Below are 55,977 nucleotides of genomic sequence, written 5' to 3' on the forward strand. Positions count from 1 at the left end.
CACCCGCCCCTCGGGGCTCCGCCCCCGGACCCCCGCGCCGCCCACACCCCGGCACCCCACCCGGGGTTCAGTGGGGGCGGGGTGGGCGGAGAAAAAGCGGGGGCCTGGGACTCGAGCCCCCGGCTAGGGTGGGCGGGGTGTCCGACGCACCCCAACCCGCCCATATCGCCGCGCTGCTGACGGGCGTTCACGCCCGGACGGTCACCGTCGAGCGCTGGCAGCGCCTGGAGCCGTGGGCCATCGCCCGAGCGCGGCTCGGGCCTGGCGGCACGCCCGGCAGCGTGATCGTGAAGTGGCTGCCGCCCCATCGCCTGCGTACCGAGGTCGCCGCGCTCCGCTTCCTTGCCGAGGATCTCGGGCTCGCCTTGGCGCCGCGTGTCGTCGCCGTCGACGAGGACGCCGGGTACGCCGTCCTGGAGGACCTCGCGCCCCGCACCGCCCTCGACCGGCTGCTCCGCCGCGACGGCGCGGCCGCGCACGCCGAGCGGCTGGTCGCCTTCGCCCGCGCACGGGGCGCGCTGGGCGCCGCCACCGCCCGCCGCTCCGGTGCCTTCCGCGCGCCGGAGCCCGGCCCGGCGCGGTACTTCGCGCGGCTGCGGGAGGCGGCGTACGGCCACGCCGCGAGCCTCGGCGCGCCGCTGACCGGCCGGGCCGCGTCCGACCTCGCCGTCGCGCTGGGCGAGCTGGACGACCCGGGCCCCTTCCTCGCGCTCAGCAACAACGACGCCGAGGCCAACAACTGCCTCGTCGCCCCCGAGGGCCCCGCCGACGCCCGGCTCATCGACTTCGAGCACGCCTCGTACGCCCACGCCCTCACCGACGCCGTCTGCCTGCACGTCCCCGGCCCGGCGTGGATGTCCGTCGGCGAGCCGGCCGCCTCGGGGCTCGCCGGCCACTACCGCAGGGCCCTCGCCCGGGGCGTGCCCGAGGCCGAGGACGACCGGCGTTACGGGCTCGGGCTGGCCGCGGCGTGCCTGTCCTGGGCGCTGGTCCGCCTGGAGCGGTTCCCCCGGCTCGACACCCGGCCGCCCGGCCTCGACAGCCGGGGGCAGCTCGTCGCCACCCTGGAGGCCGCCGCCCGCGCCGCCGAGGCGCACCGGGCGCTGCCCGCCCTCGCCGGGTGGGCCCGGCGCACGGCGTCCCTGCTGCGGCGCCGCTGGCCCGACGCGGACCGCGACTTCACCGACCCGGCCGCCTTCCCGCCGTACGCCCCGCGCCGCCGCGACCGCTACGGCCGGTAGGGGAGACGTGCGGGAGCCGTGGGCACCCGCCCGCGGCTCGGCTTGGCCGCAAGCGTGTTGCCCGCCCGCGGGGCCCCGGGCCGCGAGCGCCCCCGACCGTGAGGAGCCGGTGGGAGCGGCGGGCGAGCACCGCTGGCCACGGCAGCGTCACAAGTCTCTGGCTCGTGGTGCTTCGTCAGGTCCGCCGATCAGCCACCCACCCGGATCCGGGCAGCACCAGCCTGACGAAGCACCACTAGGCCGTCGCCGGCGGGTACAGGTCCGGCGGCAGTTCGGACGCCGCCGCGTGGTCCAGCAGCCACAGCGTGCGGGCCGTGCCGTGCGCGCCCGCCGCCGGGGTCTGGATGGCGCCGGGGGCGGACAGCGCCAGGGCCGCCGCCTTCGCCTTGTCCTCGCCCGCCGCCAGCAGCCACACCTCGCGGGCGGAGCGGATGGCGGGCAGCGTGAGCGTGATGCGGGTGGGCGGCGGCTTCGGCGCGCCGTGGACCGCGACCGCCAGGCGTTCGGTCTCGTGAACCGCCGGGTGCTCGGGGAAGAGCGATGCCACGTGCGTGTCGGGCCCCACCCCCAGCAGCAGCACGTCGAACGGGTCGGGCGCGGCGGCCACCTCCGCGGCGTACGCCTCGGCCGCCGCCTCCGGGTCGGCGCCGTACGGGCCGTCGGAGGCGGCCATCACGTGCACCCGCGCCGGGTCGAGCGGGACCGCGTCGAGCAGCGCCCGGCGGGCCTGGGTGTGGTTGCGCTCGGGGTCGCCGTCCGGGAGGAAACGCTCGTCCCCCCACCACACCTCCAGGCGCCGCCAGTCGATCGCGTCCCGCGCGGGCGACGCGGCGAGCGCGGCCAGCAGGCCGTTGCCGTTGCGGCCGCCCGTCAGCACCACCGAGGCGGAGCCGCGGGCGGCCTGCGCGTCCACGACCTTCGTGATCAGCCGTGCGGCGGCCGCCCGCGCCATCAGCTCCTTGTCGCGGTGAACCACAAGCTGCGGGGTCTCGGTCACGACCCGCCGTCCTCCGCGACGGCCTCCGGGACCGGCGCGGCAGGGGCCTGAAGCCGCCCGACGCCGACCCGCACCGCGTGCGCGTACGCCTCGTCCGGGTCGAGCCGCCGCAGCTCCTCCGCGATCAGCTCGGCCGTGGCCCGCCGGTGCAGCGCCACATGCCGGTCCGGCTGGCCCGGCACCGCCAGCTTCGCCAGCGAGCCGTCCGGCCGGTCCAGGCAGATCACGCCGTCCGCCGTCGCCAGCCGCACCGCCGTGATGCCCGGCCCGTCGGAGATCCTGCGCTCCACCGGCACCGCCAGCCGCTCCGTCAGCCACATGCCCAGCAGCTCGGCGCTCGGGTTGTACTCCTCGCCCTCCACGCTCGCCCCGGTGATCGTCGCGTCCTTCTGGTCCAGCGCCGCCGCCAGCACGCTGCGCCACGGCGTGATCCTCGTCCACGCCAGGTCGGTGTCGCCGGGCGCGTACACCGCCGCGCGGGAGCCGAGGGCCCCCACCGGGTCCTCGGCCGTCGCCGCGTCCGTGATGCGGCGCTGCGCGAGCGTGCCCAGCAGGTCGTCCGCCGGGTGGGCGGGCGCCTCACCCGGCCACCAGACGACGGTCGGCGCGTCCGGCAGCAGCAGCGGCAGCACCACGCTGTAGGCGTGCGCCGCCAACTCGCCGTGCAGCCGCAGCAGCACCGTCTCGCCGGTCCCAGCGCCTTCGGCGCCACCGCCGACCCGCACCTCGGCGTCGAGACGCGCCGCCGCCTTCTCGCGCGGCGAGCGGCCCGGCCGCTTGATGACGACGAGGATCCGCGCCGGGTGCTCCTTGGACGCCTCGCTCGCCGCCTTCAGCGCGTCGTAGTGGTTGCCCTCGTCGGTGACGATGACCAGGGTCAGCACCATGCCGACGGCCGGGCTGCCGCTGGCCCGGCGCGCCCGCACCAGCCCGGAGTTGATCTGGCTGGATGTCGTGTCCGTCAGGTCGATGTTCATGGCCGCCGCCAGCTCCGTCCGTCGCGCGCGAGCATCTCGTCCGCCGCCTTCGGCCCCCAGGTGCCGGAGGTGTACGCCTCGGGCCTGCCGTGCGAGGCCCAGAACTCCTCCACCGGGTCCAGGATCTCCCAGGACCGCTCCACCTCCTGGTGGCGGGGGAAGAGGTTGGCGTCGCCCAGCAGCACGTCGAGCAGCAGCCGCTCGTACGCCTCCGGGCTGGACTCGGTGAACGACTCGCCGTAGGCGAAGTCCATGGTCACGTCCCGGATCTCCATCTGGGTGCCGGGCACCTTGGAGCCGAAGCGGACCGTCACGCCCTCGTCCGGCTGCACCCGGATCACCAGCGCGTTGCGGCCCAGCTCCTGGGTGTCGGTGGCGTCGAACGGCGAGTACGGGGCGCGCTGGAACACCACCGCGATCTCCGTCACCCGCCGCCCGAGGCGCTTGCCGGTGCGCAGGTAGAACGGCACGCCCGCCCAGCGGCGGTTGTCGATCTCCAGGCGCAGCGCGGCGTAGGTGTCGGTCACGGAGGCGGCGTCGATGCCGTCCTCCTCCAGGTACCCGACGGCCTTCTCGCCGCCCTGCCAGCCGGCCGTGTACTGGCCGCGCACAGTGTGGCGGGCCAGGTCGGCCGGGAGCTTCACGGCGTTGAGCACCTTCAGCTTCTCGGTGACCAGGGACTCCGCGTCGAAGGAGGCGGGCTCCTCCATGGCGGTGAGGGCCAGGAGCTGGAGGAGGTGGTTCTGGATCACGTCCCGCGCGGCGCCGATGCCGTCGTAGTACCCGGCGCGGCCGCCGATGCCGATGTCCTCGGCCATGGTGATCTGCACGTGGTCGACGTAGGACCGGTTCCAGATCGGCTCGAAGAGGGTGTTGGCGAAGCGCAGCGCCAGGATGTTCTGGACGGTCTCCTTGCCCAGGTAGTGGTCGATGCGGAAGACCTCGTCCGGCGAGAACACCTCGTGCACGATGGCGTTCAGCTCGCGCGCCGAGGCCAGGTCGTGCCCGAAGGGCTTCTCGATCACCGCCCGCCGCCAGCTGTCGCCCGGCGCCTGCGACAGGCCGTGCTTCTTCAGCTGCCGCACCACCGTCGGGAAGTACTTCGGCGGCACCGACAGGTAGAAGGCGAAGTTGCCGCCGGTGCCGCGCTCCTTGTCGAGCTGCTCGATGGTGGAGCGCAGCGTGGTGAACGCCGAGTCGTCGTCGAAGGCGCCGGGGACGAAGCGCATCCCCTCGGCGAGCTGGCTCCACACCTCCTCGCGGAAGGGGGTGCGGGCGTACGCCTTCACCGAGTCGTGCACCACCTGCGCGAAGTCCTCGTGCTCCCAGTCGCGGCGGGCGAAGCCGACCAGCGAGAAGCCCGGCGGCAGCAGCCCGCGGTTGGACAGGTCGTAGACGGCCGGCATGAGCTTCTTGCGCGACAGGTCGCCGGTGACGCCGAAGATGACCAGCCCCGAGGGGCCCGCGATCCGCGGCAGCCGCCGGTCGGCCGGCCCGCGCAGCGGGTTCTTCGCGACCCGAGCGGCCGTGGACGTGCTCACCGTCGCTCAACCCTCCTCGTCGTCCGCGAGGCGCCGGAGCTCCGCCTCGGTGGAGGCCAGCAGCGCGTTCCAGGCGGTCTCGAACTTCTCCACGCCCTCGTCCTCCAGCAGCTGCACGACCTCGTCGTAGGAGATGCCGAGCTTCTCCAGGGCGTCCAGGTCGGCGCGGGCCTGCTCATAGCGGCCGCGCACCGTGTCGCCGGTCACCTCGCCGTGCTCGTCGGTGGCCCGCAGTGTCGCCTCCGGCATGGTGTTCACCGTGCCCGGGGCGACCAGCTCCGTGACGTACAGCGTGTCGGGGTAGGCAGGGTCCTTCACGCCGGTGGAGGCCCACAGCGGGCGCTGCGGGTTGGCCCCGGCGCGGGAGAGCGCCTCCCAGCGGTCGCCGGCGACGACCTCCTCGTACGCCTGGTACGCCAGGCGGGCGTTGGCCAGCGCAGCCCTGCCGCGCAGCGCCTTGGCCTCGTCGGTGCCCAGCGCGTCGAGGCGCTTGTCGACCTCGGTGTCGACGCGGGAGACGAAGAACGACGCCACCGAGTAGATCCCCGACAGGTCCAGGCCCTTGGCCTTCGCCTGCTCCAGGCCGGACATGTAGGCGTCCATCACCTCGCGGTAGCGCTGGAGGGAGAAGATCAGCGTGACGTTGACGCTGATGCCGCGGGCGATGGTCTCGGTGATCGCGGGCAGCCCGGCCGGGGTCGCCGGGATCTTGATGAGGGTGTTCGGCCGGTCCACCAGCCACGCGAGCTGCTTGGCCTCGGCGACGGTGGCCCGGGTGTCGTGCGCCAGGCGGGGGTCGACCTCGATCGAGACCCGGCCGTCGAGGCCGCCGGTGGCCTCGTACACCGGGCGCAGCACGTCGGCGGCGTCGCGGACGTCCGCGGTGGTGATCATCCGCAGCGCCTCCTCGACGGTCAGCTCCCGCGCCGCCAGGTCGGCGAGCTGCTGCTCGTACCCGTCGCCGCCCGAGATGGCCTTCTGGAAGATCGCCGGGTTGGTGGTCACCCCCACGACGTTCTGCTGGTCGAGCAGTTCCGCGAGGTTGCCGGACGTGATGCGCGCGCGCGACAGGTCGTCCAGCCAGATCGCGACACCCTCTCCGGTCAGGCGCTTGAGTGCGTCGGTCATGGCAATCGCATCTCCTGAAAAGCTGGTTACGTACGGGTCAGCGCTCGGCGGCCGTCAGGGATTCCCGGGCGGCCTGGGCGACCGCCTCGGGGGTGAGGCCGAATTCGCGGTAGAGCGTCTTGGCGTCGGCGGAGGCGCCGAAGTGTTCCAGGGACACCACGCGGCCGGCGTCGCCGACGTAGCGGTGCCAGGTCATGCCGACGGCGGCCTCGACGGCGACGCGGGCGCGGACGGCGGGGGGCAGGACCCGGTCGCGGTAGGCGCGGTCCTGCTCTTCGAACCACTCCACGCACGGCACGGACACCACGCGCGTCGGGACGCCGTCGGCCTGCAGCGCGTCGCGGGCGGCCAGCGCGATCTGGACCTCCGAGCCGGTGGCGATCAGGATCACCCGGGGTGCGCCGCCCTCGGCCTCGGTGTGCACGTACCCGCCCAGCGCCGTGTCCTCGTTCGCCTCGTAGATGGGCAGGTTCTGCCGGGTCAGGGCCAGGCCGTGCGGGGCGTTGTCGCGCTTGAGGATCTCGCGCCAGGCGATCACCGTCTCGTTGGCGTCGGCGGGGCGGACGATGTTCAGGCCCGGGATGGCCCGCAGCGCCGAGAGGTGTTCGACGGGCTGGTGGGTGGGGCCGTCCTCGCCCACACCGATGGAGTCGTGGGTCCACACGTACGTCACCGGGAGGCCCATGAGCGCGGCCAGCCGCACGGCCGGGCGCATGTAGTCGGAGAAGACCAGGAAGGTGCCCCCATAGACGCGGGTGTTGCCGTGCAGCGCGATGCCGTTCATGGCCGCGCCCATGGCGTGCTCGCGGATCCCGAAGTGCACGGTGCGGCCGTAGGGGTCGGCCTCCGGCAGCGGGTTCCCGGCGGGCAGGAAGGAGGAGGCGGCGTCGATGGTGGTGTTGTTGCTGCCCGCCAGGTCGGCCGAGCCGCCCCACAGCTCGGGGATGACCGCGCCCAGGTCCTTCAGCACCTGGCCGGAGGCCTTGCGCGTGGCGACGGAGCCGCCCGCCTCGAAGGCCGGCAGCGCCTTCTCCCAGCCCTCCGGCAGCCGCCCGGCCCGGATCCGGTCGAACTCCGCCGCCCGCGCGGGGTTGTCCTGCCGCCAGGCCGCGAGCTTCTTGTCCCAGGCGTCCTGGGCGGCGATGCCGCGCTCGACGGCGGCCCGGGTGTGGGCGAGGACGGCGTCCTCGACGGCGAAGTCCTGCTCGGGGTCGAAGCCGAGGACCCGCTTGGTGGCGGCGACCTCCTCCGCGCCGAGCGCCGAGCCGTGGGCGCCCTCGGTGTTCTGGGCGTTGGGGGCGGGCCAGGCGATGATCGAGCGGGCGGCGATGATCGACGGCCTGCCGGTCTCGGCCTTCGCGGCCAGGAACGCCGCGTGCAGCGCCCGCGGGTCAAGGTCGCCGCTCTCCTTGGGCGCGACGCGCTGCACGTGCCAGCCGTACGCCTCGTACCGCTTCAGCACGTCCTCGGAGAACGCCGCCGCGGTGTCGCCCTCGATGGAGATGTGGTTGTCGTCGTAGAGCAGCACCAGGTTGCCGAGCTTCTGGTGCCCGGCGAGGGACGCCGCCTCGCTGGAGACGCCCTCCTGCAGGCAGCCGTCGCCGGCGACGACCCAGACGGAGTGGTCGAAGGGGGAGGTGCCGGGCTCGGCGTCGGGGTCGAACAGGCCGCGCTCGTAGCGGGCGGCCATCGCCATGCCCACGGCGTTGCCGATGCCCTGCCCCAGCGGCCCGGTGGTGGTCTCCACGCCGACCGTGTGCCCGTGCTCGGGGTGACCGGGGGTCCGGGAGCCCCAGGTGCGGAAGGACTTCAGGTCCTCCAGCTCCAGGCCGTACCCGGCGAGGAACAGCTGGACGTAGAGGGTGAGGCTGGTATGGCCCACCGACAGCACGAAGCGGTCGCGGCCGGTCCAGGCCGGGTCGGCGGGGTTGTGCCGCAGCAGCTTCTGGAAGAGCAGGTAGGCGGCGGGCGCCAGGCTCATGGCCGTGCCTGGATGGCCGTTGCCGACCTTCTGTACGGCGTCCATGGCCAGGACACGGGCGGTGTCGACGGCCCGGTCGTCCAGGTCGGTCCAGTCGAGGTCTGAGTCTGAAGTGGTCGGCGTGATGCTCACCCTGCGTCAGGGCTCCTCTCCGCAATGCGTCAGGCAGGCACGGGCGGCGAGGGCGACGGATGACCCCCGCCGCGCCCGTGCGTTCTGGCCGCCCGACGGTGCTGGCAGGCTTGACGGTCTCCCGGCTCCTTCGGATGTCAGAGACCGTCATCGAGACTACCGTCCGGCCACCGTCGCTTCGCGGGGCGGCGGGGCGCGGCGGGGCGGCGGGGGACCGTGGCGTTGCCGCGCGGTGAACGCCAGGGTTCCGGAGGAGACGCTCCGGCACCCGGAGCGTGAACGGCGCGGGGGAGGTCCCGGCGCCGGCGCCGGGCCCTCCCGACACGGGCCCCGGCGGCGGGGGGTCCGACCGGGGCGTCTAAAGTGACGGGGTACAGCGCGAGCCTCACCAGCCGGTTCTGCGGTGGGGCCCGCCACAAACCCGCAGCGCCAGCCGCTGACCACGCAGGAGCAGGGGTGTCCGTGACGGCCGTCGAATCCCGTCCCGAGACCGAGGCCGAGGCAGCATCCGAGGCCGGGTCGCAGGCCGGGCCCTCAGGATCCACGGGCCAGTGGACCCGCGCGGACCGCATCCGGGCGTTCGTCGCGCTGACCAAGCCCCGGATCATCGAGCTGCTGCTGATCACCACCGTCCCGGTGATGTTCCTCGCCGAGGAGGGGGTGCCGGACCTGTGGCTGGTGCTCGCCACCTGCCTGGGCGGCTACCTCTCGGCCGGCGGCGCCAACGCCCTCAACATGTTCCTCGACCGGGACATCGACGCGGTGATGCACCGCACCTCGAACCGCCCGCTGGTCACCGGCGTCGTGCGCCCGGCGGAGTGCCTGGCGTTCGGGTTCACGCTGGCCGTGGCCTCCACCCTCTGGTTCGGCCTGGCGGTGAACTGGCTCTCCGCCGCGCTGTCGCTCGGCGCCCTCCTCTTCTACGTCGTCGTCTACACGATGTGGCTCAAGCGCCGCACCTCGCAGAACATCGTCTGGGGCGGCATCGCCGGGTGCATGCCCGTGCTGATCGGCTGGACCTCGGTGACCGCCGAGCTCTCCTGGGCCGCCGTCGTGCTCTTCCTCGTCATCTTCTTCTGGACGCCGCCGCACTACTGGCCGCTGTCGATGAAGGTGAAGGACGACTACGCGCGGGTCGGCGTCCCGATGCTGCCGGTCATTGCCGCCAACACGGTCGTCGCCCGGCAGGTCGTGATCTACAGCTGGCTCATGGTCGGCGTCTCGCTGACCCTGTGGCCGATGGGGTACGTCGGCTGGTTCTACCCGCTGGTCGCCACGGCCGCCGGCGCGTGGTGGCTGTGGGAGGCACACGGCCTCCAGGCGCGTGCCCGCGCCGGGCTGACGGGCGCGCGGCTGAAGGAGATGCGGCTGTTCCACTGGTCGATCACCTACGTCTCCGTCCTCTTCCTCGCCGTCGCCATCGACCCCTTCCTGCGCTGAACCCTCTGTTACCTGCGGGTAGCATCCAGGCATGGCTGAGACGACAGAACGTGCAGGACGTCTGGAACGCCGCGTGGCCCGCCGCGTGAGCGCCTTCGCCGCCGCGCACGGCGGCGCGGAGGGGCAGATCTCCTACCTCGGCGTCCGGGGCTACCGCCTGGTGCTGGTCGGCGCAGACGGCGGCTGGGGCGACGTGGTGGCCCCCGCCCGGGAGCCGCTGGCCCGCGCCGCCGAGCGCGCGGGCGTCACGCTCCACGACGCCTTCGACGCCGAACTGGCGGCCCGGGTTCGCACGGGCCCCTACGAGTGGCGCCGGATGGCGGGCATGCAGCTGGGGCGCTGACATGCCGGCCAACCTCCTGCGCGCCTACATCGAGGCGTGGACGCGGCACGACATCCCGGGCGTGCTGGACACGCTGGCCGATGACTGCGTGGTGATCGAGTCCTACGGTCCCGTGTACCGGGGCCACGAGCGGGTCGGGCAGTGGATGCGCGCGTGGTTCGCGGCGGGCGGGTCCGTGGACGCCTGGGAGATCAGCTCGGAGGCGTCGGCGGGCGGGGTGCTGACCACGGAGTGGGTGTTCTCGTGCACGTGGAAGGGCGAGTCCCACACGTTCGACGGCGCGACGGTGGCGCGCGTGGCGGGGGAGCGCATCACGTACCTGCGCGAGTACGCCACGACGGCGCCGCTGTACGACTGGACGGGCCACTGGCGCGAGTGATCCCAGCGGTTGACGACGGCGCTCAACCCAGGGTGGGGTGCCGGGGCGTGGGCGGCCCGGGGGTCCGGGGGCGGAGCCCCGGGAGCCCTACCGGGCGACCGCGGCCGGGACGGGCTGGTGCGCCGCTGCGCCCGCCGCAGGCGGGACCGCGCCGGGCGCCGCACCCCGCTCCCGCGTCGCCAGCAGCAGCCGCAGTACCGCGATCCACACCAGTGTCGAGCCCAGCAGGTGGACCGCCACCAGCCACTCCGGCTCGTCGAGGGCGTACTGCGTGTACCCGACGGCACCCTGCGCCACCAGCACCGCCACCAGCTCCCGCGTCCGCGCCCGCGGCGCGCCCGGCGCGTCCACCACGCGCAGCGCGGCCCACAGCCCCACCGCGCCCAGCACCACCGCCCACGCCAGCAGGGAGTGCACCCGCGTCACCGCGTCCCACCCGAACGGCATCCGCTCGATCTCGCTGTCGTCACCAGCGTGCTGCCCGCTGCCCGTCACCGCCGTGCCGACGAACACCAGCGCGCCCGCGAGCCCCGTGAGGCCCAGCACCGCGCGCCGCACCTGGACGCCGACGAGCGGGCGCGGCGCGTCGTCGCCCTCGCGGCTGCGCACCCACGCCACGGCCGTCACCGTCACCAGCGCCATCGCCGCCAGGAAGTGGGCCGCGACGATGTAGGGGTTCAGCTTGGTCAGCACGGTGACGCCGCCGATCACGGCGTTGCTCATGACGACCCAGAACTGCGCCCATCCCAGCCGGGTCAGCTCCCGGCGGCGCGGCTTGGCGGCGCGCGCGGCGATGATGAACCAGCCGACGGCGGCCGACACCACGTAGGACATCATCCGGTTGCCGAACTCGATCAGCCCGTGTATCCCCATCTCCGAGGTGGCGACCAGGCTGTCGTCGGTGCACTTGGGCCAGGTCTCGCAGCCCAGGCCCGAGCCGGTGAGCCGTACCGCGCCGCCGGTGATCACGATGAGGACGCTCATGGCGAGCGCGGTGAACGCCGCCCGCCGCACCGTGCGCGGCTGCGGCGTCCAGCGCGCGGCGATGAAGGCGAGCGGGTTCCGCAGGGCGGTCAGCGCGGTCTGCGCGGTCTGCGCGGTCTGGGCGCCAGGGGCAGTAGGGGCGGTAGGCACCCGCTCATCGTAGGCCGCCGCTTGTGCGCGCTTTCACGAGGGCCGGGCGCCCACTCACTCCCAGCGGAAGAACCGGGCCGCCGCCCCGAGACCCAGCACCGCCCACACGCCCAGCGCGGCGGCGTCCGCCCACGGCATCCCCGCGCCGTCCCGCAGCACCTCGCGCAGCCCGTGCGACAGCGCGCCCAGCGGCAGCAGCTCCAGCGCCTCGCGCACCGGCCCGGGGAAGTCGCCGAGCGGGATGATCACGCCGCCGCCGAAGAGCAGCAGCACGAAGACGAGGTTGGCCGCGGCCAGCGTGGCCTCCGCCCGCAGCGTGCCCGCCATCAGCAGGCCGAGCCCGGAGAAGGCGGCCGTGCCGAGCAGCAGCAGCGCCGCCACGGCCACCGGACTGCCGTGCGGCGACCAGCCCAGCGCCAGGGCCACGGCCGCGAGCAGCGCCGTCTGAAGCGCCAGCACCGCCAGCACCGCGCCGGTCTTGCCGGCGAGCAGCCCCCAGCGCGGCAGCGGCGAGGCGCCCAGGCGTTTGAGCACGCCGTAACGCCGCTCGTAGCCGGTGGCGATGGCCTGGCCGGTGAACGCCGTGGCGCACACGGCCAGCGCCAGCACCCCGGGCGCCAGGAAGTCCACGCGCTCGCCCTCGCCCTCACCCACCTCGACGATGTCCACGGCGCTGAACAGCGTCAGCAGCAGCGTCGGGATGACGACCGTCAGCAGCAGCTGCTCGCCGTGGCGCAGCAGCATCCGGGTCTCCAGCGCGGCCTGCGCGGCGACCATGCGCAGCGGCGGCGCGGCCCCGGGGCGCGGCGTGTGCCGGCCCGGAGCGTCGGGGTCCGTGGTCATGGTCACTCAGCGCAGCTCCCTGCCGGTCAGTTCGAGGAAGACGTCCTCCAGGGAGTGCCGCCGGGTGGTGATCCGGTCCGGCAGCACCCCGTGCTGGGCGCACCAGGCGGTGACGGTGGCCAGCAGCCGCGGCGTGACGTCGCCGGTGACGCGGTAGCCGCCCGGCACGGGCTCGGCCACCTCGCAGCCGGCCGGCAGCGCCGCCCGCAGCGAGGCGATGTCGAGCCCGGCCCGCCCGGCGAAGCGCAGCACGTCGGCCTTCTCGCCGCCGCCGCACAACTCGGCGGGGGTGCCGTGGGCGATGACCCGCCCGCCGTCGAGGATGGCGACCCGGTCGGCGAGCTCCTCGGCCTCCTCCATGTGGTGCGTGGTCAGCACGACGCTCACGCCGTCGGCGCGCAGCTCGCGGATCAGGTCCCAGGTGGCGTGGCGCGCCTGCGGGTCGAGCCCGGCGGTCGGCTCGTCGAGGAAGACCAGTTCGGGGCGGCCGACCACGGCCAGGGCCAGCGCGAGCCGCTGCCGCTGGCCGCCGGAGAGCCGCCGGTAGGGCGTACGCCCGCAGGAGCCGAGGCCGAGCCGCTCGGCGAGGGCCTCCACGTCCAGGGGGTGGGCGTACAGCCGGGACATGTGGCGCAGCATCTCCATCGCCCGCACCCCCGGGTAGATCCCGCCGCTCTGCAGCATGACGCCGATGCGCGGGCGCAGCGCGGCGGCCTCGGCGACCGGGTCGAGGCCGAGGACGCGCAGCCGCCCGGCGTCGGGCACCCGGTAGCCCTCGCAGGACTCGATGGTGGTGGTCTTGCCCGCCCCGTTGGGCCCGAGCACGGCGGTGACGGCGCCCCGCTCGACGGTGAGGTCCAGGCCGTCGACGGCCGTGGTGCCGCCGTACCGTTTGACCAGGCCGCGGGCCTCGACGGCCGGTGCGGAGTGCGCGTGGTGCATGTCTGGGAGTCTAGAAACCCCCGCGGGCGCCTCCGCTCCCCGGTCGCCGGCTTAGGGTCGCCTTACGTGACGCACTCCATTCCGGCTGGTCAGGACGCGGCTTGCTCGCCTCGCTTGAATTAAGCAACAATGGCGTTGTGAAAAACGCGGACGAGCAGCGTGACGCGCCGGTGGCCGTAGGTGCCACCGGTGGTTTCGGTCTGCCCGCCGCCGAGGAGCAGCACGGCACGCGCCAGCGCGTGGCCCGCTCCATCCTCGACCACGGCCCGTCGACCGCGGCCGAGCTGGCCGACCGCCTGGGGCTGACCCAGCCCGCCGTGCGGCGCCACCTCGACGCGCTGGTCGCCGAGTGCGTCGTCGAGCCCCGCGAGCGCCCGGTGTACGGTTCGCGCCGCCGGGGCCGCCCCGCCAAGGCGTACGCGCTGACCGAGGGCGGCCGGGACGCCTTCCACCAGGCGTACGACGAGCTCGCCGTCGAGGCGCTGCGCTGGATCGAGCGCGGCGCCGGGAGCGGGGAGCGGGGCGCCGCCGCCGTCATGGCGTTCGCCCAGGCCAGGGCCGCCGCCCAGGCGGAGGCGTACCGGCCGTTCGTGGAGCGGGCGAGTGGCGAGGAGAAGGCGCGGGCGCTGGCCGAGGCCCTGTCGCGGCACGGGTACGCCGCCACCGCGCGTGACGCACCGGCCCCCGCCGCGGGCGGGCAGCAGCTGTGCCAGCATCATTGCCCGGTGGCGCATGCCGCCGCGCGCTTCCCGCAGCTGTGCGAGGCGGAGACCGAGGTCTTCTCCCACCTGCTCGGCACGCACGTGCAGCGCCTGGCCACCATCGCCCACGGCGACGGGGTGTGCACCACCTTCGTCCCGACCCCCAAGATCTCCAAGACCAGCACGACGAGCACGACCACCAGCACGACGAGCACCGTCACGACCACCGCACCACCACGTAACGCCGGGAGGAACCCCGCATGACGAGCCCCACGGAGACTGCCCACCCCGAGCTGGAAGGGCTGGGCACCTACGAATACGGCTGGGCCGACCCCGACGCCGCGGGTTCGTCGGCGCGGCGCGGCCTGTCCGAGGAGGTCGTCCGCGACATCTCGGCCAAGAAGAACGAGCCCGACTGGGTGCTGAAGCTGCGGCTGAAGGGCCTGAGGCTCTTCGGCAAGAAGCCCCTGCCCACCTGGGGCGCCGAGCTCGGCGACATCGACTTCGACAACATCAAGTACTTCGTGCGGTCCACCGAGAAGCAGGCCCAGACCTGGGACGACCTGCCGGAGGACATCAAGAACACCTACGACAAGCTCGGCATCCCCGAGGCCGAGAAGCAGCGGCTGGTCGCCGGCGTCGCCGCGCAGTACGAGTCGGAGGTCGTCTACCACAAGATCCGTGAGGACCTGGAGGCCCAGGGCGTCATCTTCCTGGACACCGACACGGGCCTGAAGGAGCACCCCGAGCTCTTCCAGGAGTACTTCGGCACCGTGATCCCCGCCGGGGACAACAAGTTCGCCGCGCTGAACACGGCGGTGTGGTCCGGCGGCTCCTTCATCTACGTGCCGAAGGGCGTGCACGTGGAGATCCCGCTCCAGGCGTACTTCCGGATCAACACCGAGAACATGGGCCAGTTCGAGCGGACGCTGATCATCGTCGACGAGGGCGCGTACGTGCACTACGTCGAGGGCTGCACCGCGCCGATCTACCAGTCGGACTCGCTGCACTCGGCGGTCGTGGAGATCATCGTCAAGAAGAACGCCCGCTGCCGCTACACGACCATCCAGAACTGGTCGAACAACGTCTACAACCTGGTGACCAAGCGGGCCGTGGCCTACGAGGGCGCCACCATGGAGTGGATCGACGGCAACATCGGCTCCAAGGTCACGATGAAGTACCCCGCGGTCTACCTGATGGGCGAGCACGCCCGTGGCGAGACGCTGTCCATCGCCTTCGCCGGCCAGGGCCAGCACCAGGACGCGGGCGCGAAGATGGTGCACATGGCGCCGCGCACCTCCTCCAACATCGTCTCCAAGTCGGTGGCCAGGAGCGGCGGCCGCACCTCCTACCGGGGCCTGATCGAGATCGGCGAGGGCGCCGAGGGCTCGAAGTCCAACGTGCTGTGCGACGCCCTGCTGGTGGACACGGTCTCCCGCTCCGACACCTACCCGTACGTCGACGTCCGCGAGGACGACGTCACCATGGGCCACGAGGCCACCGTCTCCAAGGTCAGCGACGACCAGCTCTTCTACCTGATGAGCCGCGGCCTGTCCGAGGACGAGGCGATGGCGATGATCGTGCGCGGCTTCGTCGAGCCGATCGCCAAGGAGCTGCCCATGGAGTACGCCCTGGAGCTGAACCGGCTCATCGAGCTGCAGATGGAGGGCGCCGTCGGCTGACGACGCCCGGCGCTGGTTTCCCCCTACAAGTCCTCAAGACCGAGAAGACCCAGAGAGTGAGCACGACGAGACCCATGGCCAAGGCCCAGAGCATCCCGGCCGGCTCCAGCGCGGGCGGCCCGGTCGCGGTTGCCGCAGAATCCGGCGTCGCCACGCGGCTTTCCGCCGCGCCCTCCTTCGACGTGGCGGACTTCCCCGTGCCGCACGGGCGCGAGGAGGAGTGGCGCTTCACCCCGCTGGAGCGGCTGAACGGGCTGCACGACGGCACCGCCGCAGCGTCCGGTTCCATGAAGGTCGAGGTCTCCGCGCCCGAGGGCGTCACGATGGAGACCGTCGGCCGCGACGATCCGCGCGTCGGCCGGGCCGGCAAGCCCGTGGACCGGGTCGCGGCCCAGGCGTTCTCCGCCTTCGAGAAGGCCACGGTCGTCTCGGTGCCCAAGGAGGCGGTGCTGCCCGAGCCCCTGCGGTTCAGCCTGCACGGCGAGGGCGGCGTCACCTACGGGCACACGATCTTCGAGATCGGCGACTTCGCCGAGGCCATCCTCGTCCTGGACCACACCGGCACCACCACCCGCGCCGCCAACGTCGAGTTCCACGTCGGCGACGGCGCCAAGCTGACGGTGGTCTCGGTGCAGGACTGGGACGACGACGCCGTGCACTGCTCCCAGCACAACGTGCTGGTCGGCCGCGACGCCTCGTACAAGTCGGTCGTCGTCACCTTCGGCGGCGACGTGGTACGCCTGCACCCGCGCGTCAGCTACGCCGGCCCCGGCGGCGAGGCCGAGCTGTACGGGCTGTACTTCACGGACAACGGTCAGCACCAGGAGCACCGCCTCTTCGTCGACCACGGCGCGCCCAACTGCCGCAGCAACGTGGCGTACAAGGGCGCGCTCCAGGGCGAGCGGGCACACGCGGTGTGGATCGGCGACGTGGTGATCCGCGCCGCCGCCACAGGCACCGACACCTACGAGCTCAACCGCAACCTCGTCCTCACCGACGGCGCCCGCGTCGACTCGGTCCCCAACCTGGAGATCGAGACCGGTGAGATCCTCGGCGCCGGCCACGCCTCGGCCACCGGCCGCTTCGAGGACGAGCAGCTGTTCTACCTGATGTCGCGCGGCATCCCCGCCACCGAGGCCCGGCGCCTGGTGGTGCGCGGCTTCTTCGCCGAGCTGGTCCAGCAGATCGGCGTGCCCGACCTGGAGGAGCGGCTCATCGCCAAGCTGGAGGCGGAACTGGAGGCGTCGATCGCATGACTGATGCTCCCGGCGCCACCGGCTTCCGACAGGTCTGCTCGCTCGGCGAGCTGGAGGAGGACGTGCCCAAGCGCGTCGAGCTCGAGGGCACGCCCGTCTGCGTCATCAAGACCGAGGGCGAGGTCTTCGCGGTCAACGACATCTGCTCGCACGCGAACGTCTCGCTCTCCGAGGGCGAGGTGGAGGACTGCCAGGTCGAGTGCTGGCTGCACGGCTCCACCTTCGACCTGCGCACCGGCAAGCCCTCCGGCCTGCCCGCCACCCGACCCATCCCCGTATACCCCGTAAAGATCGAAGGAGACGGCCCCGGCGCCGCCGTGCTCGTCTCCGTCACCCAGGAGTCCTGAAGGCACCATGGCAACGCTTGACATTCGCGACCTGCACGTCTCCGTCGAGGGCGAGAACGGCCCCACCGAGATCCTGCGCGGGGTCGACCTGACCGTGAAGCAGGGCGAGACGCACGCCATCATGGGCCCGAACGGCTCCGGCAAGTCCACCCTGGCCTACTCGCTGGCCGGTCACCCGAAGTACACCGTCACCTCCGGCAACGTCACCCTCGACGGCGAGGACGTGCTGGCGATGAGCGTGGACGAGCGCGCCCGCGCCGGTGTCTTCCTCGCCATGCAGTACCCGGTCGAGGTCCCCGGCGTCTCCGTCTCCAACTTCCTGCGCACCTCCGCCACCGCCATCCGCGGCGAGGCGCCGCGCCTGCGCACCTGGGTGAAGGAGGTCAAGGAGGCCATGGAGCGCCTCGGCATCGACCCCGCCTTCGCCGAGCGCAACGTCAACGAGGGCTTCTCCGGCGGCGAGAAGAAGCGCCACGAGATCCTCCAGCTCGAACTGCTCAGGCCCAGAATCGCGATCCTCGACGAGACCGACTCGGGCCTGGACATCGACGCGCTGCGCATCGTCTCCGAGGGGGTCAACCGCGTCCGCGCCACCGGCGAGGCCGGCACCCTCCTCATCACGCACTACACCCGTATCCTGCGGTACATCACCCCCGACCACGTGCATGTCTTCGCCTCCGGCCGGATCGTCGAGTCCGGCGGCCCGGAGCTTGCCGACAAGCTGGAGGCCGAGGGCTACGAGCAGTACACCAAGGGGGTGGCCACCTCATGACGCTGACCCAATCCTCCGACCCCGGCGCGTTGCTGACCGGGCTGCTGGACACCGACGCCATCCGCAAGGACTTCCCGATCCTGGAGCGCACCGTCCAGGACGGGAAGCGGCTGGTCTACCTCGACAGCGCCGCCAGCTCGCAGAAGCCGCGCCAGGTGCTGGACGCGCTCAACGACTACTACGAGCGGCACCACGCCAACGTCCACCGCGGCGTGCACGTGCTGGCCGAGGAGGCCACGGCGCTGTACGAGGGCGCCCGCGACAAGGTGGCGGCGTTCATCAACGCCCCCAGCCGCGACGAGGTCGTCTTCACCAAGAACGCCTCCGAGTCGCTGAACCTGGTGGCGAACATGCTCGGCTGGGCCGAGGAGCCCTACCGGGTGGACTCGGGCACCGAGATCGTCATCACGGAGATGGAGCACCACTCCAACATCGTGCCCTGGCAGCTGCTGGCGCAGCGGACCGGCGCGAAGCTGAGGTGGTTCGGCCTCACCGACGACGGGCGGCTGGACCTGAGCGCCATCGACCAGGTCATCACCGAGCGCACCAAGGTCGTCTCCTTCGTCCTGGTCTCCAACGTGCTGGGCACGCTCAACCCGGTGGAGGATATCGTCCGCCGGGCCCAGGAGGTCGGCGCCCTGGTGGTGATCGACGCCTCGCAGGCCGCGCCCCACATGCCGCTGGACGTGCAGGCGCTCCAGGCCGACTTCGTCGCCTTCACTGGCCACAAGATGTGCGGCCCGACGGGCGTGGGCGTGCTGTGGGGGCGGCAGGAGCTGCTGGAGGACCTGCCTCCCTTCCTCGGCGGCGGCGAGATGATCGAGACCGTCACCATGCACTCCTCCACCTACGCCCCGGCCCCGCACAAGTTCGAGGCCGGCACGCCGCCGATCGCGCAGGCGGTGGGGCTGGGCGCGGCCGTGGACTACCTTGCCGGCATCGGCATGGAGAAGATCGCCGCGCACGAGCACGCGCTGACCCAGTACGCGCTCGGCCGCCTGGCCGAGGTGCCGGACCTGAGGCTGATCGGCCCGGTCTCGGCGGAGGACCGGGGCGCCACGATCTCCTTCACCCTCGGCGACATCCACCCCCACGACGTGGGCCAGGTCCTGGACGAGCAGGGCATCGCCGTCCGGGTCGGGCACCACTGCGCCCGCCCGGTCTGCCTGCGGTTCGGAATTCCCGCGACGACGAGGGCGTCTTTCTATCTGTACTCCACCCCGGCGGAGGTCGATGCCCTCGTCGAAGGCCTGGAGTACGTACGGAGCTTCTTCGGATAGCCGGACAGGGACGTCGGACACGAGGGTGGTATAAGGACGTGCAGCTGCAGTCGATGTACCAGGAAGTGATCCTGGACCACTACAAGCACCCGCACGGGCGGGGCCTGCGCGAGGGCGACGCCGAGGTGCACCACGTGAACCCCACCTGCGGGGACGAGATCACGCTGCGCGTGCGGTACGACGGCGAGACCATCGCCGACGTCAGCTACGAGAGCCAGGGCTGTTCGATCAGCCAGGCCAGCGCCTCCGTGCTGAACGAACTGCTGGTCGGCAAGGAGGTGACCGAGGCGCGGAAGATCCAGGAGACCTTCCTGGAGCTGATGCAGTCCAAGGGCCGGGTCACCCCGGACGACGCCATGGAGGACGTGCTGCAGGACGCGGTCGCCTTCGCCGGCGTCTCGAAGTATCCGGCGCGCGTGAAGTGCGCGCTGCTGAGCTGGATGGCATGGAAGGACGCCACCGCCCAGGTGCTGGGCGAGAGCGCACTGGAGGAGACGGCATGAGCGAGACCGGAACCGCCGCGACCACGCCGGTGAGCGAGGAGGACATCCGCGAGGCGATGATGGACGTCGTCGATCCCGAGCTCGGCATCGACGTCGTCAACCTCGGCCTGATCTACGGCGTCCACGTCGACGACGACAACGTCGCCACGCTCGACATGACGCTGACCTCCGCGGCCTGCCCGCTCACGGACGTCATCGAGGACCAGGCCAGGAGCGCCACGGAGGGCCTGGTGAACGACCTGAAGATCAACTGGGTCTGGATGCCGCCGTGGGGCCCCGACAAGATCACCGACGACGGCCGCGAACAGCTGCGCGCCCTCGGCTTCAACGTCTGACCGCTGGTCCGGGCCTCCCAGGGGGTCCGGGGCCGTCGCCCCGGACTCCCTTTTTCCCGCCCCGTTCGTCCAGCCGGGCCCTCACGCGTGGTCCACCAGCTCCCGGTGCCCCTGCATCCGTGCGCAGTGCCCGCAGCAGTAGAAGTGCCCGTCCTCCGTCTCCATGCCGTGGCCGAGGATGCGGCACCCGCAGTTCTCACAGATCGGCGCCATCTTCTGCGCGGCGCACTCCAGGCTGTCGAAGATGTGCACCTGACCGGCGGCGCGCACCTCGAAGGCCATCCGGTACTCGTTGCCGCAGGTCTCGCACTGGGCCATGGTCCTCACTCCTTCGTCGTGTCCTCGGACGTCCGCCGCAAGGATGGCGGGAACGCCGGGCGGTTCCCCGCTGACGCGCGGGCAGTCACCCCGGCCGGGCGGATAGGTGCGATCGTACGCATGCTTGCGTACGCGCGTACGCATCGATGGGTACGCTGGTACGCATGGTCTACGTGACGCTCTCCGCCGCGATCCTGGCCGAGATCCTCGGCACCACCGTCATGACGCGCACCGACGGCTTCACCCGGCTCGCGCCCACCCTCGCCTGCCTCGGCCTCTACGGCGTCTCCTTCACCCTCCTCGCCCAGGCCCTGAAGTCGATGGACGTCGGCATCGCCTACGCCGTCTGGTCCGGCGCCGGCACCGCGCTCATCGCCGCCATCGGCATGGCCTTCCTCGGCGAGGCCCTCACCGCCGCCAAGATCCTCGGGGTCGCGCTCGTCATAGCCGGCGTCGTCGTCCTCAACCTCGGCGGGGCGGCCCACTGATGAGCCCTCGCCGCCACGACCCCGACCGCCGCCGGCGCATCGTGGACGCCGCCGTCCGGCTCATCGCCGAGCGCGGCGTCGCCGCCCTCAGCCACCGCGCCGTCGCCGCCGAGGCCGACGTGCCGCTCGGCTCGACCACCTACCACTTCGCCGACCGCGACGAGCTGCTCCTCGCCGCGCTGCGGCAGGTCAACGACGCCTGGCTCGCCCGCTGGGAGGTGTGGGCCGCCGCGGCCGACCCGGCCAAGCCGCTCGCCCCGCAGGCGGCGGCGTTCGTCCGGTCCTGCCTGGAGGACGACCGCGCCCGCACCGAGGTCGAGTACGAGCTGTACGTCGCCGGGCTGCGCCACCCCGCCGTGCGCCCGCTGGCCGCCGCCTGCCTCGACGCCATGGCCGAGGCCCTGCCGCGCCGCCGCCTCGTCCCCGACATGGCCACCGCCCGCGCCCTCGTCGCCCTCGGCGACGGCCTCACCCTCCAGTGCCTGCTGACCAACCGCCCCTACGACGCCGCCCAGACGACCGAGGCGTTCGCGCGCCTGCTGAATGAGACGGGTTCGCCGCCGCCCGCCGCCACCGGCTAGCGTCGGGGGCATGACCGACGCATCCACCACCACCCCCGACCCCCGCACCACCGGCGCCGTCGCCGCCGGGCTCGCCACCCTCGCCCCCGACGGCACCGTGCTCGACACCTGGTACCCCGCCCCCGAGCTCACCACGGAGCCCGAGGGCCCCGCCGCCGCGGCCGGCACCGAGCGGCTGAGCGCCGAGCGCGCCGCCGAGCTGCTCGGCGAGGCCGCCCCCGAGGCCCTCGGCCCCGACCCGCGCCGCGGCGTCGAGGTGGTCGCCGTGCGTACGGTCGTCTCCTCGCTGGAGGACAAGCCGCTGGACGCCCACGACGTCTACCTGCGGCTGCACCTGCTCAGCCACCGCCTGGTCCGCCCGCACGGCCTCAGCCTGGAGGGCGTCTTCGGCCTGCTCGCCAACGTCGCCTGGACCAGCCTCGGCCCCGTCGCCGCCGACGACATCGAGCGCGTACGCCTCGCCGCCCGCGCCTCCGGCGCCCACCTCGCCGTCACCAGCATCGACAAGTTCCCCCGCATGACCGACTACGTGATCCCCACCGGCGTCCGCATCGGCGACGCCGACCGGGTCCGCCTCGGCGCCCACCTGGCGTTCGGCACCACCGTCATGCACGAGGGCTTCTGCAACTTCAACGCCGGCACCCTCGGCATCTCCATGGTCGAGGGCCGCATCAGCGCGGGCGTCGTCGTCGGCGACGGCTCCGACATCGGCGGCGGCGCCTCCATCATGGGCACCCTCTCCGGCGGCGGGAAGCGGACCATTTCCATCGGCCAGCGCTGCCTGCTGGGCGCGGAGGCGGGCCTGGGCATCTCCCTCGGCGACGACTGCGTCGTCGAGGCCGGGCTCTACGTCACCGCCGGCACCCGCGTCACCCTCCCCGACGGCAAGATCGTCAAGGCGCTGGAGCTCTCCGGAGCCCACAACCTCCTCTACCGCCGCAACTCCACCACCGGCACCGTCGAGGCGCTGCCGCGCACCGGCACGTGGGGTGGCCTCAACGCCGCGCTGCACACCCACAATTGACAGAATCGGGCCCGTGAACGGATTCTCGGCGGGCATCACCTTCCTCCTCCAGGGCCAGCGCTGGGTGCTGCGCCGGCGACGCTGGTTCGGCTTCGGGCTGCTGCCCGGGCTGATCACGCTGCTGATCTACGGCGCGGCGCTCGTGGCGCTGGCCCTGACGGCGGGCGACATCGCCGAGTGGGCCACGCCCTTCGCCGACGACTGGGGCGACACCTGGCGCTCGCTGCTGCGCACGCTCGTGGCCGTCGCGCTGTTCTGCGGCGGCGTGCTGCTGGCCGTCCTCACCTTCACCGCCGTCACGCTGCTGATCGGCGAACCCTTCTACGAGAAGCTCTCCGAGCAGGTCGAGGACACCGAGGGCGGCCGCCCCAAGGGCCCGGACCGCCCCTGGTGGCGGGAGCTGTGGATCTCGCTGCGCGACAACCTCTACCTGCTCGGCCGCGTCCTGCTCTTCGGCGTACCGCTCTTCCTGCTCGGCTTCGTGCCCCTCATCGGCCAGACCGTCATCCCCATGCTCGGCGTCTGCGTCTCCGGCTTCTTCCTCACCGCCGAGCTCACGTCCTTCGCCATGGAACGCCGGGACATCCGGGTACGCGAACGCCTGCGGCTGCTGCGCGCCCACCTCGCGACGACCCTCGGCTTCGGCGTTCCTCTCATCCTGCTCTTCCTGGTGCCGCTCGCCGCGGTCTTCCTCATGCCGGGGGCGGTGGCCGGCGCCACGCTGCTGGCGCGCCGGCTCGCGGATGAGCACCGGCGTCCCGGCGGCGCTCGCTCCGTCGTTTCATGAGCCTTCCGCGCGGGCGGTCGGCGCGTGCCGCGCCAGCGCGCGCAGCAGCAGGTACGAAGCCTGGACGAACCGGTTCCGCAGCGTGGGGCCGCTGTTGGTCAGCGCCACGACCCGGACGGCGGGGTCGAGGCTGAAGCCGGTGAACGTGGTGAAGCCGCGGGTCGCGCCGGAGTGGAAGAACACGACGTGGGTGGGCAGTGCGCGCCTGGTCCACGCCAGGCACAGCTCCGGCCCGCCGGGCGCGCGCTCGCGGGGCTGGACGACCTCGCGCAGCGCCGCGCGCAGGGTGCTTCCCGACGGCGCGCAGCCGTCAGGGTCGGTCAGGGCCCGCAGGTAGTGCAGCAGATCCCGGGCGCTGGAGCGCAGCGCGCCCGCCCCGGGCAGGGCGGGGATGAGCCACGGCGGGCGGGGGCGGCCGTGCGCGTGGCCGGTGGCCTGCGGCAGGCCCGGGTCCGGGCTGGTGTCGGCCAGGCCCAGCGGGTCCAGGACCCGGGCGCGCAGCAGCGTGCCGTAGTCGGTGGCCGCCTCCTCGGTCAGCAGGCGGCCGAGGAGGCCGGCCCCGAAGTTGGAGTACCGCACCCGGGCGCCCGGCGGGCGGCGTATCCGGGTGCCCGCGAGGGCCGGCCACACCCGGTCCGGGGCGAAACGCGCGTACGGGTTGGCGAACCAGGACGGCAGGGCCGACCGGATCAGGGCCGACGGCAGGCTGGGCAGACCGGAGGTGTGCGTCGCCAGCTGCTCCAGCGTGCATCGCCCGCCGTAGGCGCCGCGGGGCGCGGCCCCGGGCGGGACGCGGGAGCTGACGAGGTCGTCGAGGCGCAGCTCGCCGCGGGCCGCCATCTCGGCGAGCAGCAGCGCGGTGAACGTCTTGGTCACCGAGCCGATCTCGAAGCGGGTCCGGTCGGTGACGGCCGCCGTCATCGTCCGGTCCGTGAAACCCCGGCACAGCGTCGCCGTCTCGTCCGCCGTCTCCGCCACGACGACGACGGCCGCCCGGGCGTCGGTGGCGGCGGCCGCGGCCGCGACGGGCTCCAGGTGCCCCGCGAGCGTCATCACGCGGCGCCGGCTGTACCGCGGAAGCGGGACAGCGCCAGCGTGCCGGCGATGGTCGCCACGACCGTCGGGTGGTGGTGCTCGGCGAACGCCTGCCGCGGATCCTCGGCGACCGGCCGGCCGTCCCGCGGCAGCAAGCCGTCCTCGTGCTGGGCCGAGGCGAACATCTCCCAGGCGCCGGGAGGGCAACGCGGTTCGGTCAGACAGGCGTCGACGATGAGCAGCTCACCCACCAGGTCCCACTCCTGGATCTCCAGCCACACGTCGATCCAGACCGGCAGCCACAGCGTCAGGTAGTCCTGGATCCTGGGCGGCAGCCCCTCCGGCCGGGCGCCCCAGTCGGTGACGTGGAAAACCGTGTGGGTCACGCAGTAGGCCGTCAGCCAGTCGATCGCCCACGGCTCCGGCGTCTGCCCCAGCCAGGTGGCGTCGGTCAGCGCCCGCCAGTCCACCTCCCGCTCCAGGCCGGCCACGCGGGCCGCGTTGGCAACGGCGAGGCGGCGGTTGGGCATCAGCTCGGAGCTCCGTGGCGAGGCCAGGCCGCCGAGGTGGGCCAGCAGGCCGTCCAGGCGCTCGTGCCGGTAGCCGGCCCGCGTGAAGTGCGTGTACACCTCCAGCGGATCCGTCATCACCGGGTACCGCAGCTGCCGCTCGTAGAGCAGGTCGCTGGCGCCGAGCTGCTCCCACGAGAAGTCGAGAACCTCCCGTGCCCTGTGCTGGTCGGCCGGCGAGGCGATGCCCTCGCGCAGCACCAGGGAGGCCGCCATCGCCGACTCGGCGAGCGGCTTGTAGACGCTGTCGGGGTCGGCCAGGTCGGCCGTGGTGCCGGGCGGCAGGGCGCCGTGGCCGCGGTTGCGATGCAGCCAGCCCAGGGCGCCGGTGGCCATCCGGTGTGCCATCAGGCGGACGGGTGCCGGGGCCGGCGTCGGCGTACTCATGCGGCTCGCCTCTCCTGCTCATCCTGCTCGGCGTCGGGTATCAGGGCGCGGGCGATCGTGGTGTCCAGAACGGTGCGCGCGCTGCCGCCGCCGAACAGCTCGATGTGCCGCAGCACGGCCGCCACGTCCAGCTCCGGGGAGGCGCCGCGCCGGATCGCCAGCGCGAGCCAGCGGGCCAGCCGTGCGGCCGTCGGGTGATCGCGTCGCAGCATCGAGCGCGCGGTGCCCCTGCTGAGCGCGCGCACGTGCTGACACGCCTGCTCGGGCACCGGCCCGTCAACGCCCGGCAGCGCGAGCGGAGACAGCCGCGCCATCAGCGCGCACCACGCGGGCCAGGGGAGATCCGCGGCGTCGGGCAGTGCGGCCGGCGGGCTGGGCACGGGCATGGGCGCGCCGCCACCGCCGTGCCGGGCGAGGAGCGTGGCCGTCACGTGGTCGCGCCACGCCACCTCCCCGGGATCGCCGGGGGCGGGGGGAAAGACCCGGAACGCCTCGGCGACCGTCTCGCGGTCGGCGGCGTCGAACGGGGCTCCGAGCAGCAGCACGGGCGCGAGGACATCGGGTCCCAGGACCCGGACCGCGGCCAGTCCCGCCTTGGCGTCCGCGGCTTGCTGCACGTGGGCCTGTACGTGGCCCGGGACGTGGCCCTGTACGTGGGCCGCAGAGGCCGGGGGACCCTGGGTGCCCCGGAGGACACCCAGGACGCGCCCGGCCAGACCCTCCACCGCCGCGGCGTAGTCCGCCTGCGGTGAGGCGTCTGGATACGACATCGCTGACTCACCTTCTGCCCGCAATGACGAGCGCTGTGTCACTCGTTGATCGTGCTGTGCCGCCTGGCCCTACTTCTTGCGGGGCTCCTTGGGGGGCTTGGGCGAGATGAAGGTCAGGGCCAGCAGCAGCGCGCCGGCCTGGGGCGAGTACACCGGCGCGCCGCTGACCGGAGCCTCGGGCTCGGACATCAGCGAGGTCATGGCGGCGTGCTCGGCCGACCCGGCGAACACCGGGGTGACGGGAGCGGACGTCTGAACGGACAACGTGTCCTCCTCAGGGGTAATGCGGTGATGGTCGTGCGCGTCATTTGACGTGCACGCGCCAGGCTTACCCGGGGGGACGCGTCCGAATCCGGGGCTTCAGCCCCGCCCAACTGCGGCTTTAGGATTCGTTGGCGTTACCAAGACCGGCACGTGCGTCGCGCCAGACCGTGGCGTCCACCGTCAGGGTGTCCTCGGCGCCGGGCAGGCCGGTCACCGTGATGAGGGCGACGTGGCCGGCGGCGGTGCGGACGCACACCTGGGAGCCCTCCTCGACCCGGTCCATGCTCACCGACGCCACGGCCTGGGCGTCGTCCGCCGCACAGGCGGCGAAGGAGCCCTCCTCGCCCGCCTCCAGCAGCACCAGCGTGTTCCCCTCGGCGGTGCGCAGCAGCGCCGGGTCCTCGCCCGTGAAGTAGCGGAAGTCGATCTGCGCCATGTTCCACGCGCCCGACGCGCGCGGCTCGACCGGGTCCTCGCCGAGGTAGAGGTGGTAGCCCGCCGGGATGGCGAGGCCGGGATACTCCGCCGCATCCGGGGCGTCCGGCAGCGTCGGGGCCTCGGGCTCCGTCCCGCCGGGCGGGGACTCGGACCGGCGCGGGCTCTCCGCCGAGGCGTCGCCGGAACCGGGGGACGACGCGGCCTCCCCGGCCCCGTCCTCGCCGCCGTCACCCGACAGCAGCACGACGCCCGCCCCCACGGCCAGCGCCGCCACCGCCGCCGCACCCGCCATGACCACGCCCCGCCGGCGCGTCGCGGACGGGCGCCGCCGCCGGGTGTGGCCGGTGGGCTGCGTGGCGGCCGTCGCGGTCCTCGGGGGCCTGGGAGGCGCCCCCACCGCCAGCTCCGCCGCCACCGCCGCCGGCAGCCACTGCCCCGGCGCGGGCATCGCCCCCGCCGGCAGCGCGGCCCGGCAGCGCGCGATGACCTCCGGCGGACCCGGCCGCGCCGCCGGGTCCTTGGCCAGGCAGTGGGCGGCCAGCTCCTTCAGCGGCCCGCCGGGCAGCGCCGACAGGTCCGGCCACTCGTGCACGATGCGGTACAGCACCGCGTGCGAGGTGCCCTCGCCGAACGCCGGCGTGCCGCTGGCGGCGTACACCGCGAGCTGCCCCAGCGCGAACACGTCCGTGGCCGGGCCGACCGCCGCGCCCGCCGCCTGCTCCGGCGACATGAACGACGGCGTCCCCACCACCATCCCGCTGCCCGTCAGCGCCGTGCCCGACTCCGCCGCCCGCGCGATGCCGAAGTCGATGACGCGCGGACCGTCGGCGGCCAGCAGCACGTTCGACGGCTTCAGATCCCGGTGCACCAGCCCCGCCCCGTGGATCGCCTGGAGCGCCTCCGCGGTCCCCGCCAGCAGCAGCATCACCGTCGGCAGCGGCAGAGGCCCGTGCCGGGACACCGCGTCCGCCAGCGACGGCCCGGGAATGTACGCCGTCGCCAGCCACGGCACCGGCCCTTCGGTGTCGGAGTCGACCACCGGCGCCGTGTACAGCCCCTGCACCCGCTCCGCCGCCCGGACCTCCCGCTGGAAACGCGCCCGGAACTGCGGGTCCTCGCCGAGCTCCGGCCGCACGACCTTGATCGCCACCGGCCGCCCGCCCGGCGTGTACGCCAGATACACCCGGCCCATGCCACCGGCCCCCAGCCGCGCGGCGAGCGGATACCGCCCCACCACCGGCGGGTCGTCCGCCTCCAGCGGCTGGAACTGACGAAGCTGCGCGGCCGACGCGCCCGAACCGTGCATGGTGCCGTCCCCCGAAACCGTTCTCACTGTTCGTGTGTCGGGGCGACACTATCGGAACGTCCCACGCCGCAGGCCGAGATGGCCGTCTTCAACGCCGTCGCCAGCCGCGCCGTCAGCTCCTCCCCGCCCGGCAGCAGCGGCCCGCGCACCCCGCCTCCCGGCAGCCCCGCCGCCCGGAACAGCGCCTTCACCGCGACCGTGCCCGGCACCTCGCCCATCATCGCCTCGACCAGCGGCAGCAGCGCCCGGTGCCGCCGCGCCGCCTCGCCGTGGTCACCGCCCTCGAAGGCGTCGAGCACCGAACGCACCTGCGGTCCCGCCACGTTGGCGACCGTGCTGATGTAGCCGCGCGCGCCGATGGCGAAGAGCGGCAGGTTCGTCTCGTCCGACCCCGAGTAGTAGACGAGGTCGGTGTCGCCCATCACCAGGCCGGACTTCAGCAGGTCGTAGGAACAGTCCTTGACCCCGACCACGCGCGGGTGCTCCGCCAGCCGCCGCAGCGAGTCGGCCGTCAGCGCCGTGCCGCTGCCCGTCCGGGCCGGGATGTCGTACAGCAGCACAGGCAGCTCGGCGGCGTCGGCCACCGTCCGCAGGTGATGGACGATCGCCTCCTGCGTCGGCCGCGAGTAGTACGGCGTCACCACCAGCAGCCCGTCCGCCCCCGCCGTCTGGGCGGCGCGGGCGAGCGCGATCGTGTGCCGGGTGTCGCTGGTGCCGGCCCCCGCAATCACGCTCGCCCGCGCGCCGACCGCCTCGGCCACGGTCCGCACCAGCGTGGCCTTCTCCGCGTCGGTGGTGGTCGGGGCCTCGCCGGTGGTGGCGTTGAGGACGAGCGCGTCGCAGCCACCGCGCTCGACGAGGTGCGCGGCGAGCCGCTGGGCGCCCTCGACGTCGAGGGCGCCCTGGCTGGTGAACGGGGTGATCATCGCCGCCGCGCGGCGGCCGAGGGGTGCGGGTGCGGGTTCCGTCGTCATGCCCGCAGTCTCGTCACCTCACCGGCCGGGGTCCACGTAGATTCCCTCGACCGCACCGTTCAGAATCGCTTACGGGCCTCAGGGCCGGAAGCGCAGCACCTGCGGGTCGTGGTCGCTGGCCTGGTCCGCGAACTCGGCGTTGATGTGCACGATGTCGTAGTCGAAGCGCCGGATCGACGGCGTCACCAGCGTCTGGTCGAGCACCTGCGAGTTGCCCTGGAAGACGTAGGTGTACCGCTCGGCCGGCGGCAGGGCGTACACCGCGCTCCGCAGCACGCCGCCCGCCGTCAGGGCCTGGGTCGTCGCCGAGAACTCGAAGTCGTTGATGTCGCCGAGCACCACCACCCGGGCGCCCCGCTCCACCGAACGCACCTGCCGCACGAAGGCGTTGACCGCCTCCGCCTGCGCCAGCCGCTGCGCCTCGCTGGAGCGCTCCGGCGGCTGTTGGCGGGCGTGCAGCGGCTGGTCGCCGCCCTTGGAGGCGAAGTGGTTGGCGACGACGATCACCGTCTCGCCCCGGAAGCGGAACTCCCCGGCCAGCGGCTTGCGGCTGTCCGCCCACGCCGCCTCGTTGCCCGGGTCGATCCGGCCGGGGGAGAGGGACAGCGTGGCCCGCCCGCTCCGGCGCACCGCCTCGGTCGCGGTCGCCGCGTCGCCGCCCGGCCGGTCCACGAACGACACCCGCTCGGGGTTGAAGAGGAAGACGTTGCGGATGTTGCCGCCCGGCTGCCCGCCGTCCTGGCCGTCGGCCGGGTCGATGGCGCGCCACTCGTACGCCGGGCCGCCCGCCGCGGCGATCGCGTCCGTGAAGCGGGCCAGCGTCTCGTCGGCCGCCACCGTGCCGTCGTCCGTCGGGCCCGAGTTGTCCTGGATCTCCTCCAGCGCCACGATGTCGGGCGAGGCCAGGGCGTCCACCACCCCGGCGGCCAGCCGGTCGAACTTCTCCTGGTCGTTGCCCGGGTGCAGGTTCTCCACGTTGTACGTGGCCACCGCCAGCTCGTTCCCGTCCTGCGGCCGGGTCGCCTCCGGCTCCAGGCCGCCGGAGGTCACCGACAGCGCCTGCCGCGCCGTCAGCACGTAGCCGCCGAACTCGTCGTAGTCCAGCGGTCCGCTGACCGGCCCGGCGAGAGTGTCACCGACGTTCGCGACCGGGAACGGCCGCTGCCCGACCGGCACCAGCGACTCGACCTTCAGCCGCCCGGGGTTCTGCGAGGCGTAGGAGTCGTAGAGCGTGCCGCCGCTCGGCGTCGGGGTCCGGTCCGGCTCGACCGTCACCCACAGCTCGTAGTACTCGGTGCTGGGGCCGACCACCGGTGCCGCCCCGATCTCGACGTTCATGCCCTCCAGCGACTCGTACCGGTCCAGGGCGTAGGCGTCCGGCCGGAGGTCGAGGCCTTCGAGGTCGCCCTCGGGGGCGTAGGCGCCGGGCAGGGCGTCCGCGTCCAGGGCGTACGGCGCGGGCAGGTCGTTGCCCGACGACACCACGCTCACCGTGGGCCCGGAGATCTGCGTCACCGACTGGCCGCCCGCGCTCTCGCCGCCGTAGTAGTACTCGCCGACCCGCCCCGACACCAGCACCTCGTCCCCGACGGAGACCGTGGGCGCGGAGGAGGTGAAGACGAAGACGCCCTCGCTGGTGGCCGGGTCGCCGTCGCCGGCCGGGTCCTGCATCCAGAAGCCGCGCGAGCCGTAGCCGCGCACCCCCGTGACGACGCCGGACACGACCGTCACCCGCTGCCCGGCGTAGGGGGATATGCGCGTCGCGCCCTGTATCTCGTGGATGCGGGGCCCGGCGGCCTCGGCGTCCGACGCCTGCGCGACGACCAGCGCGCCGGCGATCGAGGCGGCGGCGAGCGCGGCTCCCAGCATGGCGGCGGGTTTGCGACGTGTGGTTGCGGCCACGGCATCCTCCGGGGTCTGGCGTACGCGTGCGGTGCGTGCCTGTGCGTTCTCTACGCGCGTCAAGGTCGCGTACCGTCCCGTCCATGTCAACGCCCGCCGGCCGTCCGGCGCGTAACGTCCCTGTGAACCCCGGGAGTGCCGGGTCTCGGCGTGCGGCTGGCGGAGCGTCAACTAGGGTGATCTCATGACCTCCGCCGACCGTTCCGCGCTTCCGCCTGTGCGGCTTCCCTCCGAGGACGAACTCGCCCAGCTGGCCCTCGCCTCGCCGCTGCTGTCCCGGGCCGTCGAGCTCGCCCGCTGGACGGCCTCGGCGGCCGGCGAGGGCATCGCCGTCGGCCCCGGCGGCGAGCTGCTGCCGGAGGAGCTGAAGACGGCCGTCGCCCGCCTGGGACTGGAGGCGTCGCCCGACGGGCCCGCCCACGCCGGCGAGGCATGGGCCTTCGCCGTGGACGCCGGCCTCGTCGTGGTCGTCGGCGAGGCGGACGGGGATGAGGAGGAGGACGAGGAGGAGACGGCGGACGCCGACGCCGCCACCGGCTTCGCCACCCCGCGCCCGGGCCTGGACGACCTGGACCTGAAGAGCGGCGGCGACCCCGCCACCGTGCTCGACCTGTGGTCCGACGGCATCGACGGCGTCCTCGACGACGCGGCGTTCTCCGGCCTCGACGAGCTGCCGGACGACTCCGTGCCCGAGGAGGACGCCGACGACGAGGACTTCGACGAGCTGGAGTGGGACCCGGAGGGCGAGTCCGAGCTGCTCGACTCGGCCCTCGGCACGCTCTACCTCTTCACCGCCTCCGACGAGGAGGTCGCCGCCGGGGCGATGGTGCCGCTGCCGATGGTCGCCGCCGCCGTCGTCATGCCGGAGGGCGAGGAGGAGCCCTCCGACGAGATGCTGGACGACATGTCGGCCGTCGTGATGCGGCTCGACGAGCAGTTCCGCGCGCTGGAGGGCACCGGACTGCTGGAGTACGAGGCCGCCGAGCCCTCGGACCTGGCGGGGGAGGCCGAGGACACCGAGGAGATGGACCTCGAGAGCTTCGGGCGCGTCCGCCTGACGACGCTCGGCCTGTACGGCGTCCGCCGGCGCATGGTCGAGGCCGGTCTCGACGCCCCCGTCGTCGGCGACCTGCGGCACGCCGAGGCCGCCGAGCTGCTGGCCGCCATCCCCTTCCGCCCCGAGCCCGCCGCCCGCGAGGAGGCCGAGCTGTGGCTGGCCGAACACCAGCCCCTCGACGCCGTACGCCAGCTCCTGGCCGCCGCCCGGGGCGCCGACCCCGAGGCCCCCGGCCGCCGCCTCGGCTGCCAGCTCGTCCTCTCGCTCGTGGACGGGCGCGGCGAGGAGGCCCTGCGCGAGGTGCTCGACGACCGCGAGCTGGGCGGCCTGGCCCGCGTGTGGCTGGCCGAGCGCGGCGCGGACGACGTGACGCCGCCCACCGAGGAGATGGTCTTCTGGCTGACCGTCGACACCCTCGCCGCCCAGCTCGGCACTCCCGCCGAGGACGACGACGCCGACGAGCTGCGCGAGCTGGTGCGCGACCTGACCGCCCAGCACAGCGACTTCTTCGACCGGGCCTGGCGCTGCGAGCACCCCGCCACCGCCGACGTGCTGGAGGCGATGGGCCGTCTCCACCCCGATCGCCAGCTCGCCAAGCAGGCCCGCAAGGCGGCGTTCAAGGCCCGGTCGGCGGGGGCGGCGGGCTAGCTCGCCCCGCGCCACGTCCTCAGGACGTGATGGAGACCGCGGCCGTGTTGCCGGTGACGTCGGTGACGTCGATCGTGACGGGGGGAGAGTCGCAGGCGCTCAGGACGTTGCCTCTGCTCTCGCACACCTGCCGGCCGTAGCCGGGCCCGGTGAAGACGATCTTCATGCCATCGGAGCCGATCCGGGGGAACGTCACCCTCGTGATGCCGTGGGCGCCGTCGGCCGCTATCTCCTCGCCCTGCATCACGGTGGTCTCGCACTCCAGGTCGAAGCACGGCTCCGACTCCTCCTGGTCCGGGTCGCCGTCCCCCCCGGTGCACCCGGCGGCGCCGAGCGCGAGCACGGCCACCACCACCGCCACCGCCACCCTCATCCCCGTCCTCACCGCTGCCTCCCCATCGCCCCGCGGGCGTTCAACCGCCGGTCGGGGTATGTGACGCGCCTGATCAGCGGCCGGGGTTCCCGCTCAGCGCGGCGTCCGGGGCCGGGAAACTCCATACGGCTGACATGCCGGGGGCGCCCCCGCGTGCCAAGGGGTTTCATTCCCTCAGGAGGGGCACCCTGTGCGGGATGACGACCAGGGGTGCGACGCGGCAGTCGGTGTACGAGCGCCTCGCCGGCTTCGCCCAGCGGCGTCGGTGGACGGCGCTGCTGCTGTGGGTGGCGCTCCTGGTGGGCGTGCAGATCGCGGCCGAGGCGGCGGGGCAGGCGTACCGGAACGACTTCTCGCTGCCGGGCACGGAGTCCCAGGACGCCACCGACCTGCTGGACGAGCACGGCTCGCCGCTGGCCGGGGACACCGTGGCGATCGTGCTGCACGACGAGGCCGGCGTGCGGCGGCCGGAGGTGCGGCGGCGGGTGGACACGATGCTGCCGAAGGTCGCGCGGCTGCCGAAGGTGGCGGAGGTCGACAGCCCCTATCGCAGCCAGGAGGCGATCTCCCGGGACGGCACGATCGGCTACGCCACGGTCGTCCTGACGGTGAAGGCCGAGGACATGACGGGGTCCGAGGTCCAGCGGATCTACGACGCGGCCACGACGGCCCAGGGCGGCGGGCTCCAGGTGGAACTCGGCGGCGACGCGGCCCGCCTCCTCGCCGAGGAGGAGAGCTTCCTGGCCGAGGGCGTCGGGGTGCTGGCGGCGCTGGTGATCCTCGTCGTCATGTTCGGCACGGTGATCGCCGCGAGCCTGCCCGTCATCACCGCGATCTTCGCCGTGGGCAGCGCGGTCGGGATCATGGTGCTGCTCTCACACATCCTCACCATCGCCGACTTCACGCCCTTCGTGATGGCGCTCGTCGGCCTCGGCGTGGGCATCGACTACGCCCTGCTGATCTTCTCCCGGTACCGGGCCGAACTGGCCGCCGGCCACGGGCCGGGGGAGGCGACACGGGTGGCGCTGGACGCCGCCGGACGGACGGTGTCGCTGTCGGGCTCGATCGTGATCGTCGCGCTGCTGGGCCTGTACGCCCTGGGCATCGGCGGCCTCCAGGGCATGGCGTTGTCCGTGGCGCTCACGGTGCTGGTGACGATGGTGGCGTCGCTGACGCTGCTGCCCGGGCTGCTGAGCGTCTTCGGCCACCGCTTCCAGCGGCAGGTCACCGCCCGCGCCGCCCGGCGCGACGACCGGGGCCGGCCTCCGCCGGGTGCGGCCTGGCGCCGCTGGGGCGCGGCGGTGCAACGCCGGCCGCTCGCCGCGCTGCTGGTGGCGGCGGCCGCGCTGGCGGCGATGTCCCTGCCGGTCCTCGGCCTGCGGCTCGGCTTCGCCGACGCGGGCAACGACCAGTCCGGCACCACGAGCAGGCAGGCGTACGACCTGCTCTCGCGCGGCTTCGGACCCGGCTTCAACGGGCCACTCTTCGTGGTCGCCGACGGCGGGCGCGACGGCGCCGAGCGGGCCGGGGAGGCGGCGACACTGGTGCTGAACCGCACGCCGGACGTCGCCTCCGCCACCGGCCCGATCCCGACGCGGGACGGGCAGGCCGCCACGGTGCTGGCGTTCCCCGCCTCCTCGCCGCAGGCCGAGGACACGTCCGACCTGGTGCACCGGCTGCGCGACGAGGTGCTGCCGGGACTGGAGCGCGACACGGGCGCCCGCTATCTGGTGGGCGGCGCGACGGCCGGGGCGGAGGACTTCGCCTCGGTCGTCTCGGAGCGCATCCTGCTCTTCGTGGCGATCGTCGTCGGGTTGTCGATGCTGCTGATCATGACGGTGTTCCGCTCGCTGCTGATCCCGCTGAAGGCCGCGCTGCTCAACCTGCTGAGCATCGGCGCCGCGCTCGGCGCCATGATCCTGGTCTTCCAGGAGGGCCTGTTCGGCGTCGAGGCGGGCCCGGTGGAGCCGTGGATCCCGGTGATGATCTTCGCGATCATCTTCGGCCTCTCGATGGACTACGAGATCTTCCTCGTCTCCCGCATCCACGAGGAGTGGACGCGGACCGGGGACCACGCCCTGGCGGTCCGCGAAGGGCTGGGCCACACCGGCTCCCTCATCACCGCCGCGGGGGCGATCATGATCGCCGTCTTCGGGTCGTTCATGCTGTCCCCCGAACGCGTCCTCCAGGAGATCGGCTTCGGCATGGCGGTCGCGATCTTCGTGGACGCGGTCGTCATCCGCTGCCTGATCGTCCCGGCGGCCATGGCCCTGATGGGCCGCGCCGCCTGGTGGTTCCCGCACTGGCTGGGACGCCTGCTGCCGAGGGTGCGCCTGGAACGGCGTTGACGGCCTCCCGCGGCGGCGGGGACACCGGAGCGGCGAATCTCCATGACCGCGCCGGGGGAGGGGAGGCACGGCCGGCGATGCGGACGCGCCTGCCCGGCCGGAGCTCGCCGCCGAGGTGCGGCACGACCACCTCGCGCCCGCGCCCGCGCTCGCGCGGTTCCCGCTGCCGGGCACGGGCGTCGGCCCGGCGCGGCACGCGCGGCGGGCGTCCGGAGCCCCCGCCAGGGCTGGTGCCGGGACTTCTTGACGCCTCCGTTGGGACGTTGGAATACTCACGGGCCAATCGGCAATCGCTTGCCGCGCATCGGCGTGCACACCTTCCCCAGACAGCCCGGCGAGGTCATCGTCCAGAGCCGAGGACGGTCCCGCGATGAATCGATTCACGGGCGAGGGATGGTGAGCCCGCCGCGTGCGGCGGGCTTGCCGTGACCCCCACAGAACCCCCACAACAGGAGTCAACGATGGGACGCAGAGCCGCATCACCCATCACCAGGCGCAGGCCCGCCCTGATCCTCTCCGCCATCGTGGCGGCCGTGGCCACCGCCGCCACCCTCACGGTGTCGGCGAACGCCGCCGAGGATCCCGGTTCGCCGGAGACGAAGCAGGACTGCGGCGGCGGAACCTACAACGCCGAGGTCGTGCAGGACGGCAGCACCTGGACCGCCCCGGGCTACACCGGCGACTCCATGCCGGAGGCCGTCAGGGCCGGCATCGCCAGCCTCACCGAGGGGCGCACCAGCATCGAGTCCGTCGTCGTGCGCGGCTCGGGCGACATAGGGTCCGAGGACTCGATCGACATCCCGAGCTACACGTCCATCGAGATCTGCGGAACGATCAACGTCGTCGGCGAGATCGGTGCGGAGGCGGCGCCGCTGCGCATGGTCGGCGTCAACGACGTGGCCGTTCCGTACCTGGAGGGCATGACCGGTGCCCCTTACTTCGGGATCTTCGTCCGCAACGCCTCGAACGTCGACTTCGGTCAGATCAACATGACCCTCAGCGGCGGGCTCGGCATGCGGATCGACAACCACGACGACACGAGCTGGCGTACGAACAACGTCACCATCGACAGCGCGAACATCTCCGGCGCCGGCAGCCACGCCATCGAGACCTACGGTGTGGACGGGCTCACCATCGGCACCGTCACCGCCACCGACGTCGGCGAGTCCGGCCTGCTGATCCAGGACACGTACAACGCCGAGATCGGCAGCGTCATCGGCGAGAACGTCGCCTCCGGCACGGGATACGCCACCTTCCGCATGGCCAACCGCAACGGCGCCCTCGACGACTACTCGACCAACATCCACGTCGGCGAGGTCGTCGCGCGCGGCGGCGGACGCGGGATCTTCTGCGTCTCCGAGAGCGGCGGCGCGGTCATCGACCGGGTGGACATCTCGGACACCGAGAACAACGCCATCCTGATCGAGAACTGCTACAACGTGACCATCGCGGCCGAGAGCGGCACCGTCTCGGGCGGCGGGGAGATCCGGCTCGCGGCGCGCAGCGAGTTCGCCAACAACCGGGACATCACGCTGTCCAACCTGACGGTGATCAACTCCGCCGTCACGGAGGACCCGTGCGGCGAGAACACGGTCATCGAGAACGTCACGTTCGAGAACAGCGCGGACAACACGTGCTGAGTCCCGAGCACGCACCCTGAACAAGCGTCGGCGGCAGGCTCCGCGCCTGCCGCCGACGGCGTTGTCCGGGGGTCGCCCCAGGCGTTGGGGTACTCACGCTGCCTGGTAAGGGCTTTCTGTCCAACTCGGGCGCGGGCGCCGCGCTTTCCGTGCCGTTCGTGCCTCGCGCGCCAATCGCGCACCGCCTTGGCCTCGTGACGGGGCGACGTTCTGCGCGTTCCTGTTCATGAATCGATTCATGAAAGATTCATGAAGCCCTTCATGTGCCGCCCCACGACCAGGCCCCCAGTCCTTCCCGCAACGCCGCCGGTGGCTGCCCCCGCGCCCGCCGGCGGCGGTGGGCTCGGCCAGCCCCAAGTGGCCCAAGGCAGAAAGCCCTTTCCAAGTTTTGTCGGAACCGTTGACGTCGCCCGCCCGCCGACTTACCGTCAACGCACTCCGGCGTCGTACGCCATACGCGATACGTCATATACGAGAGGTGGAGACCCGCTGCCCATGAACGCACCTCTGTCCGGTCTGTCCGGTGCCGCGCCGGTCCCCATCCCGTCCCGGACGCAGTTCGTCATGGACCACATCACCCGCGCCATACTCTCCGGACAGCTCGCGCCCGGCTCCCCCCTCGTCGAGGCCGAGCTGGCAGCCACCTTCGGCGTCTCCAAGACCCCCGTCCGCGAGGCCCTGAAGACCCTGGCGGGCCGGGGCCTGGTGGTGATGAGCGACTACAAGGGCGCGTCCGTGGTCACCGTCGACACGGCCATGGCCCGCTCCGTCTACGACGTCCGCCTGCTGCTGGAGCCCGAGGCCGTACGCCGCACCGTCGCCGCCGGGGCCGACCTCGCCGCCGCGCACACCGCCCTGGAACGCGCCGACTCCGCCGCCGACACCGCCGAGCGCTCGCTGGCCAACCGCGACTTCCACCGGGCCCTCTACCTGCCCTGCGGCAACCCGCTGCTCGCCCGGATGCTGGACGACCTGCGCGACCAGGCCGCCCTGGTCTCCTCCGTCGCCTGGCAGGCCGCGCCGACCTGGGGCCGCGAGGCGGACGAGCACCGCACGATCCTCGCCCGCGCCGAGGAGGGCGACGCCGAGGGCGCCGCACGGCTGCTGCGCGAGCACATCGAGGGCTTCGTGCTCCGCGCGTTCCCGAAAGAGCCGCCGACCGGGGCCATCAAACCCACCGAGGCCACCAAGCCCACCGAGGAGGAGAAGCAGCCATGAACGACCTCGCGGCGCAACGGGACGCGCTCGCCGACGTGGTGGCCATCCCGGTCACCCCCTTCGACGCCGAGGACCGGGTCGACGCCAGGGTCTACCGGGGGCTGCTCAGACGGCTGCTGGCCGCCGGGGTGCGCACCCTGACGCCCAACGGCAACACCAGCGAGTTCTACTCCCTCACCCCCGCCGAACGCCGGTCCGAGGTCGAGATGACGGTGGAGACCGTCGCCGAGGCCGGCTCGGGCGCCCAGATCATCGCCGGCGTCGGGCAGGAGGTCCCCACCGCCGTCGCCGCCGCCCGCCACGCGCGCGAGGCGGGCGCGAGCATGGTCATGGTCCACCAGCCCGTCCACCCCTACGTCTCGCAGGACGGCTGGGTCGACTACCACCGCGCGATCGCCGAGTCCGTGCCGGAGCTCGGCGTCGTGCCCTACATCCGCAACCCCCTCATCGACGGCGCCACGCTCGCCCGCCTCGGCGAGGAGTGCCCGAACGTGATCGGCGTGAAGTACGCCGTGCCCGACCCGGTGCGCTTCGCCACGGTCGCCCGCGACGCGGGCCTGGAGCGCTTCGTCTGGGTGGCGGGCCTGGCCGAGCTGTACGCCCCGCCGTACTTCGCCTGCGGCGCCACGGGCTTCACCTCGGGCCTGGTCAACGTCGCGCCCGCCCTCTCCCTGGAGATGCTGAACGCGCTCCGCGCGGGGGACCACGCGGCGGCGATGAAGGTGTGGGAGCGCATCCGCCCCTTCGAGGAGATGCGGGCCGCGCGGCACTCCGCCAACAACGTCACCGTCGTCAAGGAGGGCCTGGCCGCGCTCGGGCTGTGCGGGCGGGCGGTGCGTCCGCCCAGCGCGCTGCTCCCCGAGGCGGAGAGCGCGGCCGTCGCCGAGATGGTCGAGGGGTGGGACGCCCGGTGAGTTCCCCTGCGCCCGGCCCCGGGCCCGGAGACGGAGCCCCCGGCGCTCCCGCCCTGCGGAGCCACCAGTGGTACGGCACCGACGGCCTGCGCTCTTTCAGCCACCGGGCCCGGACCCGGCAGCTCGGGTACCTGCCCGAGGAGCACATGGGCAAGCCCGTCATCGCCATCCTCAACACCTGGTCCGACATCAACCCCTGCCACCAGCACCTGCGCGACCGCGCCGAGGCCGTCAAACGCGGTGTGTGGCAGGCCGGCGGCTTCCCCCTGGAATTCCCCGTGGCCACGCTCTCGGAGACCTTCCAGAAGCCGACCCCGATGCTCTACCGCAACCTGCTGGCCATGGAGACCGAGGAGCTGCTGCGCTCCTACCCGGTCGACGGCGCCGTCCTGATGGGCGGCTGCGACAAGACGACCCCGGCCCTGCTGATGGGCGCGGCCAGCGCCGACCTGCCGGCCGTGTTCGTGCCCGCGGGGCCCATGCTGCGCGGCCACTGGCGCGGCGAGACCCTCGGCTCCGGCACCGACATGTGGAAGTACTGGGACGAGAAGCGCGCCGGCCGCATCGGCGACCGGGAGATGTCCGAGCTGGAGGCCGGGCTGGCCCGCTCGCCCGGCACCTGCATGACGATGGGCACCGCCTCCACCATGACCTCGGCCGCCGAGGCCCTCGGCGTCACCATGCCCGGCGCCTCCGCCATCCCGGCCGTCGACTCCGCGCACAGCCGGATGGCCGCCGCCGCCGGGCTGCGCGTCGTGGGCCTGGTCGACGAGGGCGCGCGCCTGTCGCGCTTCCTCACCGCCGAGGCCTACCAGGACGCCATCGCCACCGTCCTCGCCCTGGGCGGCTCCACCAACGCCGTCATCCACCTCATCGCCATGGCCGGGCGCTCCGGCGTGCCGCTGACGCTCGACGACTTCGACCGTCTCGCCCGCGAGGTGCCCGTGCTGGCCGACGTCAGGCCCGGCGGGGCGTACCTGATGGAGGACTTCTACTACGCGGGCGGCCTGCCGGGCCTGCTCTCCCGGCTCGCCGAGGCCGGGCTGCTCCACCCCGACCGCCCCACCGTCGCCCACGCTAGCCTCCGCGAACAGCTCGACGGCGCCGGAGTCCACGACGACACCGTCATACGCCCGCTGTCCAACCCCCTCAGCCCCGAGGGCGGCGTCGCCGTGCTGCGCGGCAACCTCGCCCCCGACGGCGCCGTCATCAAGCACATCGCCGCCGAGCCGCGGCTGCTCGAGCACACCGGCCCCGCGGTCGTCTTCGACGACTACAGGACCATGCAGGCCACCATCAACGACTCCGGCCTCGGCATCACCCCCGACACGGTGCTGGTGCTGCGCGGCGCGGGCCCCGTCGGCGGCCCCGGCATGCCCGAGTACGGCATGCTCCCGATCCCCGACCACCTGCTCAAGCAGGGCGTCACCGACATGGTGCGGCTCTCCGATGCCCGCATGAGCGGCACCAGCTACGGCACCTGCGTGCTGCACATCGCCCCCGAGTCGCACGTCGGCGGGCCCCTCGCGCTGGTGCGCACCGGCGACCGGATCACCCTCGACGTGGCCGCCCGCACCCTGCGCCTGGAGGTCGGCGACACCGAACTCGAACGCCGCCGCGCCGCCTGGCGCAGGCCCCCCGCCCCCTACGGGCGCGGCTACGGCGCCCTCTACACCGAGCACATCACCCAGGCCGACACCGGCTGCGACTTCGCGTTCCTCGCGCGCCCCGGGGAGGTGCCGGAGCCGTATGCGGGCTGACCAGCACAAGAAGGGCCAGAAGGGAGGGCCGTCATGACCACCGCCGTGAACGCCAGGAAGGGGAACGCCGCCACGACCGGCAAGAGCGGGCGGGGGGCCCCGCGCCGCCGCAGAAGCGCCACCCCGCGCTACCTGCCGTACCTGCTGATCGCGCCCGCCGCGCTGCTGATGCTGGGCTTCATCGCCTACCCGATGCTCAGCGTCCTCTACTACAGCCTCCGGGACCACAACGTCACCAAGCCCTGGCGGAACGGCTTCGCGGGCCTGGACAACTTCAGGGAGATCCTCACCGACGACCCGTTCTTCTGGGACACCCTCGTCTTCAGCGCCCAGTGGGTCGTCGTCGAGGTCGGGCTCCAGCTCCTCTTAGGCCTCGCCCTGGCGCTGATCATCAACCAGACCTTCGTCGGCCGCGGCATGGCCCGCGCCCTGGTCTTCTCGCCCTGGGCCGTCTCCGGCGTGCTCACCTCGACCATCTGGATCCTGCTGTACAACCCCTCCACGGGCATCAGCCGCTACCTGGCCGACGCGGGGATCGGTGAGTACGGCACCTCGGTGCTGGCCGACACCGGCACCGTCTTCTGGGGAGCGGTCATCGCCGAACTCTGGCGCGGCGTGCCGTTCTTCGCGATCCTCCTCCTCGCCGACCTCCAGTCGGTCTCCAGGGATCTCTACGAGGCCGCCGCCGTGGACGGCGCCAGCCGCCTGCGGCAGTTCTGGCACATCACGCTGCCGCACCTGAAGGACGCCATCATCCTGTCCACCCTGCTGCGCGCGGTGTGGGAGTTCAACAACGTCGACCTCCTGTATACCCTCACCGGCGGCGGCCCGGCGGGCGAGACCACCACGCTCCCGCTGTACGTCGCGCAGACCGGGATCGACGGCAACGAGTTCGGCTACGCCACCGCGCTGACCACCGTCGCCTTCGTGATCCTCCTCTTCTGCTCGATTCTCTACCTGCGCCTGAGCAAGTTCGGAGCCGAGGACACATGAGCGCCGTCATCGAGAAGGACAAGGGCACGCTGCCCGCGTCCGCCCCGCCCACGCCACCGGCCGGACGCCGCCGCCACCACCGCCCCTACGACCAGGCGCCGCGCTGGCAGATCTTCCTGCCGCTGGGCCTGTACCTGCTGTTCACGCTCATCCCGTTCTACTGGATGCTGCTGTTCGCGCTCCGCGAGCCGGGCTCGGACTCCCTCATCCCGTGGCCCATGACGGGGCAGCACTTCGACAAGGTCTGGAACGAGCGCGGCTTCGACACCTACTTCGTCAACAGCATGTACGTCGGCGTCGCCTCCATGCTGATGACCGTGCTGGTCGCCCTCAGCGGCGGCTACGCCCTGGCGCGCTTCACGTTCAGGCTGCGGATGCCGTTCATGCTGGCGCTGCTGTGCTCGCAGTTCATCCCCGGCGCGCTGATGCTGGTCCCGCTCTTCCAGATCTTCCGCGAGCTGACGATGCTCAACTCCCTGTGGAGCGTGATCATCGCCGAGACCGTCTTCCAGCTCCCGCTGACGATGATCCTCATCAGCGGCTTCATCAGGAACGTGCCCGTCTCCCTGGAGGAACAGGCCTGGGTGGACGGCTGCTCGCGGATGCGCGCCTTCCTCGCCGTGGTGCTGCCGCTGCTGCGGCCCGGCCTGATCGCGGTCGGCTCCTTCGCCTTCGTCCACAGCTGGAACCACTTCCTCTTCGCCCTGATGTTCCTCAACTCGCAGGACAAGCAGACGATCCCCGTCGGCCTCAACACCCTCATCGGCACCGACAGCGTCGACCTGGGGGCGCTGGCGGCGGGCGGCGTGGTGGCGGCCGTCCCCGTCGTCATCGTCTTCGCCTTCATCCAGCGCTGGCTGATCACCGGCATCAGCGCGGGGGCGGTGAAGGGATGACCCACCCCGCGACCCCCGCGACCCCCGCGACCCCCGCGACCCCCGCGACCCCCACGTCCCCCGCGAGGCCCGTCGACATCGTGCTCGCCGGGGCCCGCGGCCACGGGCGCTGGCACCTGCGCAACATACGCCACCTCCACCAGCAGGGCCTGGTGCGGCTGGCCGGCGTCTGCGAGCTGGCGCCGCTGGAGTCCGAGGAGCTGTTCGGCCTCGGCAAGCCCGAGCAGTCCGAGGACCTCGACGCGCTGCTGGCCCGCACCGGCGCCGAGGCCGCGGTGATCTGCACCCCGATCCACACCCACGCCGAGCTGGGGCTGATCGCCGCGCGCCACGGCGTTCACCTGCTGCTGGAGAAGCCGCCGACGCCGTCGCTGGCGGCGTTCCACCAGCTGTCCGAGGGCGTCGAACGCGCGGGCGTGGCCTGCCAGATCGGCTTCCAGTCGCTGGGCTCGCACGCCCTGACCGAGATACGCGGGCTCGTCGCCGACGGCGCCGTCGGCGCGGTGCGCGGCGTCGGCGCCGCCGGGGCCTGGGTGCGCAGCGAGGCGTACTGGCGCCGCGCCCCCTGGGGCGGGCACCGCACGCTGAACGGCCGCGACGTCGTGGACGGCGTGCTGACCAACCCGCTGGCCCACGCCGTCGCCACCGCGCTGCGCGTCCTCGGCGCCGACCGCGCCGAGGACGTCACCGGCATCGATCTTGAGCTGTACCGCGTCAACGACATCGACGCCGACGACACCTCCTGCGCGCGCATCCGCACCGCCGCCGGGCCGAGCGTCGTCGCCGCCGTCACGCTCTGCGCCGAACGCGCGGGCGAGCCCTGCGTGGTGGTGCACGGCGAGACCGGCAGGATCACCTTCTGGTACAAGGCCGACCGCGTCGTGCTGGAACGCGACGGCCGCCCGGCCGAGACCACCGACCACCAGCGCACCGACCTGCTGACGAACCTCATCTCCCACCTGCGGCTCGGCACGCCGCTGCTGGTGCCGCTCGCCCGCACCGGGGCGTTCACGCGGCTCGCGGAGGCGGTGCGCACCGCGCCCGACCCGGTGCGGCTGCCCTCCAGCTCCTGGCGCCCGGAGGCCGGCGCGGGAGGGCAGCGCCGCGTGATCCCCGGCATCGACCGGCTCACCGAGGCCGGAGCCGCCCGCCTGTCCCTGTACTCGGAACTCGGCGCCCCCTGGGCGGGCGCCCCGCACGTGGTGGAGGCGCCGTGACCCCGACCAGCCGGTACCGCAACCCGGTGCTGCCCGCCGACTGGTCCGACCCCGACGCCATCCGCGTCGGCGAGGACGTCTACCTGACCGCCTCCAGCTTCGGCCGGGCCCCCGGCCTGCCGCTGCTGCACTCCCGCGACCTGGTCAACTGGCGCATCATCGGCCACGCCCTCGCGCGCCTCACGCCGGAGGAGACGTTCGCCGTCCCACGCCACGACTGCGGCGTGTGGGCGCCCGCGCTGCGCCGCCACGACGGCCGGTTCTGGATCTTCTGGGGCGACTCCGACCACGGCGTCTACGCGGACGCCCGCTGCCGCTTCTCCGCCGCGCTGACCGGCGGCGGATTCCGCGCCTCGGGGCAGGACGTCGCGGCAACGCCCCGGCGCTGGGCCGGCGCCCAGCTCGGCCTGTTCGCCACGGCCCCCGCCGGAGGCGAGCGGGGCGAACGCCGGGGCGGCGGCGTTCCGGCGTTTCCGCATCACCCCCTGACCCCTGACCTCTGGCCCCGGACACCGCGCCCCAGCACATCACCGCATCCCCACCCTTCAGACCGGACATCACCCGTCCCGTCCCACCCATCTCATGCGACAAGGGAGCCGCACGATGAGAAGACAGCTGAAGCACCGGGCCGCCGTGGGTGTCGTCGCCCTCGCCCTGGCCGCGACCGCCACCGCGTGCGGCGACGACGGCACCGCCGGCTCGGGTTCCGAGGGCGACGGCACCGGCCAGATCACCTTCTGGGACAACAACGGCGGCGTCAGGACCGACGTCTGGAACGAGATCATCGACGCCTTCGAGAAGCAACACCCGGACATCGACGTCACGTACGAGGGCGTGCCGATCGACCAGGTGCAGTCGAAGTACGACGCGGCGATCCAGGGCGGCTCCGGCCTGCCGGACGTCGGCATGGTCTCCACCTCCTACCTCGCCAACCTCGTGGCCCAGGGCGCCCTCGACCCGATCAACGACCGGCTGGCCGACAGCCCGCTGCGGGAGGAGCTCGTGCCCGCGTTCGTGGACAGCGTGCGCGCCACCACGGGCGGCGGGGAGGAGATGTTCTCCGTGCCGACCTCCGCCAACCAGGGCATCCTTTGGTACCGCACCGACCTGTTCGAGGAGGCCGGCCTCGAACCGCCCACCACCTGGGAGAACTTCTACACCGCGGCCGAGGAGCTGACCGACCAGGACGACAACCGGTTCGGCTTCACCATCCGCGGCGGCGAGGGCTCCCTCGCGCAGGCGCTGGACGCGATGTACTCCCAGTCCGGCATCGGCAGCTTCTGGAACGAGGACGAGACCGAGACCACGGTCAACGCCCCGGAGAACGTGGCGGCGCTGGAGCGGTACGTCGGCCTGTACAACACCGACACGCCCGAAGCCGACGTCAACAACGACTCCACCGGCATGATCGCCACCTTCACCGGCGGCGACATCGGCATGGTCCAGCACAACCTGGGCTCGTACGCCGACATGTCGGGGGCGTTCGGCGGGGACGTGGCCGGGCTGCCGATGCCGACGAACGACAGCGGGCACCACACCTTCGTCTCCAACCCGGTCGACGGCATGGGCCTGTTCAGCTCCAGCGACAACAAGGAGGCGGCCTGGACCTTCATGGAGTTCGCCGCCTCCTACGAGATGAACAGCACGTGGAACGAGTCGGCCGGCCAGATCCCGGCCAACGCGCAGGCCCAGAGCGACCCGTGGGTCGCCGAGGTCCCGGCCACCGAGGCCGCGATCCAGGCGCTGACCGACGAGAGCACCACCATCGTCCAGCTGCCCTACTACCTGCCCGACTGGAACAACATCAGCAAGGCCGACAACGAGCCGGACTTCCAGAAGGTGCTGCTGGGCGACATGTCCGCGCAGGACTTCCTGGACGACCTCGCCGAGCAGTTCAACGAGGCCCAGGCGGAGTGGCAGGAACAGCAGCGGTAACGCCCGGATAGCCTGGACCACTCTCCGGAGAGGAGCCCAGATGATCCACGGCACGGCGGCCCCCGAATTCGAGCCGCTGCGCAAGGAGTTCGCCGCCGTGCTGGCGGACGAGCCGCCCGGCCACGACGCGCAGCTCGCGGCGTACGTGGACGGGCGGCCCGTCGCCGACCTGTGGGGCGGCCCGTCGTTCGCCGCGGACTCCCTCATCGGCGTGTACTCGGGCACCAAGGGGGCGGCGTACCTCACCGTCGCCCTCCTGGTGCAGCGCGGCGTGCTCGACCTCGACCGCGAGGTGCGCCACTACTGGCCCGAGTACGCCGCCGAGGGCAAGGACCGCGTGACGCTGCGGGATGTGCTGACCCACCGCGCGGGCTCTATCGGCACCGACGCCGGCTTCACCCCCGCCGAGCTGGCCGACGACCGCGCGCTGGCCGAGCTGCTGGCTCCGCACCGCCCGTACTGGCGGCCCGGCGCCGCCTTCGGCTACCACGCCTTCACCATCGGCGCGCTCGCCGGGGAGGTGGCGCGCCGGGCCACAGGGCTCGGCCTCCAGGAGGTCTACGAGCGGGAGATCCGCGCGCCGCACGGCCTGGAGCTGTATCTCGGGCTGCCCGAAGCGCTGGAGCCGCGGGTGGTGGAGGTGATCCCGCCGAAGCCGGAGCCCGCGAGAGACGCCCCCGACTCGCTGGGCGGCATCGCCTCCAACCTCCACGCCGGCGAGCTGACCGACCTGGCCGCGCTTCCCAACTCCCGTGCCTTCCGGGCCGGTGGCCAGGCCTCGGTCGCGGGCGTCGCCAGCGCGCGGGGCCTGGCCCGGCTGTACGCCGCCGCCGTGTGGGGCGTCGACGGCCGCCCGCCGCTGCTGGAGCCCGCCACCGCCGAGGAGTTCGCCCGGCCGCACGCCGTCGGCCACGACCTGACGCTGAACATGCACCGCGCGTACGGCATCGGCTTCATGGTCGGGCTGCCCTTCCTCGGCGCGGGCTCCTTCGGCCACGACGGGGCGGGCGGCGCGATGGCGTTCGCCGACCCGCGCAGCGGGCTGGCGTTCGGCTACGTCCGGCGCCGCTTTCCCGCTCCCGCGGGGGCCGGGCCCGACGCGGAGCGTCTGGCCCGCGTTGCGCGCGCATGCGCGCTGCGCCTGCGCGGCGCCTGACCTCTCCGGGGCTCTGCCCCGGACCCCCTGGCCGCCCACACCCCGGCACCCCACCCGGGGCTGAGGCGGGGGCGGGGGCGGGGGTCGGCGGGGAAAACCGGGGGTGAGGCGCGCGCGGTCTCAGCCGCGGTCCTCCCAGCGCGGCGGCCTCGTGACGAAGAGGCCGCCGAGGTGGGCGTGGTCGGGGTTGCCCGCGGGGTCGAGCTCGCCCTGCTCGGCGATGAGCTCGGCGGCGTACGGCTCGGAGTCGTCCCGCGGCTCGTACCCCAGCGCGCGGGCGGGCGCGAGGTCCCACACCACGCGAGTGTTGGCGGAGGAGCCGTAGACCACGGTGTGCCCCACGCCCTCGGCGGTCAGCGCCGCGTGGAAGAGGCGGGCGCCGTCCTCGGGGCTCATCCAGATCGAGAGCATCCGCACCGAGCTGGGCCTGGGGAAGCAGGAGCCGATGCGGACCGAGACCGTCTCGATGCCGTGCTTGTCCCAGTAGAGCTGGGCCAGGTCCTCGCCGAAGCACTTCGACAGGCCGTAGAAGGTGTCGGGGCGGCGGGGGACGTCGATGGGGATCAGCGGGTCGTCCTTGCCCGGCCAGGGCGTGTAGCCCACCGCGTGGTTGCTGGAGGCGAAGACGATCCGGCGCACGCCCTCCTCGCGCGCCGCCTCGTAGAGGTTGTAGGTGCCCTCGATGTTGGAGCGCAGGATCTCGTCGAAGGACGACTCCAGCGAGATCCCGGCCAGGTGCAGCACCGCGTCCGTGCCCGCGACCGCCTCGCGCAGCGCCGCCCGGTCGCCGAGGCCGGCCGTGATGGCGTCGGGCTCGCCCGGCACCGGGGCGACGTCGAGCGACCGCAGCTCGTACCCGTAGCCCGGCAGCAGTCCGCGCATCAGCGTGCCGACGGTGCCGGCGGCGCCGGTGAGCAGAATGGTCCGAGGCGTCGTGGCCGGGGGAGTCATGAAGGCTCCGTTCATATACGGGGACTACGGGACACGCTAGGCGGCGGCTCCGAACCCGTCAACGGCGCTTCAGTGGCTGCTTGAGAGCTGCTTGACCGTTGATGCCGCCTCCTCTAGCGTGCATCAGACTGTTCAGGGATATAGACAGAAGTCAGAATCTTGCACGAGACGGGACGCGCATGACCGAAGCCCGAGCCTCACTCGCCGAGCGCCTCGACGGCCTGCTGTTCTTTCCCGTCACGGCCTGCCATCCCGACGGTTCGCTCAACCTCGACGCCTACCGCGCCCACGTGCGCGCCGGCGTCGACGCGGGCGCCGGCGCGGTCTTCGCCTGCTGCGGCACCGGCGAGTTCCACGCCCTCACCCGGGAGGAGCTGCACGCCTGCGTCGCCGCCGCTGTCCAGGAGGCGGACGGCGCCGTCCCCGTCCTCGCCGGCACCGGCTACGGCACCGCCAACGCCGTGGCATACGCCCGCGCCGCCGAGGCCGCCGGCGCCGACGGCCTGCTCGCCCTGCCGCCCTACCTCCTCAAGGCGCCCCAGGACGGCCTGCTGCGCCACTACCGCGAACTCGCCGCCGCCACCCCGCTGGAGCTCATCGTCTACCAGCGCGACAACGCCGTCTTCACCCCCGGCACCGTCGTCGAACTCGCCCGGACCCCCGGCATCATCGGCCTCAAGGACGGCCTGGGCGACCTCGACCTGCTCCAGCGCACCGTCTCCGCCGTCCGCGACCGCCTCCCCGAACGCGCCGCCGCCTTCCTCTACTTCAACGGCCTGCCCACCGCCGAGCTGACGCAGCCCGCCTACCAGGCCCTCGGCGTGCGGCTGTACTCCTCGGCCGTCTTCTGCTTCGCCCCCGAGATCGCCCTCGCCTTCCACGCCGCCGTCGGCAGCGGCGACGAGGACACCGTGCGGCGCCTGCTCGACGGCTTCTACCGGCCCCTGGTCGAGCTGCGCGACAAGGGCGCCGGATACGCCGTCTCGCTCGTCAAGGCCGGGGTGCGGCTGCGCGGCGGCGACGTCGGCGGGGTCCGCCCGCCGCTGTCCGAGCCCGCCCCCGACCACGTCGCCGAGCTCGCCGCCCTCATCGACCGCGGCCTGGCCCTCCTGAAAGGCTGAGAGCGATGCGAGCCTCCACCTTCCTCTACCCGTGGGACGTCGTCGGCGACCCGGACGCCGCCCGCCGCGTCGCCGACCTCGGCGTCGCACAGGTCACCCTCGCCGCCTCCTACCACTCCACCCGCGCCCTCACCCCGCGCCACCCGCGCCACCGCATCGTCACCGCCCGCCACGCCGCCGTCTACTACCCGGTGGACGAGGCGCGTTGGGCCGGCAGCCCGCTGCGCCCCCACGCCCAGACCTGGGTTCCGGGGGACGACCCCTTCGGCGAGGCCGCCCAGGCCCTGACCGACGCCGGCCTCGAGGTCCACTCCTGGGTGATCCTCGCCCACAACTCCCGCCTCGGCCGCGAGCACCCCGACATCACCGTCGAGAACGCCTACGGCGACCGCTACCCGTGGGCGCCGTGCATCGCCCGGCCACAGGTGCGGGCGTACGCCGTGCGCCTGGCCGCCGAGGCCGCCACCCGGCCCGGCGCGCGCGGCACCGAGCTGGAGTCCTGCGGCTGGTACGGCCTGGAGCACCTCCACGCACACGACAAGATCGCGGGCGCCCGCCTCGGCGCGGTGGGCGGCTGGCTCATGTCGCTGTGCTTCTGCGCGGTCTGCCGGGCCGGGTACGCCGAGCACGGCGCCGACCCCGAGCGGCTCAGGCGCGCGGTCACCGCCGCGCTGGAGGCGTACTGGGCGGGCCGGGCGGAGCGGGACCCGGCGGACCGCGCGGGGGAGCGGGCGGCGTTCGACCGCCTTCTCGGCCCGGAGCTCGCCGCGGCCGTCTCCGCCTACCGCGACGCCACCGCCGACGCCTTCCAGCGCGAGGCGGTCGCCGCCGTCCGCGGGGCGGCCCGCCTCTCCGGCCGGCCCGGCTTCCGCGTCATGCTCCACGCCGACCCCGGCCCGCACCGCTTCGGCGCCAACGTCGGCGTGGACCCCGCCCGCGTCCTCGCCCACGCCGACGGGGTCGTGCTGCCCTGCCCCGGCGGCCCGGGCGGCGAGGGCGGGCGCGCGGGCGTGCTCACGCCGTTCGCGCCGCACCGCCGCGAGAACACCGTGCTCGCCGCCAACTTCCCCGTCGTCGCCGGCATGGGCGGCAGCCCCGGCACCCTTGCCGCCGACGCCGTCCACGCGGCCGAGCTGGGCGCCGACGAACTGCGGCTCTACCACGCCGGGCTCGCCACCGCCGAGGACCTCACGACCGTCGCCGCCGCCCTCGCCAAGCTGCCGTAGCCCCCGGCGCGGCGCCGGCGGCGTGCGGCGGGCGGCGGGCGCAATTCGGTAACGGTGCGGCATCGTGTTACACGGATAAAACCCGCCCAGCCGGCCCGCCGGGCAGAATCCCCCCGTTCTCCCTGTCCCCAGCTGTCCCCCGGCAGCGCCACCGCCGTGAGGAGCCCCATGCCGCCGCCCGCCGCCCTGGCACGCCTCGACACGTTCTTCCAGATCTCCGAACGCGGCTCCACCTTCGGCCGGGAGGCACGCGGCGGGCTCGCCACGTTCTTCACCATGGCGTACATCCTGGTGCTCAACCCGATCATCCTGGGCGGCGCCACGGACATCAACGGCGACCAGCTCTCCTTCCCCCAACTGGTCACCGCCACCGCGCTGGTGGCCGCCATCATGACGGCGCTGATGGGCATCACCGCCAACCTGCCGCTCGCGCTCGCCGCCGGGCTCGGCATCAACGCGATGGTCGCCTTCCAGATCGCGCCGCAGATGACCTGGCCGGACGCCATGGGCCTGGTGGTGATCGAGGGCCTCATCCTGTGCGTGCTCTCCGCGACCGGCCTGCGGGAGGCGGTGATGCACGCCATCCCCATGCCGCTGAAGATCGCCATCAGCGTCGGCATCGGCATGTTCATCGCCTTCATCGGCTTCGTCGACGCGGGCTTCACCCTCGGCCGCGAGGGCTCCCCGCCCGTCGGCCTCGGCGCCACCGGCGAGCTGACCGGCTGGCCCATCCTCGTCTTCTGCCTCGGCGTGCTGCTGACCCTCGCGCTCCTCGCGCGCGGCATGAAGGGCGCCATCCTCATCAGCATCGTGGCGATGACGGTGCTCGCGGTCGTCGTCAACGCCATCGCCGACATCGCCGACCAGGCCTGGGGCCTGAGCGTCCCCGAGGTTCCCGACGACATCGTCGCCGGCCCCGACTTCGGGCTGCTGGGCAACTTCAGCCTCTTCGGCGCCTTCGACGAGGTCAGCGGCGTGACCGTGGTGCTGCTGGTCTTCACCCTCTTCCTCACCGACTTCTTCGACACCATGGGCACGGCGGTCGGCGTCACCAGCGAGGCCGGGCTGCTGGACGAGCGGGGGCGGGTGCCGCGCCTGGGCCGCCTGCTGTTCACCGACGGCCTGGCCGCGGCGGCGGGCGGCGCGGCGTCGGTCTCCTCCAACACCTCCTACATCGAGTCGGCGGCCGGCGTCGGCGAGGGCGCCCGCACGGGCTTCGCCAACATGGTGACCGGCGGCCTCTTCACCCTCTCCCTCTTCTTCGCGCCGCTCGCGGCGATCGTCCCCGCGCAGGCGGCGGCCCCGGCGCTGGTCGCGGTCGGGTTCCTGATGATGACGCAGGTGGGCCGCATCGACTGGGCCGACTACACGGTCGCGATCCCGGCGTTCGTGACCGTGGCCGTCATGCCGTTCACCTTCTCCATCACCAACGGCATCGGGGCGGGCTTCATCGCGTACGTCGTCCTGAAGTCGGCGGCCGGGAGGACGCGCGAGATCAACTGGCTGGTGTGGACGGCGGCGGCGCTCTTCGTGATCTACTTCGCGATCAACCCCGTTGAGCAGCTGTTCGGGGTGGACTGAAGGCGGGGGAAGCTACTCCTCGGGGCGATAGCAGTACAGCTCCACGTAGTCGCCCTTCTGGACGGTCTCTCCCGCACCGGGGGTGGAGTAGTCGACGACGTCGGTGTCCCGGCAGCCCAGATCCTGCGCGGGATAACTGTAGGGCAGCGGGACCAGGCCGGCGTCCTCGATGGCCCACGCGGCGTCCCCGTACATGCGGCCGCTCACGTCGGGCACGTGGACCTCCTCGACCGGCGGCTCCACCGTCAGCGTCACCAGGCCGCCCGGCGGCAGCCGGCCCCCCGCGGGGTCCTGGCTGATCACCGTGTCGGGCTCGTAGCCCCAGGACTCGGTGCTCACGACGCGATCGGCCGCCAAGCCGACGTCGCTCAGCCGCTGTTCGGCGTCGTCGTACGACAGGCCCGTGACGTCCGGCACATCCAGCGCCTCCGGCTCCGTCTCCCCGGGGTCGGGGCTCTGGCTCTCGTCCGGGTCCGCGGGCTCGGTCTCCTCGGGGCCGGGCGTCGGCGAGGGATCGGGGCCGGAACCGCCGGGCTGGCCGGCGACGGTGAGGGTGACGACCGTCCCGGGCCTGGCCTTCTTCCCGCCCTCGGGGTCCTGGCCGAGGACGGTGCCGGGCTCCTCGTCGGGCGTCTCCTCCGTGTCCTGGTCCACGTCGAATCCCGCGGCCTGGAGCTCGGTGAGGGCGTCCTCGAAGGCGTCGCCGGTGACGTCGGGCACCTTCACCGGCCGCGAGCCGGAGGAGATGATCAGCGTGACGGTCCCGCCCGGGTCGATCCTGCTGCCCGCCGCCGGGGTCGTCGCGCAGACCGTGCCCTCCTCCTCCACGCACGGGCGGCGGCTGCCCTCCACCACCTCGAAGTCGCCGTCGGCCGCCTCCTTTTGCGCCTTGCTCGGGCTCATGCCGCGCAGGTCGGGCACGGTCACCGTGGGGCCGCCGCCGGCGTTCCCGCCCTCGTCGTCGCCGTCGCCGAGCAGGGAGCGGCCCAGGAACACCGCACCCGCCAGCAGCACGAGCGTGACGAACGCCGCCACCAGCGCCGGGCCCCGGGACCTGCGGCGCCGCCGTCCGCCGTGCCCCGGCCCGGTGTCCGGCCCCATGTCCGGCTGCCTCCGCGGAGGCGGACCCGGAGCCGGACCCGCAGCCGGCACCGGTGCCGAGGGGGAGGCCGGGGTGGAGGCGGTGGCGGTGGCGGCCGGTCGCGCCCGCAGCACCGTCGTGGGCCGCTCGGCGGCGACCGGCGCGGGCGAGGCCGGCGGCGCCACGGGCCTGCCGTCCAGCACCGCCTCGATGTCCGCCCGCATCTCCGCCGCGCTCTCGTAGCGGTGCTCGCGGTCCTTCGCCAGCGCCCTCAGCACCACCGCCTCGGCCTCCGGCGTGATCGCCGCGTCGAACGCGCTGGGCGGCTTCGGCTCCTCGTTGACGTGCTGGTACGCGATGGAGACGGCGGAGTCGCCGGTGAACGGCGGCCGACCGGTCAGCAGCTCGAAGAGCAGGCAGCCGGTGGAGTACAGGTCGGAGCGGGCGTCGACGTTCTCGCCCCTGGCCTGCTCGGGCGAGAGGTAGTGCGCCGTGCCGACGACGGCCGCCGTCTGCGTCAGGCCCGCCTCGCCCATGGCACGGGCGATGCCGAAGTCCATCACCTTCACCTGGCCGGTGTCGGTGAGCATGATGTTGCCGGGCTTGATGTCGCGGTGGACGATGCCGCCCTGGTGGGAGTACTCCAACGCCCGCAGCACGCCCGCGCAGACCTCCAGCGCCCGCTCGGGCCTGGGCCTGCCGCCCTCGGTCAGCAGCTCGCGCAGGGTCGAGCCCTCCACGTACTCCATGACGATGAACGGGGTGGAGACCCCGTCGACGAAGTCCTCGCCCGTGTCGTACACGGCGACGACCGCCGGGTGGTTCAGCGCCGCCGCCGACTGCGCCTCGCGCCGGAACCGGGCCTGGAAGGCGGGGTCGCGCGCCAGGTCGGGCAGCAGCGTCTTGACCGCCACGGGCCGCCCCAGCCGCGCGTCGTGCCCGAGATAGACCTCGGCCATCCCCCCGCGCCCCAGCACCTTGCGCAACTCGTACCGGCCCGCGAGCCGACGCGGCGCATCCATATGCTCTGCTCTCCCCGTGAGATCCCCCGTGCACCGGCGCGCGAAGGCAAGCGTACGCCGCGCCCCCGGTGGCGAAATTACACGAGAGCAGAGCCTAGTTCAGCGCGGGGCACGTGGAGATCACGGGCAGATGCCGATGAGACCGCGCTGAATCGGCCCGAACGGCCGTGCGGGGGTGGGGCGGTGAACGGCGGCGCGCCCCGTGCCGCTCGCGCCGCTACAGATGCCGCGTCGCCAGCGCCAGGCGGTCGCGGGCGTCGAGGAGGGCGTCCTTGATGAGCTGCTCGTGCGCCGGGGCGAGCCGGGCCACCGGCACCGAGCAGCTGATGGCGTCCCGGGCCGGGGTGCGGTAGGGGATGGCGACGCCGAAGCAGCTCAGGCCGAGGGTGTTCTCCTCGCGGTCGATGGCGAAGCCGCGCTCGCGCACCAGGCGCAGCTCGTCGATCAGCCGCTCCCGGTCGGTGATGGTGTGCTCGGTCAGCCGCTCGAGATCGCGCGGCAGCATCGCGCGGACCTGCTCGTCGGCGTAGGTCGCCAGCAGCGCCTTGCCGAGGGAGGTGGAGTGGGCCGGGAGGCGGCGGCCGACGCGGGTGAAGGGGCGCAGGTAGTGCTCGGACTGGCGGGTGGCGAGGTAGACCACGTTGGTGCCGTCGAGGCGGGCGAGGTGGATCGTCTCGGTCGTCTCGTCCGACAGCCGGTCAAGGGTCGGGCGGGCGGCGGCCACCACCTCGTCGCCGTCGATGTAGGAGGTGCCGACCAGCAACGCCCGCACGCCGATGCCGTACCGGGTGCCGGTGGCGTCCGTCTCGACCCAGCCGAGCTCGACGAGGGTGCGCAGCAGCATGTAGAGGCTGGACTTGGGGTACCCGACGGCCGACTGCACCTCGGCGAGCGAGTGCATCCCGGGCCGCCCGGCGAAGAACTCCAGCAGCTCGACGGTGCGCACCGCCGACTTCACCTGAGAGCCCGTCTCACCAGCTGACATCGACCTTGACCCCCTTGTTGGCACCGCTATAGGGTCCCAACAGTATTCACATACAGGGACGATGTTCAATATCTCGAACAATCGCGGTTGCAGGAGGAACGATTCCCGTGGCAACACCAGTGTGGAGCGTGGACCCGCGCAGCGGGGCGCAGCGAGAGCAGGTCGCGGTCGAGGCTACCGCCGCCGATGTCGACGCCGCCGTGCGGGCCGCCCACGCCGCGCGGGACGCCCTGGCCGACCGGCCGACCCGCATCGCGCTGCTGCGCGCCGCCGCCGACCAGCTCGAGGCGGCCGGCGCCCAGATCATCGCCGCCGCCGACGCCGAGACCGCGCTCGGGGAGCCCCGGCTGACGGGCGAACTCGCCCGCACCACCGGCCAGTTGCGCGCCTTCGCCGACGAGGTCGCCGACGGCGCGTACCTGGGCGTCGTCATCGACCACGCCGACGACTCCGTCACCCCGCCCCGGCCCGACCTGCGCCGCTACAAGATCCCGCTGGGCGTGGCGGCCGTCTACAGCGCCTCCAACTTCCCGCTCGCCTTCTCCGTGGCCGGCGGCGACACCGCCAGCGCGCTGGCCGCCGGCTGCCCCGTCGTCGTCAAGGCCCACCCCGACCACCCGGCCACCAGCGAGCTGACCGGCGCCGCGCTGCGCCGTGCCGCCGCCCAGGTGGGCCTGCCCGAGGACGTGCTGTCCGTGGTGCACGGCTTCGACGCCGGCATCGAGCTGATCAAGCACCCGCTGGTGGCCGCCGCCGGCTTCACCGGCTCGATCCGCGGCGGGCGCGCCCTGTTCGACGCCGCCGCCGCCCGGCCCACGCCCATCCCGTTCTACGGCGAACTGGGCAGCCTCAACCCGGTCGTCGTCACCGACGCCGCCGCCCGCGAGCGGGCCCCGGAGATCGGCGGCGGGCTCGCGGCCTCCATGACCCTGGGCACGGGCCAGTTCTGCACCAAGCCCGGCCTGGTGCTCGCCCCCGAGGGCGAGGGCGGCGACGAGCTGCTGGACGCCCTGGCCAAGAAGGTCGGCGAGACCGCCCCCGGCGTGCTGCTGGACGCG

At 73.3% G+C, this 55,977-nt stretch carries 51 protein-coding genes and 1 pseudogene (1 of these 52 only partly in view); 32 read left to right on the forward strand and 20 right to left on the reverse strand.

All coding sequences use genetic code 11. The annotated features are described in order from the left end of the window. Positions 1-137: 137 nt before the first annotated feature. Positions 138-1,241, forward strand: coding sequence for a hypothetical protein (locus ACTWQH_RS24555; protein WP_443288902.1), 1,104 nt, complete (start codon positions 138-140; stop codon positions 1,239-1,241). A 235-nt stretch (positions 1,242-1,476) separates the two neighbouring features. Here ACTWQH_RS24555 and pgl read toward each other — a convergent pair whose 3' ends face one another. From pgl to tkt, 5 genes are read right to left on the reverse strand one after another with little or no spacing between them, the layout of a single operon-like run. Beyond that, the gene (pgl, locus tag ACTWQH_RS24560) at positions 1,477-2,238 is read right to left on the reverse strand and encodes a 6-phosphogluconolactonase (protein WP_443288903.1); all 762 of its coding nucleotides are present in this window, start codon (positions 2,236-2,238) and stop codon (positions 1,477-1,479) included. Continuing rightward, positions 2,235-3,215: a glucose-6-phosphate dehydrogenase assembly protein OpcA gene (opcA, locus tag ACTWQH_RS24565; RefSeq protein WP_443288904.1), complete on the reverse strand. Its 981-nt coding sequence runs from the start codon at positions 3,213-3,215 to the stop codon at positions 2,235-2,237. Before opcA ends, pgl begins: the two co-directional genes overlap by 4 nt. After that, the gene (gene zwf, locus ACTWQH_RS24570) at positions 3,212-4,756 is read right to left on the reverse strand and encodes a glucose-6-phosphate dehydrogenase (protein WP_443288905.1); all 1,545 of its coding nucleotides are present in this window, start codon (positions 4,754-4,756) and stop codon (positions 3,212-3,214) included. The genes opcA and zwf overlap by 4 nt, the downstream gene beginning before the upstream one ends. 6 nt (positions 4,757-4,762) lie before the next feature. Further along, the gene (gene tal, locus ACTWQH_RS24575; protein WP_443288906.1) at positions 4,763-5,884 is read right to left on the reverse strand and encodes a transaldolase; all 1,122 of its coding nucleotides are present in this window, start codon (positions 5,882-5,884) and stop codon (positions 4,763-4,765) included. 37 nt (positions 5,885-5,921) lie between these two features. Then, entirely contained in the window at positions 5,922-7,997 is a 2,076-nt protein-coding gene (gene tkt / locus ACTWQH_RS24580; RefSeq protein ID WP_443288907.1) for a transketolase, read from the reverse strand. A 462-nt stretch (positions 7,998-8,459) separates the two neighbouring features. Between tkt and ACTWQH_RS24585 the strand changes: the two genes are divergently transcribed. The 3 genes from ACTWQH_RS24585 to ACTWQH_RS24595 are packed head-to-tail and all read left to right on the forward strand — an operon-like array spanning position 8,460 to position 10,159. Next, positions 8,460-9,437 carry a heme o synthase gene (locus ACTWQH_RS24585; RefSeq protein WP_443288908.1) on the forward strand — a complete coding sequence of 326 codons (978 nt, stop codon included), beginning with the start codon at positions 8,460-8,462 and terminating at the stop codon, positions 9,435-9,437. Between the two features lie 31 nt (positions 9,438-9,468). Beyond that, positions 9,469-9,780, forward strand: a complete 312-nt coding sequence (locus tag ACTWQH_RS24590) for a hypothetical protein (RefSeq protein ID WP_443288909.1) — start codon at positions 9,469-9,471, stop codon at positions 9,778-9,780. 1 nt (position 9,781) lies between these two features. Then, on the forward strand, positions 9,782-10,159 hold the full coding sequence (locus ACTWQH_RS24595) for a nuclear transport factor 2 family protein (protein WP_443288910.1): 378 nt from the start codon (positions 9,782-9,784) through the stop codon (positions 10,157-10,159). A gap of 87 nt (positions 10,160-10,246) precedes the next feature. Here the strand turns inward: ACTWQH_RS24595 and ACTWQH_RS24600 are convergent, their stop codons facing one another. From ACTWQH_RS24600 to ACTWQH_RS24610, 3 genes are read right to left on the reverse strand one after another with little or no spacing between them, the layout of a single operon-like run. Further along, on the reverse strand, positions 10,247-11,293 hold the full coding sequence (locus ACTWQH_RS24600) for a COX15/CtaA family protein (protein ID WP_443288911.1): 1,047 nt from the start codon (positions 11,291-11,293) through the stop codon (positions 10,247-10,249). Between the two features lie 54 nt (positions 11,294-11,347). Then, on the reverse strand, positions 11,348-12,136 hold the full coding sequence (locus ACTWQH_RS24605) for an ABC transporter permease (RefSeq protein WP_443288948.1): 789 nt from the start codon (positions 12,134-12,136) through the stop codon (positions 11,348-11,350). A gap of 6 nt (positions 12,137-12,142) precedes the next feature. After that, entirely contained in the window at positions 12,143-13,078 is a 936-nt protein-coding gene (locus tag ACTWQH_RS24610) for an ABC transporter ATP-binding protein (protein WP_443288912.1), read from the reverse strand. A gap of 137 nt (positions 13,079-13,215) precedes the next feature. Between ACTWQH_RS24610 and ACTWQH_RS24615 the strand changes: the two genes are divergently transcribed. The 8 genes from ACTWQH_RS24615 to ACTWQH_RS24650 all read left to right on the forward strand — a co-directional run bounded on the left by ACTWQH_RS24615 (position 13,216) and on the right by ACTWQH_RS24650 (position 19,954). Next, entirely contained in the window at positions 13,216-14,043 is an 828-nt protein-coding gene (locus ACTWQH_RS24615) for a helix-turn-helix transcriptional regulator (RefSeq protein ID WP_443288913.1), read from the forward strand. After that, the gene (gene sufB / locus ACTWQH_RS24620; protein WP_443288914.1) at positions 14,040-15,461 is read left to right on the forward strand and encodes a Fe-S cluster assembly protein SufB; all 1,422 of its coding nucleotides are present in this window, start codon (positions 14,040-14,042) and stop codon (positions 15,459-15,461) included. The genes ACTWQH_RS24615 and sufB overlap by 4 nt, the downstream gene beginning before the upstream one ends. Positions 15,462-15,535: 74 nt before the next feature. Continuing rightward, positions 15,536-16,717 carry a Fe-S cluster assembly protein SufD gene (gene sufD, locus ACTWQH_RS24625; protein WP_443288949.1) on the forward strand — a complete coding sequence of 394 codons (1,182 nt, stop codon included), beginning with the start codon at positions 15,536-15,538 and terminating at the stop codon, positions 16,715-16,717. Continuing rightward, a complete protein-coding gene (locus ACTWQH_RS24630) occupies positions 16,714-17,064 on the forward strand; it encodes a non-heme iron oxygenase ferredoxin subunit (RefSeq protein WP_443288915.1) in 351 nt (116 codons plus the stop codon). Before sufD ends, ACTWQH_RS24630 begins: the two co-directional genes overlap by 4 nt. A 7-nt stretch (positions 17,065-17,071) precedes the next feature. Beyond that, complete coding sequence (sufC, locus tag ACTWQH_RS24635; protein WP_443288916.1) at positions 17,072-17,836, forward strand: Fe-S cluster assembly ATPase SufC; 765 nt, start codon at positions 17,072-17,074, stop codon at positions 17,834-17,836. After that, positions 17,833-19,116, forward strand: coding sequence for a cysteine desulfurase (locus ACTWQH_RS24640; RefSeq protein WP_443288917.1), 1,284 nt, complete (start codon positions 17,833-17,835; stop codon positions 19,114-19,116). Before sufC ends, ACTWQH_RS24640 begins: the two co-directional genes overlap by 4 nt. Before the next feature lie 38 nt (positions 19,117-19,154). After that, on the forward strand, positions 19,155-19,619 hold the full coding sequence (gene sufU, locus ACTWQH_RS24645; protein WP_443288918.1) for a Fe-S cluster assembly sulfur transfer protein SufU: 465 nt from the start codon (positions 19,155-19,157) through the stop codon (positions 19,617-19,619). After that, complete coding sequence (locus ACTWQH_RS24650; RefSeq protein ID WP_443288919.1) at positions 19,616-19,954, forward strand: metal-sulfur cluster assembly factor; 339 nt, start codon at positions 19,616-19,618, stop codon at positions 19,952-19,954. Before sufU ends, ACTWQH_RS24650 begins: the two co-directional genes overlap by 4 nt. 81 nt (positions 19,955-20,035) lie before the next feature. Here the strand turns inward: ACTWQH_RS24650 and ACTWQH_RS24655 are convergent, their stop codons facing one another. Next, a complete protein-coding gene (locus ACTWQH_RS24655) occupies positions 20,036-20,272 on the reverse strand; it encodes a hypothetical protein (protein ID WP_443288920.1) in 237 nt (78 codons plus the stop codon). Between the two features lie 164 nt (positions 20,273-20,436). On the opposite strand from ACTWQH_RS24655, the gene ACTWQH_RS24660 reads away from it, so the two are divergent. From ACTWQH_RS24660 to ACTWQH_RS24675, 4 genes are read left to right on the forward strand one after another with little or no spacing between them, the layout of a single operon-like run. Continuing rightward, positions 20,437-20,760 carry a DMT family transporter gene (locus ACTWQH_RS24660; RefSeq protein WP_443288921.1) on the forward strand — a complete coding sequence of 108 codons (324 nt, stop codon included), beginning with the start codon at positions 20,437-20,439 and terminating at the stop codon, positions 20,758-20,760. After that, positions 20,760-21,341: a TetR/AcrR family transcriptional regulator gene (locus tag ACTWQH_RS24665; RefSeq protein ID WP_443288922.1), complete on the forward strand. Its 582-nt coding sequence runs from the start codon at positions 20,760-20,762 to the stop codon at positions 21,339-21,341. The genes ACTWQH_RS24660 and ACTWQH_RS24665 overlap by 1 nt, the downstream gene beginning before the upstream one ends. Positions 21,342-21,351: 10 nt before the next feature. Beyond that, positions 21,352-22,365, forward strand: a complete 1,014-nt coding sequence (dapD, locus tag ACTWQH_RS24670) for a 2,3,4,5-tetrahydropyridine-2,6-dicarboxylate N-succinyltransferase (protein ID WP_443288923.1) — start codon at positions 21,352-21,354, stop codon at positions 22,363-22,365. Positions 22,366-22,378: 13 nt separating this feature from the next. Further along, entirely contained in the window at positions 22,379-23,152 is a 774-nt protein-coding gene (locus ACTWQH_RS24675; protein ID WP_443288924.1) for an EI24 domain-containing protein, read from the forward strand. On the opposite strand, the gene ACTWQH_RS24680 is transcribed toward ACTWQH_RS24675, so the two are convergent. The 7 genes from ACTWQH_RS24680 to ACTWQH_RS24710 all read right to left on the reverse strand — a co-directional run bounded on the left by ACTWQH_RS24680 (position 23,147) and on the right by ACTWQH_RS24710 (position 30,764). Further along, a complete protein-coding gene (locus ACTWQH_RS24680) occupies positions 23,147-24,205 on the reverse strand; it encodes a serine hydrolase domain-containing protein (RefSeq protein WP_443288950.1) in 1,059 nt (352 codons plus the stop codon). The two genes, ACTWQH_RS24675 and ACTWQH_RS24680, sit on opposite strands and share 6 nt — an antisense overlap. Next, the gene (locus tag ACTWQH_RS24685; protein ID WP_443288925.1) at positions 24,205-25,143 is read right to left on the reverse strand and encodes a DUF6895 family protein; all 939 of its coding nucleotides are present in this window, start codon (positions 25,141-25,143) and stop codon (positions 24,205-24,207) included. The genes ACTWQH_RS24680 and ACTWQH_RS24685 overlap by 1 nt, the downstream gene beginning before the upstream one ends. Further along, positions 25,140-25,913 (reverse strand): hypothetical protein, encoded by a 774-nt coding sequence (locus ACTWQH_RS24690; protein WP_443288926.1) that lies wholly within the window; start codon positions 25,911-25,913, stop codon positions 25,140-25,142. The genes ACTWQH_RS24685 and ACTWQH_RS24690 overlap by 4 nt, the downstream gene beginning before the upstream one ends. A 69-nt stretch (positions 25,914-25,982) precedes the next feature. Next, positions 25,983-26,177, reverse strand: coding sequence for a hypothetical protein (locus ACTWQH_RS24695; RefSeq protein ID WP_443288927.1), 195 nt, complete (start codon positions 26,175-26,177; stop codon positions 25,983-25,985). A gap of 118 nt (positions 26,178-26,295) precedes the next feature. Beyond that, a complete protein-coding gene (locus tag ACTWQH_RS24700; RefSeq protein ID WP_443288928.1) occupies positions 26,296-27,921 on the reverse strand; it encodes a protein kinase domain-containing protein in 1,626 nt (541 codons plus the stop codon). 23 nt (positions 27,922-27,944) lie between these two features. Next, entirely contained in the window at positions 27,945-28,895 is a 951-nt protein-coding gene (gene dapA, locus ACTWQH_RS24705; protein ID WP_443288929.1) for a 4-hydroxy-tetrahydrodipicolinate synthase, read from the reverse strand. A 78-nt stretch (positions 28,896-28,973) separates the two neighbouring features. Beyond that, positions 28,974-30,764, reverse strand: a complete 1,791-nt coding sequence (locus ACTWQH_RS24710) for an endonuclease/exonuclease/phosphatase family protein (protein ID WP_443288951.1) — start codon at positions 30,762-30,764, stop codon at positions 28,974-28,976. Positions 30,765-30,981: 217 nt separating this feature from the next. Between ACTWQH_RS24710 and ACTWQH_RS24715 the strand changes: the two genes are divergently transcribed. Next, positions 30,982-32,502 carry a hypothetical protein gene (locus ACTWQH_RS24715; RefSeq protein ID WP_443288930.1) on the forward strand — a complete coding sequence of 507 codons (1,521 nt, stop codon included), beginning with the start codon at positions 30,982-30,984 and terminating at the stop codon, positions 32,500-32,502. A gap of 19 nt (positions 32,503-32,521) precedes the next feature. On the opposite strand, the gene ACTWQH_RS24720 is transcribed toward ACTWQH_RS24715, so the two are convergent. Beyond that, entirely contained in the window at positions 32,522-32,887 is a 366-nt protein-coding gene (locus ACTWQH_RS24720; RefSeq protein ID WP_443288931.1) for a hypothetical protein, read from the reverse strand. A 185-nt stretch (positions 32,888-33,072) separates the two neighbouring features. On the opposite strand from ACTWQH_RS24720, the gene ACTWQH_RS24725 reads away from it, so the two are divergent. The 11 genes and pseudogenes from ACTWQH_RS24725 to ACTWQH_RS24775 all read left to right on the forward strand — a co-directional run bounded on the left by ACTWQH_RS24725 (position 33,073) and on the right by ACTWQH_RS24775 (position 46,952). Further along, a complete protein-coding gene (locus tag ACTWQH_RS24725) occupies positions 33,073-35,223 on the forward strand; it encodes an MMPL family transporter (protein ID WP_443288932.1) in 2,151 nt (716 codons plus the stop codon). A gap of 461 nt (positions 35,224-35,684) precedes the next feature. Continuing rightward, positions 35,685-36,863, forward strand: a complete 1,179-nt coding sequence (locus tag ACTWQH_RS24730) for a right-handed parallel beta-helix repeat-containing protein (protein WP_443288933.1) — start codon at positions 35,685-35,687, stop codon at positions 36,861-36,863. Between the two features lie 495 nt (positions 36,864-37,358). Beyond that, positions 37,359-38,081 carry a GntR family transcriptional regulator gene (locus tag ACTWQH_RS24735; RefSeq protein WP_443288934.1) on the forward strand — a complete coding sequence of 241 codons (723 nt, stop codon included), beginning with the start codon at positions 37,359-37,361 and terminating at the stop codon, positions 38,079-38,081. Next, the gene (locus tag ACTWQH_RS24740; protein ID WP_443288935.1) at positions 38,078-38,995 is read left to right on the forward strand and encodes a dihydrodipicolinate synthase family protein; all 918 of its coding nucleotides are present in this window, start codon (positions 38,078-38,080) and stop codon (positions 38,993-38,995) included. The genes ACTWQH_RS24735 and ACTWQH_RS24740 overlap by 4 nt, the downstream gene beginning before the upstream one ends. Beyond that, positions 38,992-40,755: an L-arabinonate dehydratase gene (gene araD, locus ACTWQH_RS24745; protein ID WP_443288936.1), complete on the forward strand. Its 1,764-nt coding sequence runs from the start codon at positions 38,992-38,994 to the stop codon at positions 40,753-40,755. Before ACTWQH_RS24740 ends, araD begins: the two co-directional genes overlap by 4 nt. A gap of 33 nt (positions 40,756-40,788) precedes the next feature. After that, positions 40,789-41,748: a carbohydrate ABC transporter permease gene (locus ACTWQH_RS24750; RefSeq protein WP_443288937.1), complete on the forward strand. Its 960-nt coding sequence runs from the start codon at positions 40,789-40,791 to the stop codon at positions 41,746-41,748. Beyond that, complete coding sequence (locus ACTWQH_RS24755; RefSeq protein ID WP_443288938.1) at positions 41,745-42,644, forward strand: carbohydrate ABC transporter permease; 900 nt, start codon at positions 41,745-41,747, stop codon at positions 42,642-42,644. Before ACTWQH_RS24750 ends, ACTWQH_RS24755 begins: the two co-directional genes overlap by 4 nt. Continuing rightward, on the forward strand, positions 42,641-43,861 hold the full coding sequence (locus tag ACTWQH_RS24760) for a Gfo/Idh/MocA family protein (protein ID WP_443288939.1): 1,221 nt from the start codon (positions 42,641-42,643) through the stop codon (positions 43,859-43,861). Before ACTWQH_RS24755 ends, ACTWQH_RS24760 begins: the two co-directional genes overlap by 4 nt. After that, positions 43,858-44,157: pseudogene (locus ACTWQH_RS24765) on the forward strand (family 43 glycosylhydrolase); the annotation flags it as partial. The gene ACTWQH_RS24760 and the pseudogene ACTWQH_RS24765, both read left to right, overlap by 4 nt. 307 nt (positions 44,158-44,464) lie before the next feature. After that, on the forward strand, positions 44,465-45,796 hold the full coding sequence (locus ACTWQH_RS24770; protein WP_443288940.1) for an ABC transporter substrate-binding protein: 1,332 nt from the start codon (positions 44,465-44,467) through the stop codon (positions 45,794-45,796). 40 nt (positions 45,797-45,836) lie between these two features. After that, positions 45,837-46,952: a serine hydrolase domain-containing protein gene (locus tag ACTWQH_RS24775; RefSeq protein ID WP_443288941.1), complete on the forward strand. Its 1,116-nt coding sequence runs from the start codon at positions 45,837-45,839 to the stop codon at positions 46,950-46,952. Positions 46,953-47,072: 120 nt separating this feature from the next. Here ACTWQH_RS24775 and ACTWQH_RS24780 read toward each other — a convergent pair whose 3' ends face one another. Then, positions 47,073-47,903: an NAD-dependent epimerase/dehydratase family protein gene (locus ACTWQH_RS24780; protein WP_443288942.1), complete on the reverse strand. Its 831-nt coding sequence runs from the start codon at positions 47,901-47,903 to the stop codon at positions 47,073-47,075. A 179-nt stretch (positions 47,904-48,082) separates the two neighbouring features. On the opposite strand from ACTWQH_RS24780, the gene ACTWQH_RS24785 reads away from it, so the two are divergent. The 3 genes from ACTWQH_RS24785 (at position 48,083) to ACTWQH_RS24795 (ending at position 51,831) form a co-directional block, all read left to right on the forward strand. After that, a complete protein-coding gene (locus ACTWQH_RS24785; protein ID WP_443288943.1) occupies positions 48,083-49,024 on the forward strand; it encodes a 5-dehydro-4-deoxyglucarate dehydratase in 942 nt (313 codons plus the stop codon). Between the two features lie 5 nt (positions 49,025-49,029). After that, positions 49,030-50,250, forward strand: coding sequence for a hypothetical protein (locus tag ACTWQH_RS24790; RefSeq protein ID WP_443288944.1), 1,221 nt, complete (start codon positions 49,030-49,032; stop codon positions 50,248-50,250). Positions 50,251-50,418: 168 nt separating this feature from the next. Next, complete coding sequence (locus ACTWQH_RS24795) at positions 50,419-51,831, forward strand: NCS2 family permease (protein WP_443288945.1); 1,413 nt, start codon at positions 50,419-50,421, stop codon at positions 51,829-51,831. Positions 51,832-51,843: 12 nt separating this feature from the next. Here ACTWQH_RS24795 and pknB read toward each other — a convergent pair whose 3' ends face one another. After that, positions 51,844-53,934 carry a Stk1 family PASTA domain-containing Ser/Thr kinase gene (pknB, locus tag ACTWQH_RS24800; RefSeq protein WP_443288946.1) on the reverse strand — a complete coding sequence of 697 codons (2,091 nt, stop codon included), beginning with the start codon at positions 53,932-53,934 and terminating at the stop codon, positions 51,844-51,846. 217 nt (positions 53,935-54,151) lie between these two features. Next, positions 54,152-54,919 (reverse strand): IclR family transcriptional regulator, encoded by a 768-nt coding sequence (locus tag ACTWQH_RS24805; protein WP_443288947.1) that lies wholly within the window; start codon positions 54,917-54,919, stop codon positions 54,152-54,154. A 119-nt stretch (positions 54,920-55,038) separates the two neighbouring features. On the opposite strand from ACTWQH_RS24805, the gene ACTWQH_RS24810 reads away from it, so the two are divergent. Further along, a protein-coding gene (locus tag ACTWQH_RS24810) for an aldehyde dehydrogenase (NADP(+)) (RefSeq protein ID WP_443288952.1) crosses the window boundary here: on the forward strand, positions 55,039-55,977 show its 5' portion. It continues 579 nt past the right edge of the window; 939 of the gene's 1,518 nt are visible here — the first part of the coding sequence; its start codon is at positions 55,039-55,041; the stop codon falls past the right edge of the window.

Origin of the sequence: Streptomyces sp. 6N223, from assembly GCF_052246635.1 — a bacterium.
GTDB lineage: Bacteria > Actinomycetota > Actinomycetes > Streptomycetales > Streptomycetaceae > Streptomyces.

Bases quoted from the DNA above. Each gene is read 5' to 3' on its own strand.
- ACTWQH_RS24710 (WP_443288951.1), bottom strand. From the start codon at position 30,764: ATGCTGGGAGCCGCGCTCGCCGCCGCCTCGATCGCCGGCGCGCTGGTC.
- ACTWQH_RS24770 (WP_443288940.1), top strand. From the start codon at position 44,465: ATGAGAAGACAGCTGAAGCACCGGGCCGCCGTGGGTGTCGTCGCCCTC.
- ACTWQH_RS24640 (WP_443288917.1), top strand. From the start codon at position 17,833: ATGACGCTGACCCAATCCTCCGACCCCGGCGCGTTGCTGACCGGGCTG.
- ACTWQH_RS24610 (WP_443288912.1), bottom strand. From the start codon at position 13,078: ATGCACCACGCGCACTCCGCACCGGCCGTCGAGGCCCGCGGCCTGGTC.
- ACTWQH_RS24805 (WP_443288947.1), bottom strand. From the start codon at position 54,919: ATGTCAGCTGGTGAGACGGGCTCTCAGGTGAAGTCGGCGGTGCGCACC.
- ACTWQH_RS24775 (WP_443288941.1), top strand. From the start codon at position 45,837: ATGATCCACGGCACGGCGGCCCCCGAATTCGAGCCGCTGCGCAAGGAG.
- ACTWQH_RS24790 (WP_443288944.1), top strand. From the start codon at position 49,030: ATGCGAGCCTCCACCTTCCTCTACCCGTGGGACGTCGTCGGCGACCCG.
- ACTWQH_RS24735 (WP_443288934.1), top strand. From the start codon at position 37,359: ATGAACGCACCTCTGTCCGGTCTGTCCGGTGCCGCGCCGGTCCCCATC.
- ACTWQH_RS24590 (WP_443288909.1), top strand. From the start codon at position 9,469: ATGGCTGAGACGACAGAACGTGCAGGACGTCTGGAACGCCGCGTGGCC.
- ACTWQH_RS24795 (WP_443288945.1), top strand. From the start codon at position 50,419: ATGCCGCCGCCCGCCGCCCTGGCACGCCTCGACACGTTCTTCCAGATC.
- ACTWQH_RS24650 (WP_443288919.1), top strand. From the start codon at position 19,616: ATGAGCGAGACCGGAACCGCCGCGACCACGCCGGTGAGCGAGGAGGAC.
- ACTWQH_RS24665 (WP_443288922.1), top strand. From the start codon at position 20,760: ATGAGCCCTCGCCGCCACGACCCCGACCGCCGCCGGCGCATCGTGGAC.
- tal (WP_443288906.1), bottom strand. From the start codon at position 5,884: ATGACCGACGCACTCAAGCGCCTGACCGGAGAGGGTGTCGCGATCTGG.
- ACTWQH_RS24715 (WP_443288930.1), top strand. From the start codon at position 30,982: ATGACCTCCGCCGACCGTTCCGCGCTTCCGCCTGTGCGGCTTCCCTCC.
- ACTWQH_RS24605 (WP_443288948.1), bottom strand. From the start codon at position 12,136: ATGACCACGGACCCCGACGCTCCGGGCCGGCACACGCCGCGCCCCGGG.
- ACTWQH_RS24690 (WP_443288926.1), bottom strand. From the start codon at position 25,913: ATGTCGTATCCAGACGCCTCACCGCAGGCGGACTACGCCGCGGCGGTG.
- dapD (WP_443288923.1), top strand. From the start codon at position 21,352: ATGACCGACGCATCCACCACCACCCCCGACCCCCGCACCACCGGCGCC.
- ACTWQH_RS24700 (WP_443288928.1), bottom strand. From the start codon at position 27,921: ATGCACGGTTCGGGCGCGTCGGCCGCGCAGCTTCGTCAGTTCCAGCCG.
- dapA (WP_443288929.1), bottom strand. From the start codon at position 28,895: ATGACGACGGAACCCGCACCCGCACCCCTCGGCCGCCGCGCGGCGGCG.
- pknB (WP_443288946.1), bottom strand. From the start codon at position 53,934: ATGGATGCGCCGCGTCGGCTCGCGGGCCGGTACGAGTTGCGCAAGGTG.
- ACTWQH_RS24755 (WP_443288938.1), top strand. From the start codon at position 41,745: ATGAGCGCCGTCATCGAGAAGGACAAGGGCACGCTGCCCGCGTCCGCC.
- ACTWQH_RS24660 (WP_443288921.1), top strand. From the start codon at position 20,437: ATGGTCTACGTGACGCTCTCCGCCGCGATCCTGGCCGAGATCCTCGGC.
- sufC (WP_443288916.1), top strand. From the start codon at position 17,072: ATGGCAACGCTTGACATTCGCGACCTGCACGTCTCCGTCGAGGGCGAG.
- ACTWQH_RS24725 (WP_443288932.1), top strand. From the start codon at position 33,073: ATGACGACCAGGGGTGCGACGCGGCAGTCGGTGTACGAGCGCCTCGCC.
- sufB (WP_443288914.1), top strand. From the start codon at position 14,040: ATGACGAGCCCCACGGAGACTGCCCACCCCGAGCTGGAAGGGCTGGGC.
- ACTWQH_RS24785 (WP_443288943.1), top strand. From the start codon at position 48,083: ATGACCGAAGCCCGAGCCTCACTCGCCGAGCGCCTCGACGGCCTGCTG.
- ACTWQH_RS24655 (WP_443288920.1), bottom strand. From the start codon at position 20,272: ATGGCCCAGTGCGAGACCTGCGGCAACGAGTACCGGATGGCCTTCGAG.
- ACTWQH_RS24750 (WP_443288937.1), top strand. From the start codon at position 40,789: ATGACCACCGCCGTGAACGCCAGGAAGGGGAACGCCGCCACGACCGGC.
- ACTWQH_RS24740 (WP_443288935.1), top strand. From the start codon at position 38,078: ATGAACGACCTCGCGGCGCAACGGGACGCGCTCGCCGACGTGGTGGCC.
- ACTWQH_RS24685 (WP_443288925.1), bottom strand. From the start codon at position 25,143: ATGAGTACGCCGACGCCGGCCCCGGCACCCGTCCGCCTGATGGCACAC.
- ACTWQH_RS24680 (WP_443288950.1), bottom strand. From the start codon at position 24,205: ATGACGCTCGCGGGGCACCTGGAGCCCGTCGCGGCCGCGGCCGCCGCC.
- ACTWQH_RS24780 (WP_443288942.1), bottom strand. From the start codon at position 47,903: ATGACTCCCCCGGCCACGACGCCTCGGACCATTCTGCTCACCGGCGCC.
- ACTWQH_RS24760 (WP_443288939.1), top strand. From the start codon at position 42,641: ATGACCCACCCCGCGACCCCCGCGACCCCCGCGACCCCCGCGACCCCC.
- ACTWQH_RS24730 (WP_443288933.1), top strand. From the start codon at position 35,685: ATGGGACGCAGAGCCGCATCACCCATCACCAGGCGCAGGCCCGCCCTG.
- ACTWQH_RS24595 (WP_443288910.1), top strand. From the start codon at position 9,782: ATGCCGGCCAACCTCCTGCGCGCCTACATCGAGGCGTGGACGCGGCAC.
- ACTWQH_RS24630 (WP_443288915.1), top strand. From the start codon at position 16,714: ATGACTGATGCTCCCGGCGCCACCGGCTTCCGACAGGTCTGCTCGCTC.
- sufD (WP_443288949.1), top strand. From the start codon at position 15,536: ATGGCCAAGGCCCAGAGCATCCCGGCCGGCTCCAGCGCGGGCGGCCCG.
- opcA (WP_443288904.1), bottom strand. From the start codon at position 3,215: ATGAACATCGACCTGACGGACACGACATCCAGCCAGATCAACTCCGGG.